Source organism: Nostoc sp., assembly GCF_036919575.1.
GTDB lineage: Bacteria > Cyanobacteriota > Cyanobacteriia > Cyanobacteriales > Nostocaceae > Nostoc.
Genome location: NZ_JBALBY010000022.1, coordinates 57,672 through 109,801, shown reverse-complemented (window position 1 = coordinate 109,801; position 52,130 = coordinate 57,672). Strand labels below are relative to the sequence as shown.

Genomic DNA, 52,130 nt, shown 5'->3' with positions numbered 1-52,130 from the left:
AAAAATTGGCAGGAACTCCCAACGCATCCTTTAACTGTGCTTCACTAACTCCTAACTTTGCCGCCGCTGCTGCAAAATTCGGTCGGGGTGGACGCTGATTGCGATCGCCTTGATTTGAAAAATTGGCAGGAACTCCCAACGCATCCTTTAACTGTGCTTCACTAACTCCTAACTTTGCCGCCGCTGCTGCAAAATTCGGTCGGGGTGGACGCGGCTCTTTCTCCGATGGTTGGTTGGATGGTAGTTGCGCCTGTGCAATTTGATGGAATTGATTAGCGGCATTTGCCTGATTGAGTGAAATAAAACCAAATGTGCCAACCAAAACAGGAATCCCTGTCACGACTAGTATTCGACGAATATTCATGATTAAAATCTCCAAAAGTTTATATTTCTAATTACAGCAGATTTCAAGGAAGGTGAAGTACACAACGATTGAGAGCATCTCAGTGTTGCAAATATACCAGACGAGAAACAAGATTCTTGCTCCCTCTCCGAACCCACGGAGAGGGTTGGGGTGAGGTTTTACAAGGCTTTTTACACTCATTGAGATGCTCCCTAACGATTCGTCTCAAAGCCAAGTATCAAGCCTGTTTTACTCCTGAATTCTGACTCCTGAATTCTGAATTCTGAATTCTGAATTTCAGTTTTGTCATTTGAGTCACGAATCCTCTGGCAACATCATGGCTGAAGGTGAAGCGAAGTGCAAGGTTTAAGGGACTGACAAGAAATAAATTATCCATCTTGTGGGGTGGGCTTTCCTGCCCACCCTAAATATAGGACGGGTGCGGACACCCATCCCACAAGAAAATTTGGGTTTTGAAATCTAAAACTTTCAGGTACCCTGAAGTTGATATATAAAAGAGCAATTTTCAAATGACCATTTACTTTTATAAGGTTTGGCAGCCTTATGGCTGTTTTTCTAACTTTTCTCCCCACGAAATCCACATCCAGGGTACTTACTGGGCAACCGTTGAGCATTATTATCAAGCCCAAAAGTTTGTCGGCAGCACAGATGCAGCAATTATACCCCTGATCCATGCCGCCGCCACCCCAGAAGAAGCTGCCGCTTTGGGAAGATGTAGCGATCGCCAACTCCGTCGAGACTGGAATTTAGTTAAAACTCAAATTATGCGAGAAGCTGTACTCAAAAAGTTTCTCACTCATGCCGATATTAGAGAAGTTCTCTTGAGGACAGGCGATGAGATTTTGGTTGAAAACTCCCCAACCGATTCTTTTTGGGGCTGTGGTGCTAATCAAGCCGGTCAAAACCATCTAGGTAAAACTCTCATGAGTGTGCGTGAAGAAATCCGTAATTTACGATCTTTAACGGTAATTTACGAATAGTTTCATCAAAATAGTTACATTCAACATAAAATCAGCAATTATACGGGGAATAGTAAAATTCCCTAGCGAAAAATATTTGAAAAAGTTGCTAATAATTTAGTTATTTGTTTGAAAAAATCCGAATTAATTGCTTTATGGGGAAAATATTTTCCCCATAAAGCAATTATGAAGAAATTAGTTGAGTGATATCACTGAAATAGTTTGATGATTAAGAATATAAAATTGATGGGTGTCTGGATTAATATTTTATCAACTTTAGACTTGAGAGGATATTTTGAAAGTATTTGCTGATTTACCTACCAAAGGGTTTGAGGGGAGCATCTCAGTGAAACCAAAAATACCAGATGAAAAACAAGACTCTTGCTCCCTCTCCTTACTAAGGAGAGGGTTGGGGTGAGGTTTTACAATTATAAAAAAATTAGACTTCAGTCATACTGTATATAAACAATGACAATTACCGATAAACCAAACCAGTTGCAACAAAGCTTAGTAGTCCAAAAAAGTTTACTACACCGGATGATCAAACAGATCAGGCGATCGCTCGACCTCCCAGAAATATTAACGACTACCGTTAGCCAAGTGCGTTCATTTTTGGATGTAGACCGGGTGAAAGTCTATCGTTTTAATGCTAGTGGTAATGGTGAAGTCATTGCTGAATCTATTCATGAACAACGTCTGCCATCTTTATTGGGGTTAAACTTCCCAGTTGATGATATTCCAGAAGCCGCCAGAGAGATGTTTTTGTTACTGGGGCAACGTTCGATTGTGGATGTGCCAAACGGGAAGATCGGGCTATCGCCTCTAAAGTCAATAGAATCTGGCAAACATCTAGAAAGCAATATCTACTATCGGCAGGTAGACTCGTGCCATATTCAATACCTAAAGGCAATGGGCGTGCAGTCTTCGTTAGTAATCCCAATTTTACATTCCGACCTCCAAGAACAATCGGCAAAGCCTAAATTGTGGGGATTATTAGTAGCTCACCACAGTGAACCGCGAGAGATTTTGAAGCGAGAACTAAAAGTATTGCAGGAAGTTACTGACGAAGTAGGGATTGCGATCGCTCAAAGTAATCTACTCACCCAATCCCTCGCCAAGCAAGAGCGAGAAGCTACTATTAACCGAGTTACCACACTATTACATAAACTACCGACAATCCAATTACAGAAAGCCCTAGAACAAGTTATTAATGGCTTCGGTGGAGTCGGTGGCAGGCTTCACATTGAACAGAATCGGGAACTATACACCTGGGGCGACCAGCCGAAACTCCCCTATGAGTCAGATGACAATATTATCGAAGAGCATCTGGTATGGCAAGACTGGATGGCTGAGTCTAAACCAGGTAATGTTTGGGTAAGTGATGACCTCTACAAAGAACCACGTTTGCGAGTTTTGGCTTTAGCCTTCCGTTCTACTAAAATTCGCGGACTGATGGTGATTCCCCTACATTACCGCGAAAAATTTATTGGTGTATTAAGCATTTTTCGCTCTGAATTTGAAACAGAAGTCTTGTGGGCGGGACGATGTGAACAAAATCGCCGACAAGTGTTACCCCAGCTTTCCTTTGAGCTTTGGCGAGAGCAAAAAAAGGGGCAATCATCTGAGTGGAAACCGGAAGAAATCTTGTTAGCGCAAGCCTTAGCCGAGCATTTCTCAATGGCAATTGAGCAGCACCAAATGTATAAACAGGTACAGACGCTCAATGCCAACCTAGAATTGCAGGTGCAGGAGCAAACTGCTGAACTCGAAAAATCATTACTGCTTGCCAAAGTACTCAAGCAAGTCACAGAGCATATTCGCCGCACATTAGACTTGCAGACAACCCTGCAATCCATCGTTCGGGAAGTCCGTCCCTTGATAAATTCAGACCGAGTGCTGATTTTTCAAATGAAGACTAAATCAGTGATTGTGGAAGAGATTAATGGCAATTGGCAATCAGTTTTGGGATTGAATGCACCAGCAGAATGCTTTTCTGATGAGTATAGCCGTCTATCCTTTCAGGGCAGGATACGGGCAATTAACAACGTTTCAACTGCTGATTTAAGTGATTGTCATCGAGACTTTTTGCAGAGTCTGCAAGTGCAAGCAAACTTAATAGTTCCGATTAGGATTGGTGTGGAACTATGGGGCTTAATAATTGCCCATGAGTGTGAGGCTCCCAGAAATTGGCAGGATGGAGAAATTGATTTATTGCAACAGTTAGCAGATCAGGCTGCGATCGCCATTCAACAAGCACAACTCTACGAACAAACCTGTAATGCCGAAACTGAATCTAGAAATCAAGCTGTCCAGTTAGAGCATTCTCTAAATGAACTCAAAGAAACACAGATAAAATTGATTCAGATCGAAAAAATGTCCGGCTTAGGACAGTTGGTGGCGGGTGTCGCCCACGAAATCAACAACCCCGTTAACTTTATTTACGGGAACCTGTGCCACGCCAGTGAGTACACCGAACAACTCCTAGACATTTTACGTCTCTACCAGCAACACTATACCCATCCCCATAGTGAAATTAGCACCGCGATCAAAGCAATGGACTTTGACTTTTTGCTAGAAGACTTCCCGAAAATTATCAACTCAATGCAAGTAGGAACCGATCGCATCCGCTCAATAGTACTGTCATTACGCAATTTTTCTCGCTTGGATGAGTCTGAAAACAAGCGCGTTGATCTGCATGAAGGCATTGACAGTACCTTATTAATTTTGCAACATCGGCTGAAAGGAAATGCTGAATTTCCCCGCATTGAGGTAATCAAAGACTATGGCAACATCCCACTGGTGGAATGCTATGCTGGCCAAATGAATCAGGTATTCATGAATATTATCAGCAATGCCATAGATGCCTTGGGAATGGGGAATGGCGAATGGGGAATGGGGAATGAGGAAATGATCACAGAGAACAATGGGAACAATGAGTATAACCTATCCCTAGTACTTCGGGAACGCTCAGTACAACTGCCCACTATCCACATTTCCACTAAACTCTCAGTAGACAACTCTCGTCTGTTGATTCGGATTATTGACAATGGGTCTGGAATGACTGAAGAGGTGAAAAAGCGAATTTTTGACCCGTTTTATACTACCAAACCTGTAGGCAAGGGTACAGGACTGGGACTGTCAATTAGCTATCAGATTATTGTCGAAAAACATGGTGGAATAATGGAGTGCATTTCAGAACCTGGCAAAGGTACAGAGTTCTGGATTGAGATTCCCGTCAAGCCTCCAGCCACTCCAACCAAGATTTTAACTATTTCACCCTAAGTCAACTTAGAGCCAGGGCGAATAGAATTCCCGGCTACACAAACAAAGCCAGGGCGAATAGAATTCGCGGCTACACAAAACTTAGTCCACCTTCTCTTCGAGACGCTGTTCGCGTTCGTGGACTAATACAAAATCAAGGATTCTTAACCCACGTTCGCCCTTGGCGTTCCGCAGGAAAGGTGGGTAAAGTCTCGTGTAGACAAGCCAGTGCGTTGGGGAGCCAGCGCGGTCTTGGGGGTTTCCCCCATGAGCGACTGGCGTCGGCGAGCCACTCTTGTTGCACCTGGCGTGCGGTTTCTAACCGCCCTTTTAGCTGCGGAATGGCAAGTGCGATCGCATAGATCCGATAAAATAACCTTAATGGCGGTCAAGGCTATGTCAGTTACTAGTGGATATTATGCTTTGTGACAAACTGTTCGGGAGTAGGATTGAGTTTGTATTGGTAAGTTAGTAGCATATAGATGGATTTAATTCTTTGCCACACAACAGCAGATTTTGACGCGGTAGGAGCAGCAGTAGGGCTAACACGCCTACTACCGGGAAGTAAGGTTGTGCTGACTGGCGGTTCTCATCCTACTGTACGGGATTTTTTAGCATTGCATCGGGATGAATATCCGTTGATTGAACGCCGTTCGGTGAATCCAGAAAAAATTCGTTCTCTGACTGTGGTGGATACGCAACACCGCGATCGCTTGGGTAAAGCTGCCGAGTGGTTAGATTTGCCCCATTTAAGAGAGATTATAATTTATGACCATCACTTAGGACAAGAATCAGATATTCCCGCCACGCGATCGCATATTTCCTCGGTAGGAGCCACTACAACTTTAATCGTTGAGCAATTGCAACAACAGCAAATTTCCCTGACTCCTGCCGAAGCAACTGTGATGGCTTTAGGTATCCACGTTGACACTGGCTCTTTGACCTTTGACCAGTCTACACCACGGGATGCTTTAGCTTTGGCTTGGTTGATGCAACAAGGTGCCAGTTTGTCGGTAATTTCTACCTACCGTGACCCTGGCTTGTCTTTACAATTGCAGCAGCTATTAACTGAGGCGCTGGAAAATTTAGAATATCTCTATCTACATGGATATACGGTTGCTTGGGTAACTCTGAAAACAGATAGTTTTGTGCCGGGGTTATCGAGTCTGGCTTCCGAACTCGTAGAATTAACCGAAATTGATGCCATACTATTAGCTAATGAGTATCCTTTGGGTGAAAGTGATTCACGCTTAACAGTAATTGGGCGATCGCAAATTCCCAAAACAAATCTCAACCTATTATTCCAACTTTTGGGCGGCGGCGGTCATTCGCAAGCTGCATCCTTGAACTTACGCAAAGTAGATTCGCAGGCAATATTAAAACAACTCCTGGACGGAGTAAAAGCACAAATTCCCCATCCCCCCACCGCTAGAGATTTGATGTCTTCTCCTGTCCGCACTATTCTGCCTGAAACCACAATTGGCGAAGCCCAGCGCATTTTATTACGCTATGGACACTCTGGTTTATCTGTAGTTGATGCTCAAAAGCAACTGGTAGGTATTATTTCGCGGCGGGATATTGATATCGCCTTGCACCACGGATTTAGTCATGCGCCAGTTAAGGGTTACATGACAAGAAATCTGAAAACAATTATGCCAGATACAACACTGCCAGAAATTGAGTCGGTGATGGTGACTTATGATATCGGACGCTTACCAGTAATGGAGAATGAGCAGTTAGTTGGTATTGTCACTCGTACTGATGTATTGAGGGAATTACATCAGGAAAGAGAAGAGGAGAGGGGAAGAGAGGAACAGACAAAGACGGGAAGAAGGGGGGAAAGTAATCTTAATCTCCCTCAATTGCAGAATAAACTTGCTCCTCGATTGTGGCAACTACTTACCACAGCATCGCAAGAGGCAGAAAAACGGGGTTGGCATCTTTATCTAGTGGGGGGTGCGGTGCGAGATTTGCTATTAGCCCAAGCATCGGGTACTTTGATGATTAAAGATATTGACCTTGTGGTTGATGGTTTTCACAAATCAGCAGATGTCGGTGCTGGTGTAGAATTAGCTTCATCACTACAACAACTTTACCCTGCGGCTCGCTTAGAAATTCACGGGGCTTTTCAAACTGCTGCTTTGCTGTGGCACAAAGACCCAGAATTAGATTCTTTATGGGTAGATATTGCCACTGCTAGAACAGAATTCTATCCTTATCCAGCCGCAAATCCAGAAGTTGAGGCGAGTTCCATTCGTCAAGATTTGTATCGTCGAGATTTTACCATCAACGCCCTCGCCTTGCGCCTGACTACTCCCCGTGCTGGTGTAGGGGCGCAGCCTGCTGTGCCCCTACTTGACTTCTTTGGCGGCTTAATCGATTTACAAGCTAAACAAATTCGGGTTTTACACGCCAATAGCTTTATCGAAGACCCCACCCGGATTTATCGTGGTGTGCGCTTTGCTGTGCGCTTCGGATTTCAGATTGAACCGCAAACTGAAGAGTTTATCCGCTATGCCATCAACAGTGGCGTTTACGATCGCACTGCTCAAGAGAATAGCAGAACTCCAGCCCTGCAAACTCGACTGAAAACAGAATTAAAGCACATCCTAGAAGCCCCCTACTGGAAATCGGCTTTGCAGTTACTCGATAACTTAGGGGCGTTGCAATGTATCCATCCTAGCCTGAAGCTAGATATGGAAGTCATACGACAATTACGTTTGCTAGAACGCTGTTTGCGGCGATTTGACCCGCAACCAACCCTTATCCATTGGGAAATGCGCTTAGAAACATTAATCGCCCACCTAGCAGCAGAATATCGAGCGAAAGTAGCAAAAAATCTGCAATTGCCAGAGGATAGCATTGCGAGGCTGAAGAACTTAGCTCAAGTGCAAACTGAGGCGATGACATTATTACCCACTTTGCAACGCCCCAGTCAAGTAGTGCAGTTGTTGCGACAATATGATTTACCAATGCTGATTTTAATCGCCGTGCAAAGTCCGCGAGAGATTAGACATCAGATTTGGGAATATTTGACTGTTTGGGCGAATGTGCAGCCACTATTGAATGGCAATGATTTAAAGAAACTTGGTTACAAACCAGGGCCGCAGTATCGGCAAATCTTAGATGATGTACTTGCTGCTACCTTGGATGGAGTGATTAAAGATCGCACAGAAGCTGAAGAGTTTTTAGCCAAGCATTATCCTCATTAATTTATATTTCACACATCTGGTTTTTATGCAAACACAAACACCGAAAAAATCCTACAGTCCAGAGGAATATTTACAACTAGAGGAGACATCAGAATCCAAAAATGAATATAGAGATGGAGAAATAATTCCTATGGCTGGTGGTACGACCAATCATAATGAAATTGCAGGTAATTTTTACGCCAATTTTAAATTTACGATGCGGGGTAAAAATTACAAAATCTACATGGGTGATGTCAAATTGTGGATACAGCGTTATCGGATCTACACTTATTCTGATGTCATGGTTATTCAGGGAGAACCAATATATGAGGGAACTGGCACTACTACAGTCACCAATCCCATAATGATTGTGGAAGTATTATCTAAATCGACAGAGAATCACGATCGAACTAATAAATTTAGATTTTATCGTTCTATTGCGACACTCAAAGAATATATTATGATTAATCAATATGAGTATTTTGTTGAGCAGTTTAATAAAAATGCTGAAGGGCAATGGGTATTAACTGAATACGAATCAGTAGATGCTGTATTATCACTAAAATCAATAGGTTTTCAAATTTCCTTCAGCGATATTTATCAAGAAGTTAATTTTGAAATAGATGAATAATCATAATGCGATCGCAGCACTCTAAATTGTATCTGGGTTGATGTTTAATTCCCGCAGTTTTGCTGCCAAGCGTTCTGCTTTTTGTTGTGCCTGTTGTGTTATTTCTTCAAGTGTTAGTACTAGTTGTCCGGCGTTTTTTTGTACTTGTGCTGTTTTTTCTTGTGCTTGTGCTGCTTTTTCTTGCGCTTGTGCTGCTTTTTCTTGGGCTTGTACGGCGATTTCTTGTGCAAGTGCTGCGGTTTCTTGTGCCTGCACGATAGTTTCTTCTAGTGTCGGTACTAATTGTTCATCTGGTGTGAACCAACGTAATAATCCCTGATGAATTCCCAAGTATAATCCTAATTGTTTACTCCACAAATGCCCTTGTGCATTCGCTTGTAAAGGTTGATATTTTCCATCTACTAAATGAAATCCCGCAAATTCTAATGTATATGGGTCAAACCAAAAATAATCGGGTGCGCGAAAAGTATCTTGGTAAATTTTTTTCTTTATACCTTTGTCTGTTTGGGCTGTTGATTCAGACATAATTTCTACGACGACATGGGGATATTTGCCATATTCTTCCCACACTACCCAACTTTTGCGGATTTTACGTTCTGTTTCTAATACTACAAAAAAGTCTGGGCTACTAAGGTGTCTTGATTTTAGTTGTTGCGTACAGTAATAGATAGTCAGGTTTCCCGTCGCATAAAAATCATTTCTCTCTCGCCACAGCCATTTCAGGCATTCTAAAAGTAAGATTAGTTGTCGCATATGCAGTTCTGTTTCCCAGGGAGGTTCGTCACTATATAAATCACCTGGTGGAAATATCACATCTTGCGAAATATCTTCAGTAGATTCTGATTCTTGGGCGATGGTCATAGAATCAATCCGGCATTAATTAGTTCTGGGTTGATTTTAACAGAGTTGTAGATGGCTATGCGTAGCTGACTGTAAAAGTATCCTATTTTTAGGGTAAGGGTAAATAAACTTTTCTGTCTTGATATTCATCGTCTTCTGATGCCAAAGCAACTATTATGAGTTCTTCTATATTTTCACCAATACTCAAGTTTGGATTGAGGATAAAAATTCCTGGTATGTGACGATTAACAGCGATATGATCAGCTAAATGCCCTGGCATAGAGGTTCGGTTGTTTGTCACAAGCACAAAATTATTTTTCTCACACCAACACAGAATTACTGGATCGAGTGTACTTTTCGGTGGAGTTTCTGATTCTCCTACTACTTTGATCATAATATCAGGTTCTCTTAGCCTAATTTGATTTGGATAGATAGGATTGACATTTTCATCAATCAGATATTTCAGCGTCATGTTTACTTTCTGACTTGTCTTTCAGTTCGGAGTTGGCGCAGTTTATCCGATACTGGTGGAGGATTAAGCCTCTGTTCTTCTCTCATTCTATGACCGTGTTCTATCCAGTTTCTCATGTAAGCACTGACGGTTTCTCTGTTTTGCAGATAATAAAGGATAGTTGCATATACTTGTTCTAAAGAGATTGATTTATAGATTTGGGCAATTTCTTCTGGAGAACGTCCACAATCAATGTATTCATAAAGAATTGTTTCAATACCAATTCTAGAATCTTTCAGTCTAATATCTTCAGAAGAAAGAAAGTTGAAATACTCTGCAATATTTTTGGTAGACATAGATTAACCTATATCAATAGTTATTTATTATATATATGGTAATCTTTTTTACCCCACCCTAACCCTCCCCTTATAAAGGGGAGGGAACCAGATTTTTATTGTTTCCCCCCTTTATAAGCGGGGATTAAGGGGGGTAATTCGAGTTGTGTATACACCGTAGCCTTTTTAAGGGGGGGTTAGGGGGGATCTAGAAGTGCCTAAAATTACAGCCGGCCACTTTTAAAACATCCCCTTAAGTTAGGCAGAAAAAAAGAGAGTGCGATCTTATCTTCCTCACAAACAAGACAAGATCCCCGACTTCTTTAAGAAGTCGGGGATCTGTTTAATTACGGCTTACTGTTCCCCTGTATTAACTTTTGCTGCTAGCCAAGTAATCCTTCCTCCTTCCCGATTACGTCCCAATTTTCGCAAAACTTGATAGCCGTATTCGCTAAAATCTGGATAGCTATTCATAGTTCAAGGGCAACAAATATGGTGTTTTCACATCTTGCAGCAAACGATTAAAATCGCGGCTACCAGAACAAAGCGTGCCTCCGCAGACTAGAAAATGTAGTCAGCCTGCGCGGACTTCTTTTGTGTAGCCGCGACTTCCAGTGGTTCGATCTGGGTTTTGTAATACGCAAATATACTTAAATTACCAGGGATACATTAATTAATCAATATTTTTGACATGAAGTGTTTGTGAGGAAAAATAGAGATGGGGAAATAGAAAAAGCGATCGCTAACCCCAAATTTCTAGCTCTACAACAGAAGCCGTAAAGCATACAGGCAAGTTATAATTCTTTTGCGGTGCAACGTAACAAAAATTTATGAGTAACCCCCTTGTGCAAGCCTTTTTCGTAGGCAGAGCGGTAGCTGAAGTAGTTAATGAGCGTTTAGAGGTCGCCTTGACCGATGCTTTGAGTGATTTGGGCAAATTTGATGCCGAAGCTAGAGAGCAGTTGCGCCAGTTTACAGATGAAGTCCTAGAGCGGGCAAATCGGGCAGCAGAAGCAGCTAATGCTGGTCAATCTACCACAGGTAGTCGGCAAGCCAGTTCTGATTCCGGTGACTTGCAAGCAGATATTGATGAATTGCGAGCAGAAATCGCCCTGTTACGAACAGAATTGCAACATTATCGCCGAACTTCTGCATAAATTTTGTCATTAGTCATTGGTCATTAGTCATTAGTAAAAAATTATACGCAAATGACAAAGGACAAATGACAAAGGACACTTAAGAAAAAACAGTTTAGGAATCAGAGTGTCTTTTCTTCCAGGTGATTCGATCGCAAACCAACGGTACACAAAGCATATGGAACAAGGTTATTCAGAAAAGGCATACCGTTGGAATCGGGAAAACTACTCTAGCAGACGGCGTTTTGTGGACATTTGGTCTTTTGTCTTGACCTTAATGTTCAAGCTTTGGCTATACAACAAATCTTGGAGTTACGCGGGTGGAGTAACTGAGGTAAAGCAAGCCGCAAGACGCAAAACTCAGGCGGTCTGGATTCGTAATACCCTGCTGGATTTAGGGCCAACCTTCATCAAAGTCGGGCAATTGTTTTCTACCCGTGCTGATATATTCCCTGGTGAATATGTAGAAGAACTAGCCAAATTACAAGACAAAGTACCGGCATTTAGCTATGAGCAAGTAGAAGCGACCATTGAGAAAGAACTAGGCAAGAAAATTCCTGAACTATTCCATAGTTTTGAACCGATTCCCTTAGCTGCTGCTAGCTTGGGGCAAGTACACAAAGCTGTGCTGCATAGTGGGGAATCAGTCGTTATCAAGGTGCAACGTCCTGGACTAAAGAAGTTATTTGAAATAGATTTAAAAATTCTCATGGGAATTACCCGCTACTTTCAAAACCATCCCAAATGGGGACGGGGGCGAGATTGGTTGGGTATTTATGACGAGTGTTGTCGTATTCTTTGGGAAGAAATTGATTATCTTAACGAAGGTCGTAACGCTGATACTTTTCGCCGGAACTTTCGCGGCTACGATTGGGTGAATGTTCCCAGAATATATTGGCGTTACGCCACGTCTAGAGTCCTAACTTTGGAATATCTCCCTGGAATTAAAATTAGCCAATACGAAGCTTTAGAAGCAGCAGGTTTGGATCGAAAGGCGATCGCTCGTCAAGGCGCTCAAGCCTATTTAATTCAGTTACTTAATAGTGGCTTTTTTCACGCCGATCCCCACCCAGGCAATATTGCCGTTAGTGCAAGTGGGGCTTTAATATTCTACGATTTTGGCATGATGGGGCGGATTAAAGCTAACGTCCGTGAAGGATTGATGCAAACCCTGTTTGGTATTGCCCAAAAAGACGGCGATCGCGTTGTGCAGTCTCTGATCGATTTAGGCGCGATCGCCCCAACCGATGACATGGGACCAGTGCGGCGTTCCGTCCAGTACATGCTGGATAATTTCATGGATAAGCCCTTTGAAAATCAATCGGTCGCCGCAATCAGTGACGACCTTTACGAAATAGCTTATAATCAGCCATTTAGATTTCCAGCAACCTTCACTTTTGTGATGCGAGCCTTTTCTACTCTAGAAGGGGTAGGCAAAGGTTTAGATCCAGAATTTAACTTTATGGAAGTTGCCAAACCATATGCAATGCAGCTTATGACCGATATGAATGGTTCTGAGGGGAATAGCTTTATTAACGAATTAAGTCGTCAAGCAGCTCAAGTAAGTAGTACTGCCTTTGGTCTACCACGTAGATTAGAGGATACACTAGAAAAGCTAGAGCGGGGAGATATGCGCCTGCGCGTTCGTTCTATAGAAACTGAACGGTTGTTGCGGCGGCAGAGCAGTATTCAACTTTCAATAAGTTATGCTCTGTTAATCAGTGGTTTCACACTTTCAGCTACGATCTTAGTAGTTAGCAATCATGAATGGTGGGCACTAATCCCTGCTGTAATTGCAGCAGGGCTTTCAGCGATCCTGATCCGACTACTTTTACGCCTTGACCGTTACGATCGTATGTATTAATTGTTGCAAAAAAAAATTATGAAACTTAATTTCACGGGTTTTACCGATCCGGGACTTATTCGTTCTAATAATCAGGATAGTTACTATATCGACCCAGAGGGGCGGTTTTTCGTTGTCGCCGATGGCATGGGTGGTCATGCGGGAGGTGAGGAAGCAAGTCGGATTGCTACTGGAGAAATTCAGGCGTATTTGGTGGAAAATTGGCAATCTCCTAAATCTTCCGAAGAATTGATCGAGCAAGCTTTGTGGGGAGCCAATGAAGCGATTCTGCACGATCAGCAAAATCATCCCGAACGCGCCGACATGGGTACAACGGTTGTAGCGGTAATTTTTCGCGCCCCAGAGTCGCCCTGGTGCGCTCATGTTGGCGATTCCCGGCTGTATCGCTTCCGAGAGTCGCAATTAGAACAGGTAACGGAAGACCACACTTGGGTAGCACGAGCAATCAAAATCGGTGACATCACCTTAGATGAAGCACGATTACATCCTTTTCGTCATGTATTATCGCGCTGTTTGGGGCGTCAAGACTTGCATCACATTGATGTGCAACCACTAGATGTAAAAGTTGGCGATCGCTTGCTCTTATGTAGTGATGGTCTCACAGAAGAACTTGTGGAACAGAAGATTGCTAGCTGCCTCCAAGACAGCCCTTGGATTGATAAAGCCGCCATCTCTCTAGTTGAGGCTGCCAAAGACCACGGAGGGCACGATAACATCACAGTTGTCATCGTCTCACTCGAAGAAAATAGTCATTAGTCATTACTTATTGTCCAAGGACAAAGGACAAATGACAAATCCGGTAAATATACTCAGCAATTTGTTCAGCGTGAGCATTTTTCCTTTTTACAATTTGATACAAATACTTTTAGCCTCCAAAGTGCGCTAATGAGGCTAAATTTGCATAAATTGGTAAATTGACATCTTGCACGTAATAAGGTAAAGCGACTATAATTCACGCTTATTACCATTCATTCCCCAACCTCCTGAAAACCCCTACCCTCCGAAGTTTCGTCCATATTCGGGAGACAGCATCTTAGTTTTTCTTAAACAGAAAAACTATCGGGGGCTAAGGATAGTACCTGCTCTTCTCCTCAAAGAAGAGTTGTGCAAAGTAGGAGGAGTGACAGAGGTAGTTATATCTATCTGAGTCCAAACAGAGCCGATTTTCCGGAATCTGCCTCGTCTGACTTGGGTGGTATATCAGTAGGATTAGGTGCAAAATATCAGAGCAGAAAAATTCCCCATTTAGAATGTGGGCAAAGCTGTCAAACAATTGTTATCTTTCTTAATACGGAGGAACAAACAAATGTTGGACAGTTACAAGTCCAAATATTATCCCATTTGGTCTTCTGTAAGCGATATCACCTTTACGCGTTGTTTTTTTCGGAGTTAACTTATGAACCAACCAATGAAACTATCCTTGGAACAGCAATTCAGTATCTGCTCATTTTCTACTCAGGTGCAAAATATGAGCCATGAACAAGCTAAAGACTTTTTGGTGAAGCTATATGAGCAAATGGTAGTGCGCGAGGCAACTTATCAAGAGCTTCTTAAGCACCAGTGGGGCTTAGATTCCGGTTCCACTATGGCATAGAGTCGTTCTGATGTCGCAGTGGACGACCTCCTTCTCTTGCTTGGTTCCAAAGAGGAAAAGAGCTGGGGCTGTCGGGGCGTCAACTTCGATAATTAATTCCACAAGGGTGGCGCAAAATTTCAAGTCACGAAATTAACTAAGAATGAGTCAACATTTTCTACGCCACATCTGCTGGAGTCTAGACCTAACTTTAGCTTCGTAGGCCAAATTCATTGTTTGTTTTAGCGAAACTTGTTTTTGTTTCGTTTAGTCTGAGAATCCCACCTGCGTAAATTTATAATCATCTGAAATATGTACACAGGAAGAGCAACAGAGAATTTAGATCCGACTGCTTTGGCAGCTAGTTATTTCGCTCTTTATACATATAACTAGAACTTACATCTTTATATATATTTTGTTTATAAAAGTTTACATTCTTGGAGTGTACACCCCTTAGTTCCATCTGAAACATATAACATTCAGAAATTATGCCTAGCTGGAAAGATCGTATGGAGAATCCGTATCAATACTTTCCAGTTTTGCCAGAATTTGAGGCTTAATCTTTTCATACTCGCTTTTGAGTAAGCTTTTACTAAATTGGGGGTCGGCAGAGGAAATTGATGTATTGCTGATTGCGACCCACTCTTGCAGTCGTTGGCGCTGGGCAGAAGCGACGCTGGAAAGTAAGATATGGGTACAGCGATTTGGTGTTTCTCGTGCAAAGAACAACAGGCGGTAGTAACCTGAATCCTGTAGTAACCGGGCAATTTCTTGACCAAGACTGGTTTTGAGATCAAGGTAGTAAGGCAACCATTTAGCGCCATGTTTGCGGTTGTAGATGACAGTAATCCATAGCAGCATGGGATGAGGGACAGAGATGAAAAGAAACTGATTATAGCGGGTACAGAGTAAGCGCTTTTGAATTTCCTCTTGCGGTAGCATCACCCAGAGAGCTGGTAAAATCAGCCCATTGGTATGAATGGCCTGGGGAAAGACAATATCGGCAATTGGTTTATTTGGCGGCCAGGAAATGGTACGAGCGATTTCCTCGTTTGACCAGGATGCCCGCAAATCGGCTTTGGCCTTTTGTTCAACAAGCTTAGGGCTAACAAGCTTAGGGCTAACTGTAGTAGCAGGAATTAGGGCATGGCTGTCTTGCTTAGGGATGCGTATATGCTCAGGCTTTTCTAAAGATGCTAAAACTCTGAGGATTTCAGCGATATTTTGGGGGCGATCGCGTGGTACTTTAGCTAGACAACTCATCACCAAATTTTCGACTTCTTTTGGTAATTCTAATCCAGGCGCAACCTCAGTAAAAGAACGTGGTTTTTGATAGTGATGTATTTTATACCACGCCCCAAAAGAGTGAGTTGGTGCCACCAGTGGCATTTTGCCTGTGAGCATCTCAAACATCATCACGCCCAAGCTATAAATATCAGCACGGTTGTCTAATTCTTTACCCTCCATCTGTTCGGGAGAAGAATAAGCCAATGTCCCCAAATAAAATTTTGTATGGTCGCCATCTGACTGCAATAACTTCGCAATACCAAAATCTAGAACCTTGACCAATTCTCCAAAACTGGGATCTTGAATCACCAGGATATTGCTTGGCTTGACATCCCGATGGATAATTGGGCAAATTGTGCCCTCAACTGGGATGCCATCATGGGCGCACTGTAACCCCAGGCTGAGTTGACGCGCCATACTCAGGAATCTTGGTAAAGGCAGTCGTTGTTTGCGAATAATATTGTTCAGGCTTTGTCCTTGCAGGTATTCCATGACATAGAATGGGGTGTTATTGTCATCTACGCCATAGTCCATAACTCGGACAATGTGGATGCTTTTTTGCCCTAGTAAAGCACAGGTTTTTGCTTCTCGCTCAAAGCGGTCTTGCAATCGCAGCTTTTCATTTTGGATTGATAGAGCGAGAAACTTAACTGCAACAGGTACACCTCCCAACAAAGTATCTTTAGCACGATAAACTCGACCCATTGCTCCAGTACCGATTAACTCCTGGAGTTGGTAGCGTTTGCTTAGTAAGCGACCAATGTTGGGGTCTGACATAGAGAATTTGAATCCAAAAGCAGGTTGTAAGTGTTTGGGAGGAAAAGTGCATTCAAACTGATATCTGAATTATTGCGCCCAGAAATGACTTTCTAGGCTTGTACCGCAAGGCAGAAGTCGGAAGTCAAAAAGCTTATAGGGTAAGCTTTTGTGCTGAGATTTTCAATCGTTGCTCTCTTTCAGCGGTGCTGTACTAAGCTGTTGCGTATTTAATTTGTATATTGGACGCGCTCATGTTGCCCGCACTACAATATTTTTGGGTTTTCGTGTTATACAATTTAGCTGCACATCAACTTAGCTTTTTTCAGTCCTCTTTTAGCAGGATCTGGCAGGTTGCAACCGAGACGGTTATTACAACTGGTGCAACATACTAGATCAAACAAGCAGAAAGGGTAGATTTATAATGACGTTTTGTACCATTTTGCACTTTAATTATCGTGTAGTTTTAGTTTGCCCAATTTTGACTAAATAATAACTCTAGTATCTGCCAAAACCCTTACAGCTATTTTCAGGTAAATAGACCACGCGGTAGGGGCACACCAATGAGCAATGCTGTACCCCTACGACAGATGTGGTTCAAATACATGATTTCTGCTGTAATTAGCCCTCTTTTGTCACTTTGGGAGAATCTAATCGCCCAAAGGTTTACGGGGCTTTAGTTTTCACTTTTTGTCTATAAATTTTAGTTTCTGTTAGGAAATAAAGCCTCAAACCTGGATTAAATCAAAGTCTCAGAATTTGGCTGAGATTAAAGATTCCGAGAGTGACAAAACAGGGTTAGATAGCAGCAGACTCACCACAGAGTTCTAAGAACTGAGTGCGGAGTTTTGAATATCAATAAAGCCTGATGTGGCGACATGAAGTCGTGCTGGGCAGATTTTATAAAAATGTTGGCTGAAAACCCCGAAATTAAAACCTAAAATTCTAACTACCTAAGGATGTATTATTTTTTGATAAAACTGTGATAGCACTAATTGGTAGTTTTTCGTTTTCTATGTAGGTTATAAGTCATGTCAAAAACTGATTTATTACCCTTTATATAGTATTCGATTCGACGTTCGATAATATTGTTAAATCGATAAATAAAATCATAAAAAAAGTACGGGTTTTTCCTGATTTCTGTTAGTGCTGTTAACCATTTTTTTTGCTTGATAGGCACTACAACTTGAAAGTAAGCTAGATTTTTCTTAAAGGCTGCAAGATTATAAGATAGAGCACGCATTAAAGTTGGATTTTTTTTCACAACTTCTTGTTGCATGAAAGAATTAATAGCTATGCAGCATTGATTTAGACGTAACAATATGCTTTGACCTACAATAGAATTGGGGCGTGAGCGGTAGAAATAATAGGGTTTTGGCACAAGAAAAAAGCGAGCGCCATTGATTAAGCATTTCATATCAAGCCAAAAGTCCTCACCGAACTTTAAGGTTTCATCGTACTCAATGCCGTGCTTAACCAGAAATTCTCGTTTGAATATAGGCTTGCTTAAACCAAGATGCAACCCTGCTTGTCCATAAACATCAGTTTCTACAAAATGAATGATATCAATTTGGAGAATTTTATCTATATCTATATGTTCTCCACTTTCTTGAATCAATGTACTCCAAGGAGATGTTGCACCATCTTTGATTAAATAAAGATCGTCAGCAATCATATCTGCATTTGTTTCCTCTGCCAGCAACACAAGTTTTTCTAATCTTTCAGCAGCATACCAGTCATCTGAATCAAGAACAGCAACCCATTCTCCTTGGGCTGCTCTGAGGGCACGATTACGCGCAGCAGAAACCCCAAAATTTTGTTGATTAACTATCACTTTGAGACGTTGGTCAGTAAAACTTTTCGCAACTTCTACAGTTTTATCACTTGAAGCATCATCGACCATGATAACTTCAATATCAGTAAGCGTTTGCTTTAAGGCTGACTCTATTGCCTTGGCAATATAAGCTTCAGTATTGTAAGCAGGGATAATGACAGAGACTTTAGGATTCACGAAACTGAACTCCTGACTATACGGTTAGATCAAAATGCTGCAATCCTGATGATAATTTGAAAATTTATTTTTTACTATAAGTACGTAGACATAAATAATCCCAGGTCTGTAGTGAGCGGATCTAGCCCATTTTTGAGGACTCAAACCCTTACTACGAGCCTATTTCATAAATTTTATATTGCGTAACATAGTTTGATATATTCTTGCCTACTTAGTTACAATTTAGTAAGTAAATAGGTAAGAATAAACGATTGCTCGTTAAGGTCGGGCATGAGATATTCCATAGCTCACAAACTTTCCTCCAAAGGGCGATCGCTGTCAGATTCTATAGTCTGTAATACCTTTTGTCAAGCAGCACTTAACCTCTTAAAACGGCTATATCGAGATCAAGCTTTTTTCCCTAAATTTTTAGGTTGACTGACGCTCTAGGCTAGCTTCCATTGTGTTAGTTAAAAAATGACCAGCCAAGATGCCACTGCTGAGGTAGTATGTATCTTCCGAAATCCGGTGTAGGGTTTCAAACCCATTACGACGCTGACGATCGCCTAGTACTTGGTAATGCTGCACAATAGTATCTAGACCAATCCAGCCTTCGCCTTCAACCTGTCCCAAAAGATTATGTTGGAGTAAAAAAGTATACTGACGTTCTCCCTCATGCAACCGCCCCTTGTATTGTAGAGAGATTTCCGAGCGATCGCTACCAGGAAATATCAGTTTTGTGGCCATAGTAAACCAGTTATCTCGATTCCAAGCTACCAAAGTCATACCCTTGACGCTGATTGGCATACCATTACGTTCCAGCCAATTTCCTTGCATTACCCAGCGTCCTGGTTCCAATAAAAAAGTATGAGCCACCTTCTATTCCCTGCCTTGATCGAGTACCACCAAGACTATAGTTATAGCAGTGTTGAGTAATGAAGTGAAGAATAAAAAACTCCATCCACTCAAGGGAATTGAGTTTTTGGGCATGGCGAATGGGGCATGGCGAAGAAGTTGCTTTCTTCCCAATGCCCTGAAAATGTATTTAATTTTGAATTGTTAATTACGAATTACGAATTACGAATTACGAATTATTTAATTGTTTTTCCTGTCTCAGCACGGGCTAAACCTTAGCTATTCGCTAACAGCACTCAGCACTGAATCCCGACCTTGGTAAATTTCTCCCAAAAGCACTTCTTGAGGTGCCCCAGTCGCAGTAGTTAGGTTGCCAGGAATACCCAAATGTCGCCAGTAGGCTAAAACGGCGAAGGCGATCGCTTCTTTCAAATCTGCGCTCAAGCCGACTTCATCTGTAGTCCAGACTGGTATTGATGTCAACAATAACTGTAATCTTTGTTTCAAATACAGATTGCGACTACCACCGCCACATAATAGTACCCGTTGTGGCATTTCCGGCAAAAAAGTGCGGTAACTATGAACAATTGAAGCAGCTGTAAGTTCCGTAAGAGTTGCCAGTACGTCGGCAGCATTAAGCTGGTATGCTTGGGCATCTTTTAAACACTGATGCAGGTAAGTCACACCAAATAACTCTCGACCAGTAGATTTAGGCGGGGGTAGATGAAAGTAGTCTTGGTTGAGCCATTGTTCTACCAATGGATGGCAAGGAGTACCACTCGCTGCCCAATTGCCATCTTGATCGTAAGTTTTAGCACCAGCGCTTAAATGCTCCACCGCCAGATCCAACAGGCTATTTCCTGGGCCAGTATCCCAAGCGCGAATTTTTGAGAGCCAGTCGCCATGCCGAGGCGGAATATAAGCAACATTACCAATACCACCAATGTTTTGAATACAACGCCCCTCCTGGGGATGACTGAGTAAATAGGCATCTACTCTGGGCACCAGAGGCGCACCATGACCACCAATAGCGATATCAGCAACGCGGAAGTTGCTCACAGTTGTAATGTCTGTAAGATGGGCAATTAATGCACCGCGCCCTAGTTGCAGACTGTAGCCGAGTGGCGAGTGGGGAGTGGTTTTCTTCACGATTTCCCTATCCGCAGGTGGTCGATGATAAACTGTCTGACCGTGGGAGCCAATAAGAGTGGCTGGCTGATGACCAATTTGAATATCTTGGGCGGCTTGGGCAAAGACAATGGCGATCGCATCATCTATTTCTGCCAATTCTGCCATTGAGATGGCAACGCCTGCACCAACTGCCAATATTCTTTCTCTGAGTTCGGCTGGATAGGGATATGTTACCCCAGCTAGCAACTCAACTTTGAGATCCAATTCTGTACCGCAAATCTCTACCAACGCAGCGTCTATACCATCTACAGATGTGCCACTAATTAAACCGATAACGCGAGTAGAAACAGCAACTTCTTCAGTCGGATGCATTGATAAAGATTCTTTTGTTGATTGCAATAGGTAGTTTAATTTATGTTACTACCCATGTCAAAAAAACTCAGGTGGCATAGTTGACTGGATAAAAACGAGTAGCAGATAAGCTTATGCTTCCAGACCCGGACAAATTATCGACATCATGCCTCATGCTTTCTTTATCTAGAACCCTAAAAATATAAACTGCCTGCAAGTCACAAAATAGCACCTTTTATAAAAAAAGTTTGTTTACAATTTAGCACCGATAACTTTGCGCTCTCTACATAAAGCGATAGATGTTACATAACTTTACATCAGTGATTTTACTCTAAATGAAGTCCAATAAATTACACTTTTATCTGGGTAGAATCAAATCGAAAAAGTAGTAATCCTTCTGATGTTTAAATCTAGAAGCATATCGCACAATGGGCTTTGAACGAGGAAAATTTTAAAACCGAGAAGAATTGTAAAATGAAAAGTCTTTTAATTAAGTCCGCGATCGCTTCTGGTATCGTTTTGTCCTTAGCTACTGCTACCCGTCCTGTAATGGCTTCGTCTTTTACGGTATCAATAGAACAAGATGTAGAATTATCAAATCTTGTAAATTATCATGTCCAAAATTTTGATGCACAAATACAAGGTTCCAGTCCAACAGGCTTTACATGGACTGATGCAGGCACAAAGATTGGTAGCTACACGAATACTCTGATCGAGAATGCAGACCAATATGGTGGTGCTGGTGGAACAGGTCGATATTTTGATGTAGACACGAGTAGATCGGGGAATGGTCAAACGGTTTCCACCCTAAATTTGACAACCGCACAAAATTACTTTGGACTTTGGTGGTCTGCGGGAGACGATAGTAACGCACTTACATTTCTTTCAAAAGGAGTGGTTGTAGAAACTATAACTACTGCTGATGTGGTTAAATATATCGCAGGGTTAGCAAATAAAGCCACCTACTACGGTAATCCTAATTCGGCATTCAAAGGTCAGGATAATAACGAACCCTTTGCGTTCATCAACTTCTATGATGTTGCCGGAACTTTTGATCAGGTTCAATTCAGCAATATTGACAAAAATGGCAACATTAGCGGAACTGGTTTTGAATCAGATAATCACACAGTCGCCACTGGCTACAAGAGTATTACTGGTAATGTAGTTACCAGAGCAGTTCCTGAGTCTTCTTCTCTATTCGCAGTTTTTGTGATTGGTTTTGTGGGTGCTACTTCAGTTATGACTCGTCGAGTCAACAAAAAGTCAGTTTTGCAATTGTCATAAGTGGATGCCTAAGCCAGGAATTCACCCTCCTGACTCGGCGTTGACAAACCGTGAATGAGACGTTAACTTCACACGGCTCCTGAATAATTTGGTAAGATTTTCCTGATTTTCTCATACCCTAATCCCCAGGCTCGACGTTCACGTAGCGTGCCGTAGGCAGGATTTCAAAACTTCCGACGACAATTCAACATTAAATACAAGTTAGGGCGAGCTTACTTACGGTAGGTTCGCCCTAATCCTTTTGCCATTTATGATCAGATATTCTCCTACAGTCACGAATTTGTATAAGTTGCTTGTAAACGACTTAAAAGATATTCTCCCGCAAGGATAGGGGGATAAATAGGCGATTGTTCTTTCTGGCAACTCTCCAAACAAGCAATTTCTGTATGATCATTAGGATGACAGAAAAAAGCGATAGAATACCGAGACTGGTTCACCCTGCGATCGCTGGGAATCATTACCCGATGCTTGGTTGAGCAAAACAGATGATTTGTCCACCGTTGCATTAAATCGCCAGTATTGACTACTACAGTATCAGGAATTGCAGGCGCGGCAATCCACTCTCCAGATGTTGTCTTTACTTCCAATCCCTCAACCTCATCTTGGAAAAGTAATGTAATACTGCCATAATCGGAATGCTCACCAGCACGCACTTGTCCGGGTTTGGGTGGTGTTTGCAATGGGGGATAGTGGAGCAATCGCAAGGTATGATGTTGTTGATTGTGTCTTGTTATAAAAAAATCTTCTGACAATTCCAAGGCCAAAGCAAATGCTTGCAGTACCGTGTTAGCAAGTTCTGTGCAACTATCATAAAAGGCGAGAATAGAAGCATCTATGTCTACAGCCTCTTGTTTACCTAAATTCAATGCCTCTTTCAGGTCGCCTGGTTTATTGGGGACAAGACGTTCTCTCTCAAGACCAACATAACCCGTGTTGCTAAATTCATCACTCCAAGCTTGCTTTTGCTTAACTTCTAAAGGTAAATTGAAGAAAGATTTGCTCTGAGTGAATACTTGCTTTATTAGGTCTTTTGATATTCCTGAATTCTGCAAGTACATAAAGCCAATTTCATGGCAAGCTTGATAGATTTGTTTGATAACACTTTGCCGAGTTGTTGTGCTGCCACTGGTAAAGGCAGTTAAATTTATTACAGGAATTGTAACCATTTATACAGAATTAGAAATTTTGTGTTTTGTTAACATATAAAGTAGTATACTCAATACTTAGGTACGGAACTTTACAATGTCTCTTGCTCCTTGGCGAAGCGCGATCGCCCATGCGCTCCATCGCAACCGCAGCCTTGTTTATGCCCGTTACCTCCAACTAGCAACGGTGCAGGCGAATGGTCGCCCCGCTAATCGTACCCTAGTTTTTCGCGGCTTTCTGGAAGATACAAACCAGCTAAAATTTATCACCGATGCCCGTAGCGCCAAAGCCGACCAGATACAGCAAGAACCTTGGGCAGAAGTTTGCTGGTACTTTCCCAATACACGAGAACAATTCCGAATCACAGGTTGTTTGACCCTAGTAAGCGGTGATGATTCTGACCAGAATTTACAGCCAGCCCGGATGAGTATGTGGCAAGAATTGAGTGATGCGGCGCGTTTACAGTTTGCTTGGCCGCATCCTGGTAAACCCAGAGTCGAAACCCCAGAAGCTTTTGCACCACCAGCACCCGACCCCGTGCAGCCAATGCCTAATTTTTGTCTACTGCTACTCGATCCGGTGCAGGTAGATCATTTAGAATTACGTGGCGAACCACAAAATCGAAGGTTTTATCACTGTGATGAAAATCAAGAGTGGTTTTGTGAAAAAATTAATCCTTAATTTTGTCAGTTAGGAGTTAGGAGTTAAACAGGGTTATTTCATTCTCCCCTAGTCCGCCAGGAAATAAATTCCCCATCTCATAGCTAAAGTCGGTTTTAACTGATATCTTGCATCAGTTCCAACAACCGCCTCAGAATTCATTCTGAGGCTAATAGCTAAAGTCTAGGACTTACGCACTGTACAAATTTATCATGATGTGCATCAATCAAAATAGGTTGTTTCAGGCTTTTCTTAATTATCCTTGGATCGTAAATAGACCATGCTGTAGGGGTTTAGCAATGCTCATTGGTGTCAACTTAAGCCAAAACTGATTTAAAATCTCGTTTCCAGCAAGAAGCTGGAAATGCAGATCCTGGTGGCTCTGCCGCAAGTTACGGAGGCGGAGCCTCAATGAGGGGCATTCCCAGTCGGAGACTCTTAACGAATCAAGGATTCTTAACCCACGTTCGCCCTTGGCGTTCCGCAGGAAAGGTGGGTTTTTCCTCGTGTAGACGCGGTTTCTAACCGCCCTTTTCACGTTAAGTTGACACCAATGAGCATTGCGCTTTACCCCTACGAAAAATGTGGTTTTTTGCGTTATATATATTTACTCTTTCTTGTCAATGCGTAAGTCCTAAAGTCTTCTAAAGAAGACTGAGCAAAAGTTTGAGTCCACTAAGCGTGGAGTTGAGCTATCAGCCCAGAACTTGAGTTCTGGGCGGGCGATGGTGCTAATTGAGAATGGTGCAAGATGTGAGTTAAAACCGACTATCAATAAGCTTTTGAGTCCGTTAAAACGGACTTGGACTATAAGAAAAGGAAATTTCTTTCCGGGCGGGTTATGCCAAGAATGAAATAGCCCTGGAAGTTGGTTCATTCGCAATTACATTGTGTAATTAATTCTGTTCGACTACTGATGATTTTTATTCCTCACTCCTCACTCTTAACTCCTAACTTTATTTAAATACCCGCACCATCTAGAAACTCCTGTATTGCCTTATCTTTAAGGCTACACACAGGAGCATCTTGTGATAAATCAGCTTGGTTAGAAGCTACACAACCTGCGAAGACAAGAGTTTTTGCAGAAGAGTTGGTGCGCTGAAGAGTTTGTATTTGTTCTTCCAGCGCCTCAATCCGGTCTACTAAAGCGCGAATTACTTGAGCTTCCGAATCTGGTAAGTTATTGTGTTCAAGAGGTGCAACCCGGACTCCAGAACGATATACGATCCGCCCAGGCACACCTACTACAGTACAGTCTGAAGGCACATCCCTTAGAACAACAGACCCAGCGCCGATACGGACATTATTGCCAATTTGGATATTGCCCAGCACCTTCGCTCCAGCTCCGAATACGACATTTTCACCCACGGTGGGATGGCGCTTGCCACATTCTTTACCAGTACCGCCAAGGGTGACACCTTGATAAATGAGAGCATAATCTCCCACGATCGCAGTTTCACCAATTACTACACCCATGCCGTGGTCAATAAACACACTTTGCCCAATTACTGCACCAGGGTGGATTTCAATTCCAGTCAAAAACCGAGTCAAGTGAGAAATCAGGCGGGGAATAAAGGGAAGACCAAGAGTATACAGCCAGTGAGCCAGCCTATGGAATATCAGGGCTTGCAAACCAGGGTAACAAAATAAAACTTCCAACCAGTTACGGGCAGCTGGGTCACGTTCAAATATGATACGAAAGTCAGCACGCAGTATAGATAGCACGAGATAGCACCCTCGGAAAGCACAACAAGCTACTCTTCCATATTATCCTTTCAGGTGTTACACGTAAAAATTGGGCATTGGGCATTGGGCATTGGGCATGGGGCATGGGGCATTGGGCAATTCAATTTTGGATTTTGGATTGACGATTTTGGATTAAATTTCAATTCTTTAATCTAAAATCTGTCTTGAAAAGTTTGCTCAAACTCCTCCACCCCCGCACGCAACTTTTGTCTCCGACACGCTCTTCGCGTTCGCAAAATCTAAAATTCTTACTCCCTCATCTCCCTCATCTCCCTCATCCCCACTCCCCACTCCCCAGTCCCCCCTTCACTGCTGCTCCACCTTCAGAGTATAATCGCGCTTGACCCCAGGATTAAATGTACCTACCCAAATCCGATAGGTGCCGCTTTTCCAGTTGCGATCGCTAACGCTAGCATCTTTACTTTTGCCAGTGTCATCGCCGCAACGAATCGTCGTTTGATCTGGACCTTGGATCAGTAAAGTGGTGTCGCTATTGTTGCTATCGACTTGTATTGTCATCTGGGAAAAGTCCTTTTCCAAAACCATAATATGATCTGGAGTAGGATCGGCAAAACCGATACAGGCTTTTTGATCGCGATCGCGGTTACTTATGGCAGACAATGAGTAAGAACCACCTGTAAACCCCTGCACTGTTCCTTGTGCTGGATTAAAGTTTGTTGACAGGCTGAAAGTACCAAAATTTGCTGTCTGTGCGATTGCAGGGGTAGCTGTTATGGCAGTAAGTATAGCCAACAGCCAGCCATTTCTAAACTGAAGTCGGGGGCGACAGTATTTCATAGTAGCCCTCCAACAGGCTTTTAAATTAGTAATGATATATACATATTTTAATGAAAAAAATATAGTGAAATTTCGGTTGAATGTGCCACATTAAAATTTGCCACATTCACAATTCAAAATAAAAACCTCACCCTGTCCTGACGGACATCCCTCTCCTTGCTAAGGAGAGGGACAGGTTTTGCGTAGCAGAACCAGGGTGAGGTTTTTTTGAGCTATTCGATTGTACAGATGTACACTCGCCGATTCATATTATTAGGAATGTTGCTTATCCGTCGGAAAATTCACAACTATAGGTGGAAGACCGTTTTCTGCGGTTGGTTGTGCTTTGGTAACTACTGGTTGTGCATGCAAAGGTGTTGGTGTCAATTCACCTTTACCAGTTTGATTCCATAAAATCAGGGATAGTAGCCCATCCACTAAGCCGTTATTGCTACCGTTACCGCTAACTAAGACATCTGGAATCAAGCGGACATTGCGATCGCCGATAATCTGCATTAGTTGCATTGCTGTATAACCTTGTGAACCCAAAGCTTCCACACCAGCACTATATGTTTCAGCTTTGGCGTTACCTGTGGCACGAATACCTTCAGCCTCAGCAATTGCCCGGAGTTTTGTACCCTCAGCTTCACCGTTCGCCTCTTTGATTTGAGCTTGGGCTTTTAGGTCAGCTATATGTACACTCTGCTCAGATTTCACCATTTCTTGCTGAATATTAGCCAGTGCCGTTTCCCGAACAAGCTGCTGGCGTTGGGTTTGCGCCATTTGCTGCACTTCATAAGTCTTGCGTTCTTCTTCAGCAATTTTCCGGTCTGTCTGTGTCTGCATTAGTGATGCTGGTGGCTGAATATCACCAATGAGGGTGTCGATCGCTTGCACGTCATAAGCCCGCAATGCTGTTTTAATATACTCAGAAGCCTCAGTTTGTCGCTCACTCCGAGCAGTTAGAAAGTCGAGTACAGTACAGTTTTGGGCTGAGTTGCGGAAATAATTACCGATAGTCGGTTCTAATACATGGTCTACCAGATTTTGCATTGCACCGACGCGAGAAATTACCTTCGGGGCATCTAAAGCACCGACATGGATAATTTGTGCTACTTCCAAATCAAAGGCAAATCCATCACGCGATCGCACAGTTAGAGAAGCTAGTTGAGCATCATAGCTGTGGCGTTCAGTACGACCTGACCAGTTTAAGACAATGTTGGTTGTTGGCACCAGTTCCATCTTCATAATCCGGGAATTAATCGGATGCTTACCAGGATATAGCGGTTCGACCCACACACCCTTATGTCCCTGATTTACCAAGTTACCGTGGGTGAAAGCTGCACCACTGACATCTTGATGCGCCTTACCGACGAAAGAAATCACCACACCCACATACCCAATGGGAATTTCTGTCATCGGCACTTGCTCAACCTGAACAAACCAAGGATTCAAGTTCCAAGAACCAGAAAGCAAGGTCTGCTCTTGTAAGCCTCGCCGTCCACCACCATCAATAAATTTCTGACCATTTTGGAAGTTATTGTGTCCGTCAATTATCGGTCCTGCGAGTTCACCAGCAGAAATTGGTACACCATCTAAGGTGGTGACGATGCCAACTTTATCAGATGCCAGACTGTACACCCGCAACTGTTCTGGAGTCATGCCATGAGCGCTGGCATTTGCTGCCATGATGACTTTAAACAGGGCAGTATTCATCCGGTACGTACCAGCCGTGAGAAAACCCATTTGCCGCCCTTTTTCGCCACCTTGGATAAGGAATTTCCGAGCATCTTGGAAGTTGTCACAACCCACAATTTTACCCAAAATCCGCTCTGGTGGGTTGGATGCTCCATCTGCGGCCACAATCAAAGCGATTTCCCCTTGGGGAACGACAATTACCGGCTCTTTCTTTACAGAATATTGCCAAGGCCAATAGCCCCAGTGCCAACCAGGAGCTAAAGTATCTGCTTGCAAGCCAGCTTCGCCGTTGAGGGCAATCAAACTACCGGCGGGAAGTCCACGCCCGGAAAGGGTAAATTTCCTCACCACAATCCCAACTTCACGTTCGCCAATCACCACTAGTCCGCCAAAGAACAAGGGGACAAATATAACTAAACCGCCAACCAGGACGATGGGAACCAGTACAAAACCATCAATTCCGGCAGCTTGATATTGAGTCCTGCTAGTTTGTAACTGGGTAATATTTGGTGTGGTCTGATTTAGCTGGACAGTGGCGGAAGTGATTTCTTTTGCAGTAGTTATGTTTACAGAAGTAGCATTGGCAGAATGAATACTACCAGCGATCGCTAGCGTTGCTACGACAGATGCTGCAAAACGAGCTACCTTATTTTGTTTACGTGTACCAAGGGAAAATGAAAGGCTTTTCATAATTTGTGTCCATTAGGACAACTAATTAGCTAACTTAACACTTCACCAAGGCTGACCTGGATTTCTTAAACTTGGCGTAATTTTTTTTAAATTTAATAAATATTTTGTAGGTTGGACATTGCCCAACCTACAAAGTTGAAATAGAAATTAAATTAGACCAAACCGCCAGCCGCTTGAAACCGAGCGCGGGCGCGTTTGAAGGCTTGGGTTGCCTGAATTTGGGCTTGGCGATCGCCTCCTGAAACTTGATTCAGACGCGCTTCTGCTTGGTTGTAAGCAGCACGAGCTTCTTCAAGGTTAATTTTGTCGCCACGTTCAGCACCGTTAACCAGAATTGTCACTTCATTTTGTTCGACTTCGGCAAAGCCACCCAAAAGAGCGATCGCTTGCCAATTCTGATTTTTAGCGGCGCGGACTCGCATTACACCAGTATCCAGGGCGGTCAAAAGTGGTGCGTGTCCAGTTAGGATACCTAGTTGACCAGTAGTGCTAGGCAAAACGACTTCTTCAGCTGGGGCATCCCATACTGTTTTATCGGGGGAAATTACACGAACGGTTAATGTCATTTGTCTTTTGTCCTTTGTCCTTCGTCCTTTGTCCTTTGCCATTAGCCATTAGCACTTTAACTAATGACTAATGACCAATGACTAATGACTAACCTTTGATTTTTGCAGCTTTGGCGATCGCTTCGTTAATATCGCCAACCAAGTAGAAAGCCTGTTCTGGCAGATCATCCAACTCACCAGACAGAATCTTTTGGAACCCTTTGATGGTATCTTCCAACTTCACATATTTACCAGGAGAACCGGTGAATACTTCTGCCACAAAGAACGGCTGGGACAAGAAACGCTCAACTTTCCGGGCCCGCGCTACGATCAGACGGTCATCTTCAGACAACTCATCTAGACCGAGAATGGCGATAATGTCCTGAAGTTCTTTATAACGTTGCAGAGTTGATTGCACCGCCCGAGCCGTATTGTAGTGTTCGTCACCGACAATATTCGGCTGGAGCATCGTGGAAGTCGAACCAAGGGGGTCAACTGCGGGATAAATTCCCTTAGATGCCAAACCGCGAGACAGCACTGTTGTACCGTCCAAGTGGGCGAAGGTGGTAGCAGGTGCGGGGTCGGTGAGGTCATCCGCAGGTACGTATACTGCCTGAATGGAGGTAATCGAACCCTCTGTAGTCGAGGTAATCCGCTCTTGCAGTTCACCGACGTCGGTTCCCAATGTCGGCTGATATCCTACGGCTGAGGGCATCCGACCCAGTAGCGCCGATACTTCCGAACCTGCTTGCACAAACCGGAAAATGTTGTCAATAAACAGCAGCACATCCTGCTTGCTCACGTCCCGGAAGTATTCTGCCATTGTCAATCCCGACAGACCAACCCGCATTCTCGCTCCGGGTGGCTCGTTCATCTGACCATACACAAGAGCAATCTTGGAATCATTGAGGTTCTCGTTATTGATCACCCCAGATTCAATCATTTCGTTGTAGAGGTCATTGCCTTCACGGGTGCGCTCACCCACGCCAGCAAAAACGGATACTCCACCGTGCTGGGTAGCGATGTTGTTGATCAACTCCATCATGATCACGGTCTTACCAACACCAGCACCGCCGAATAGACCAATCTTACCGCCGCGTCGATAGGGAGTCAGAAGGTCAACAACTTTAATCCCAGTCTCAAACACCGAAGGTTTGGTTTCCAGGTCAGTGAATTTGGGAGCAGAGCGGTGGATGGGTAAAGTTGTCTCAGCATTTACAGGTCCCCTGTTGTCCACAGGTTCGCCAAGAACGTTGAAAATCCGACCCAAAGTGGCTTTACCAACTGGTACGCTAATGGAAGCGCCTGTATCGGTGACTTCAAAACCGCGCACTAAGCCTTCGGTGGAACTCATCGCCACAGTCCTCACCTGGTTGTCGCCCAGCAGTTGCTGTACTTCAACGGTGATGTTGATTTCCTGTCCAGCTTCGTTGGTGCCTTTGATTTTCAAAGCGTTGTAGATTTGTGGCAATTTCCCGCCGGGAAATTTAACGTCTACAACTGGGCCAATGATTTGGGTAATGTAGCCTATGTTTGTTTTTTCTGCCGTTGTTACCATGCTGCGCCTAATGATTGAAGCTAGATTTCAGATAAGGTCCAAGAAGACATAAAATTAAGCAATGTCACCTTTCACTCTAGCACCGGACGGGGACATAACTCCCTTAGTAATTCCTTAAAAAGCAGCTTGGGATTAGAAATTAGGCTAAGTTGTATGAGTTGAAGAAGAATTCAGCTATTCTGAATTCAGGAGTCAGAATTTAGGAGTCAGAATCAATCAGTCGGGGATTGGGACCGGCGACTTTCTTGTTGACCACAAAACTAGAATTTTTGGTGGGGGTGCAAAAACGCCGATTATTCATCCGCTTTTTCGCACAGAATACCCTTCTTGTATTCTGACTCCTGACTCCTGAATTCTGTTCGATAATGACGATTTGGGAAAACTCCACATAAAAAACTGCCGTATCCTTCAATGGCAGACACGGCAGTTACTAAAGTAAATTTGTTATGCCCTTATATTTTGGCTGTAGCTTTTTGTTGCTGTTTGCGCTTCAGTAGCGTATTAGCACCGAAAGCACCTACTGCTAACACACCTAATATAGAACCTGGTTCAGGCACAGATTTAGAACCACCAGGGATTACCGAACCCAAGGTGATATTATCAAAGGCAATCTCATTCTTTGTTCCTCCAAAATATACTGATTTGGCAATACCTGAAAACGATATGCCAATGGGAACGAATGGGCTAAATTCGCCAGTTGGGTCAGGTGCTCCATTAAAGGTTGTTAATGGTAAATTTATACTGGCAAGTAAATTTCCCCTAGCGCCAAGTCCGCTGTATATATTCACAAATCCGGGCTTATTGACCGCCGAATAGAAAAATGACAACCCAGTGTCGAAGCCATTTCGTGCGTTCAAGGTTACACCAGAGCCATCTAGAAAGTATAGAATTGTGTCTGGGCTGGGTTCACCACCAAAATTACCCCGACCGCCAGCATCAGAATCAACAAGACCCAATGCATTAGATGAGAAGGTGATATCAAAGTCTTGGGGAGCTGTATTGTAGAAATTACCAACAGGTTGTATATCACCAACTCCTTCAAAGTCAAGAACGATTACCGCCGCTTCTGCCTTTGATACGCCTAGTGTGGACAGAGCTATAAATGTTGCTCCAATAGTAGCCATCGATAAGTTTTTCATAACAGTTGAAATTGTCATACAATACATTTCTCCAAAAAATTGGTATTTAATAGTAGGAGTTTTGCCAACCAAATAATGTCAGCAAAAACATCGGCGAAATTGCACATAACGCCTCAAGTGCGACAGGTGAAGTTTCAGCTTTTCGCTGCGATGTCTACGACGGGCTACGCCTACGCAGATATAAGCACTAGTGAAAATGACTAAAGTTTTGAACTTAGCTTTTGTTTTCTAGTTATTTAAGGAGGTGATTAAAAGTGTTCTCCTCACTTGCTTATTCACTTAGATTACTGACAAATTTATTTAGTGTCGAGAGTATTTGCGTGTATTCACATAAGAAATACATTCCAAATTAGATTAAATAGCAGCCAAAACCTAGATCTAAGGGGACTTATACCCGCAATATCAACTAAATAATTGACTAAGCCTTTGTAAAATTAAGTTGTTGCTTTAAGATAGATTTACCAGCGTGATTATGTATAAGTCTGGCTATGTAAGCAGAATCTACACTTAAGAACTGGGCAGCAGAAATTTGTATTCGGGATTGGGGATTGAGAGAATTTGGTGGGTAATTAAGACCTGCTACAAAATTTTTAACAAAACGTCTGACTATATTTGACTATGAGATTTGCAACTATGGTGTCCCCAAACGATCATCAAAATAAAAAATTGCCGTGTCTTGCAGCGAACACGGCAGTTATAAACTATGGACTTAAATCTTGATGAATAATTTAGGCGTTAATTGCGGATTGCTGTTGTTTGCGCTTGCGAAGTGAAGTAGCACCGAAAGCACCGAAAGCCAGAAGACCCATAATTGAAGCAGGTTCAGGAACTGATTTAGTCAACGTAACATTGTCAAGCAGCAATCCAACATTATCTGTGCCAATCCCTTTGAAATCTAATGTGGCATTTGTTGCGTTGGCAACGGTGAAACTTCGGGTAAAGTTTGTAAACGTTTGATCTCCGGGTAGTGAGAATGTTTCGCTAAACAAATTACCCAGAGATACGGTGACAGAATCACTCATATCATATCGTCGGTTCCCAGCAAGCTCGAAACTGAGGTTAACTGTGTCTCCTGCTTGAAAGTTAAATGTTTTTTGAGATTGAAGTGTACCAGCTTGAGATGTTGATCCATCCAGATCCAGATATAGTCCGTTACCAGGAAGGAAATCACAAAAACCATTTCCAATCAAGTCCACAGAGCCGTTTATAACATTCCAGTTGGAAAACGGATTGTAATCTAAAGTGGGAACACTGTTATTTTCTTGATCAAAACTATCCTGTAAAAGGGTTGTAACTGATGCTGCGATCGCAGAATTTGTAGTAGCAAATCCGATTGCGGTCAAGGCTGTTAATGCTATACCGATTTTATTTAAGCTTTGTAAAACAATTGATTTATTCATGATTATACTCTCTTCAAAAATTCTCAAGGTGTGTATTCTTCCAAACGACAATTAATCACTGTCGATTAATGCTGAGAAACTCCGTTGTGATTGCACTCGAATTTTTCAGCAAAATTAGGCATAAACTCCCCCTGCGATCGGTAAGGGTTTAGCCTTTCGCTGCGATGTCTACGACGGGCTACGCCTACGCAGATATAAGCACTAGTGAAAATGACTAAAATTTCAAATTTAGCTTTTCTCTTCTAGTTATTTAAGGAGGTTATTATCAGGGTTTTCCTCATTCGTTTATTTACTTAGATTACTGGCAAATTTATTTAGTGTCGAGAGTATTTGCGTGTATTCACATAAGAAATATATTCAAAATTAGATTAAATAGCAGCCAAAACCTAGATGTAAGGCGACTTATATACGTAATATCAACTAAATAATTGACTAAAACTTTGTAAAATTAAGTTGTTGCTTTAAGATAGGTTTATAAGAAGAATTCAGAACTCAGGAGCGGAGCCGGAGACGCTCCGCCGAGGCGTCAGAATTCAGAATTGAGGGTTGAAATTTAAACGCATAGGCGCTTCGCCTGACCACAGAGTAGGATCGCAGAAAATTTGCTCCTAAAGTTAGATCCGTTTATATTAACTCAGACAGATCACTGACTTTGTGCGGTGGAATCATGGGTAGGCCAGCATCACCAAACCTTGTCCATGATAACGAGATGGAAAATTAGGGATTCACCTTTCGGTAGATTTAGATAGAATCATCAAAACTGTATATTTGGATGGGGTAACACATAATTTGCCACAAAACCTCATGCCAAATCATTAATTTCAAGATCAACAGATGAAGTTTTAATTGAATTCTAGTTAATTTGTTCCTTAAGTTCCTCATAAGCCATGACATCCCCTGAGCCTCAAACTGATTTTGGAGACAAACCTCCACAAACCTCATTTGAGCCACCTTCTGGAAAACGGCGGTGGCTTTGGCTGTTTTTAGCTGCACTACTATTGTTAGGGGGCGGAGCATTTCTAGTTTGGCGTTTGCTGAGGACGCAAAATTCAGCACCTTCAACTGCTAACGCTCAACCTTTAGGGGTAAGAGTCAAAATATCGACAGTACAAAGCGGCATAATTGAGGAAAGTTCAGATTTTATTGCTAGCCTAAAGTCCCAGCGCTCAGTCACGCTCCAGCCCAGGATTCAAGGCCGAGTTACCCAAATATTTGTCAAATCGGGAGATTTAGTCGCAGCAGGAGCCGTAATTCTCCAAGTAGATTCTACGCTACAAGCAGCGATCGCTTTTAGCAATCCTGTGCCTCAAGTATTTTTAGTGCAACTGGAAAGCGCCCGCGCTGCACTCAAATCTTTGGAAGCAGAACGACCAGCTTACGTTACTAATGTGCAACTATACCAGCAAAACTACGAAAAGTATGTCACCCTAGCTGAGGAAGGAGCCATATCTCGACAGACTCGCAATCAGTATGCTGATAGGCTTGCCACTGCTAAGACTAGTCTTGATGCAATTGATTCTAGAATTCAAGCACAACGAGCCACCATATTGCAAGCTGAAAAAGCTTTGCCGCAAAGTAATATAAATACTCAAAAACTCCAGTACGACAAAATTACCGCTCCCTTTAGTGGCACAGTTGGCGACATCTCCGTGAAAGTAGGTGATTTAGTTAATACTTCCACACAATTAGCTAATATTACGCAAAATCGACCTTTAGAAGTCAATATCTCTGTACCACTACAGCAAAGTCCCCAATTGCGTAAGGGAATGCCAGTGGAGGTCATGAACACACAAGGTCAGAAGCTTGGTAGAAGTCGGGTATTTTTCATTGCACCTAATATCAGTAATGAAACACAAGGCATACTGATCAAAGCTCTTTTTAATAACCCTAATGGTCAGCTACGTGCAAATCAATTGGTAAGGGCTAGAGTGTTCTGGAATCAGCGCCCCGGAGTTTTAATCCCCACAACAGCAATGACTCGTATAGCTGGGGACACTTTTGTTTATGTAGTTGAAACTGAAAAATCTCCCCAAGGCGTATCCCAACAAGTAGCTCGGCAAAAGCGAGTGAAGCTAGGCCAGATCAAAGGTAATAATTACCAAGTTATTGAAGGATTACAGCCAGAAGATAAAGTTATTATCTCAGGGTTGCTCAATCTCAGGGATGGTGTTGCGATCGTTCCAGAATCTTAATTAAACGTGAGTTCGACGGCTCATATACTGTCCACCTAATTAGCTGAATAAAAAGCAATACGCTTGGGTTAGCGCCAAGGGCACAGAAAAAGCTCATTGGTGTCAACTTAAGGCAAAACCCTTTTCAAACCTCGTTTCCAGCAAGAAGCTGGAAATGCAGTTCCTGGTGGCTCTGCCGCAAGTTACGGAGGCGGAGCCTCAATGAGGGTCATTCCCAGTCGGAGACTGGGAACGAGATCATGAGATAATCTGCTAAAAGCTGGTTATAGGCTGGTTTTCACCTTAAGTTGACACGCATGAGCTTTTTCTGTGCCCCTACCCGCGTGGTCTATTTACCTGAAAATAGCTGTAAGTAACGAAACCCAACGTTTCCGGTGCTTTGTTGGGTTGCGCTTTGCTTAACCCAAGCGTATGGAATAAAAAGACCCCTAAGATAATATTTGAAAGGTATTTTTCGTAACATCAAAGCCTCGAAAATCTAACCCCCCTAGCCCCTTGAAGATGGGGACTTTTGCGAAGTGTTAACTATAGCGCTTCTCATTTGTATACAATACACTCTGAACTCTCTCCTAAAAATAGAGTATTCGTGACAGTTGAAGGTATAATTGGTTTTGTCAATAGTGATTATGCTGTAAATTATCCATGCTATCGAGTATCTATCTTATTAAGCTTTATACTAAGGTTTAAGGATAAGAATAAACGATAATTTTAAATATGATGGATGCGTAGACGTAGCCCGCCTTCTCTACGAGATGATATGCGGACGGCATCGCAGGCTAGAAAATTTGTGTTTCCAACCTCGCTTTTGACTTAATTTTAAGCATCATTACTTATTGACAAATGCTTAATGACCTGAACCTGTCACCAACGGGTAAAGGTAAGCAATTACTTGATTATGTAACGGAGATAAACAATTATGTCAGTGCAAATGATCCAATCTAAATGTGGCTTAGTTTTAACTTGTTTACTTGGACAGATAATCTTGTTTGCTGCGCCAGTACAAGCTGGAGTGCAGGGCAAAAGCTACAATGTCAATGTTAATTCGAGTCGGGGAGATTCTTTTACTGCTTGTTTTCAATTTAACACCAACGGCATCCTCCGCTTTTCTGGACAAAACGCTACTTATAACGTTAGTGCCGATCAGACAAGTTGGCAAGCAGTCACAAATCCACCTTCACCAGTAGCAACTATCTCACTTAATGGTGTAGTAGAACAAGCAGACTCTGTGATCAGTGGTACTGCGATGAATTCCAATAATACTAATTTTACATTTAATGGAACACTCTTATCTCAGTCAACATGTCCGGCTGAATTACCCATAAGTCCAGGAAATCTTCAATACGGGGTAAATCGAGAAAATCCCTTTTTACAATAAGAGTACTTTAACGGCAGATCAGGGACTGACAAATAAAAAAACATCCCAAATTTTCTTGTGGGATGGGTGTCCTCACCATTGGTGTCAACTTAAGCCAAAACCCTTTTCAAACCTCGTTTCTAGCCTCTGGCTAGAAACGCTCTTCAATTGCGGCTCTGCCGCAAGTCTTGAGGCGGCAGCCCCCTCGGAATGCATTAAGAGTCGGAGACTGGGAAGGAGACTTTCTCAAAATGCCTGTTTGCTTACTCATTTCGGTAGATTCAGCAAGTAAAAAGGCATATTGCTTTCTCAAAATGCCTTTATACTTACTTATTTTAGTATATCTAGCTAGTCAACTTAAGGTTAAAAGGACGGTTAAAAACCTTCTAGCAAAGTCCAGAAGTAGCCATCTGGCGCAACAAAAGAAAAACTTGTCTCGCCAAATTCATTATGAATGATGTCTGTAACTTTTTGTACAGTACTTGCCTTGATGCGATCGCAATACTCCTGTATTCCCTTAACACGATAGGTATATAAAGACATACCTAAGCTACCTGGTTGGGCTGCTTCAAAGCGCGATTCTAAATTAATCTCTTCTGGGAATCGAATGATATAAAGTCTACCACTGCGTGCAGCCATCAAGTCAGACTTAGAAGAACGGGGATCATCAAAGGTAGTGACAATAAACTTTTCACCAGGGTTAAGGTCAAAAATATCTCGACCTGCTGGCGAAGATTCATAGCTAGTTTCGACATCATCACGCACACGCAGCAAACCCAAAACTTCTTCATAAAACTTCAGGGTTTCTTTGCTGTCATCTTGAACGATAATCCCCATATGGGTAAACTGACTAGTCTTGAGAGCAGCATTATGATTAACTTGTCCGTAATGCGGTAATGTATAGCCAAACCGTTGAAATAAAAGTTGTCGAGCTAAGGGTTGGAGTAGCAGCATTTCTCGCACACCAACGGCTGGCTCAATAAAAGGACGGCTTTTTCTCTCTTTGTTGTAAATGACTTCCCAATAAGGCTTAGAGTGCCTAATAGGTAAACCTGTGGCTTTTGCATCCTCGATATGATTTAAAATATTTAAAACATCCGCCGTTAAGGTTGTCGCCCAACGATTTCCCTTAATTTTCATCGATGCAATTCCCAAACCTTCATGGGTGGGGTTTTGCCAAACCATCAGCCGAATCAAACCATGATCTGCATTTTGGTGATAGAGGCGGATTGAGCGTAAAGATGAATTCACCCCATATAATTGATGGGCTACATCTGCGGTTAATTCGCCCACTTCACCAATGCGATAGCCAAATTGCTCCCAATACTGAATTGCAGAAATTGGCTCTGGGATGCCGATACAAGCTTCATAAATACCTTCAATTGCGATTTGTTGTTCTTGAGTCATAATGAGTGCTGAGTTTCCTCGTTTAGAATCTAATACCAATTCTGTATGAAGATACGCTAAACCATATTTAAGTAGAAGAAAGAAAAACGAACCGCAAAGGACGCAAAGGACGCGAAGAAAGAAAGAAAGAAAGAAAGAAAGAAGTTGAAAGGGTTTGGCGCAGCTTTACAAAGAAATGGTATAACGCGATGTGCAACTTATTCTTGGAACCCCGCTTCCATTCCTCTCCCCGAAGCGAGGAGAGGCTTTAATTTTTGCTTTACTTGCGACTTGCGACTTGCGACTTGCGACTTGTTTTAACACCTTTTGCCTATCGATGGACTCACAAAGTCATGTAAGTCTGCATCCCAAATGCTGATGTAAATAAAATCGCATTCTTGGCGGATAATCTGACCCTTGACTGAGCCATTCTGAAAACGAAAATTATCTGACTGGCGCTGTTGTACCTGTTTGAGTCCCTGCTTAATTTCTTCAGTGGCTTGCCCATCTAACAATCCATTCAAGGTAGTTTCCATTACCTGCGGATCTACCGATTCGGCAAAAGATACTTCTGTTTGACGCAGCACTTTAGTATTACGATCAAATAAGTAGCCAAGGTCAATTTTGTCTGGCACAAGTTTGTAAACGACAGCACGGGTTTTGCCCCATGCGCCTCTTAAGTCTTGATTTGGTTTGCCGAGGGTAGCTTCTACAATGTTTCTTGCTGTGCCTGTAGGGAATGCGGGAACGCTTTCTCTGCTGGTAGTAGCAGCTAATTTACTGCGCGGTTTCTTCTGTGGTGTGGAACGCGCTTCTGGTGTGGGAGTTGCGTTGATATTGTCCCCAGCAGGTATCGTTTTCTTCTCTGGTTCTGGCTGTGGTGTGAATACTGGTACTGCTGCTGGAGTATTGGAAGTTACAGGTTCTTTTTCTGGCTGTGGTGTGGATACAACTGGGGGCTTATAGGTTGGCAAAGGTTCGGGAATTACTGGCTGTTGTGGGGGTGAGGTGGGTACAACTGGAACTGGAGAGGTTTGGGAAGAAACAGGCGGTTCGGGAGATGCAGGAGTTGTAGGCAAAGATTCTGGCGATCGCGTCGGATTTGTGGCAATAATTGTTTCTGGTTGTTGCTGACGAGTCATGCTAGAAATTGCGATCGCACCAAGCATACTACCGATCACCAAACTACCAACAATCACAGCCGATTTTTGCCAGTTTCCCCCAGAGGCAGGCCGGGCTAACGCAGAATTCTTTGGCGGGGAATATAATGGCTGGGTTTGTCGAGTCGATGCAGCAGTGGGAGAAGAAATGACTGTGGAAGTATTTGCAGCTAACTCAGGAGGTATATTACTAGCAGACTGTAAGGCATATAACATTTTACTAGCAGTGCTGTAGCGATCGCTAGCTTGAGGCTTAATTGCTTGATTGAGTACCGCCGCAAATTGAGAAGAGACGTTAGGGGCGTACTGGTGCCAAAGTATTTCCCCAGTTTTGGGATCAGTTTGTAGTTCTTGTGGGTATTTACCAGTCAGCAGATAAATCGCCGTTAAACCTAAGCTATAGATATCAGTGGCGTAAACTGGGCGGCCAACGGCTTGTTCGCTAGGCATATACCCAGGCGTACCAATGACGAGCGATCGTGTAGGATATCCTGGAGAACTCACCACTGAACGGATTGTTTCTTTAACTGCACCAAAATCAATCAAAACGGGGTTGCCATCAATAGAACGGAGAATGATATTATCTGGCTTGATATCCCGGTGAATAATGCCTTTACTGTGAACATAATTTAAGACTGAAAGCAGACTCAGGAGAATTTGCCGAACAGCAGTTTCACTCTCAAATCCTTTGGCTTCGACAATTTTTGTCAGGGTTTGGCCGTGAATCCATTCTTGGACGAGATAAAACTGCCCGTTCTCAGAAAAGTAGGCATAGAGTTTAGGAATTTGGTGACTACTTTCACCCAAATACTCCAAAGTTGCGGCTTCCCGTTCAAACCGTTGTTGAATAAGTTGGTAGGTTTGCGGGTCATTATTAGTTATCGGTTTGAGTTGCTTGATCACACAGCGACGGCGAGAAGGCATGTGGACATCTTCTGCGAGAAAGGTTTCGCCAAACCCACCAGCGCCGATTACCTGAATAACTTGATAGCGATTGTTCAGCAGGGTTATTGTCATGAAAAATTACAAGGGTAGACACCCAGTGCGGAGTCGGAGACTTCCTGTTTTCTCCAGGCTTGTCGTCAGACATCGCCCATTCCAAATGTACATCAGTTGGGTTGATGACTGAATTCAGAACGCCATCCGTTCCCAATAGTTTATTGGTAGAACCAATCCGTTTATAGCGTTTCCTAATTACATAAGTTACATCTTAGCCCCTCCTCGCTGTGTATACACAAGTCGAATTACCCCCCTTAATCCCCCCGATGGATTGGGGGGAAAAATAAATCCAGTTCCCTCCCCTTAGAAAGGGGAGGGTTAGGGTGGGGTAAAACCTTGGTGAATCAGCTACTTCAGACTTGTGTATACACCGTACCCTTAGAAAGGGGGGAAAAATAAATCCAGTTCCCTCCCCTTTCTAAGGGGAGGGTTAGGGTGGGGTAAAATGCCTGTGGGATAAGCATTTGAACTTAAATTGACACCAATGAGCTTTTTCTGTGCCCCTACCACAGATGTGGTTCAAATAGACGATTTCTGCTGTAAGTTGACTAAGTGAACTCTATAGTCTCAACAAACTCTAAAATACTCTCCTTGATGTCTTCGGCTTCTTCTTCAACAGAATCGGGAGTTTCGCCGTTAATAAAGCTGTGCTGATTACTAACTATATACAAAAATTCACCCCTGATAAAGGTGAGCAGCCCTCGGTAAGCGTCTAACCTGATCGCAGTTCCATTATTTTCTTGCTTAGAAATCGTCGAACCTTTGGGCATATCAATTAACACGTAGTAAGCGCCTCGCAAAGTATCTGACAAATATTCGGTATACTCCACAGAAGCATCTGGTACATTCGCAAAAATCGCTTGCGGTACATACTTCTCTACCAAGATTGTTTGTAAATATTCTTCTTGTCCAACAGATTCCAGTTCCTCTAACTGTTCTAGCGGGAAAGGATAATAATCGATTCTTAGCAAAGTACCGATGTCATCAGAAAAACCAACTACCCCTTCCTGGCTTTGAATTCTACCGCCCTGCTGCGGATCAACCGGAATCGGTACCGTAAAATTACCTAAAAGGGATTGATATGTCTGTTCATTAAAATCTTCAATGACTACTGTTTCATCTTCGTCATCGTCAGCATATTCTTCATTTTCTGCTTCTTTAAAGGCGGCAATTACCTCCTTAATAATTTCTTCTGCTTCTTCATCCTCCAGTTGCAAGGCTGCTTGTAGCTTTTTGAGGTAGGGTTGTTTCGATTTCGGGATGGCGAGGTCATCGTCTAAAAGCACTATCACCCCAGCTGCAAAACCATCCAGCACTAATTCATCTGAGAGAGATACTTTGGCGACATTAAACAAAGGCCCAATTCCCTCTTCTTCTGCAATGCCGATGAGTCGATCAACTATTTCTGTGATTTCATCTTCAGAGTATTCCTCAAAGACCTCAAATTCCCAGAGGATACCTGCTAAACTTTCTGCATCTACATCGTCAATAGATGAATCAGCGATCGCAGTGACAGTTGCGATCGCTGCCACAGCTTCCTCTGGACTTAGTGATTCCTCTGATGTCTTTGGTGAGTTAAAAACCTTGTCATATTTGGTCATAATTGCTACCTGAATTAATTGTTTTATAGTAATAACAGATTGAAAGTGACAATGGTCAGTTTACCAATAGGGCGAATCTTCTAGAGAAAAAGTTGGCTAACACATGGTTTACTCAGTATTGCTCAGGCGTAACGAAACCTTGTTGACTGTTGTAAAATCTGTTGTCAAATATACACTTAAACACTAGCTAGGCTCAATATTTACCGCAAGTTACTTTCACAAGATATTGTAAATTTTTGTGATCAAGCAATTACTGTTAAAGAAGTCGGAAGTCGGAAGTATATTCCTCGTTTCCCTCGTTCCCATACTCTGTATGGGAATGCATTCATTGAGTCTCTGACTCAATTCTGACCAATATTTAACTGGAGGCAGAGCCTCAAATCAGCCATTCCCATGCAGAGCGTGGGAACGAGGGACTTGTTTACAGCAGAAATCATGTATTTGAAGCACATCTGTCGTAGGGGCACAGCATTGCTGTGCCCCTACCGCTTGGTCTATTTACCTGAAAATAGCTGTAATTGCGAATTGCGTACAGCCCTTTGGGCATGAAAACCGCGTAGCGTGCCGGAGGCTCTATTGCGAATTGGATTTATCCTCTAGCAGATGAATTATATCTATCGATAGAATTATAAACCAGCTAGCGATAGATACCTACACCGTGGGCCGGATGTCACAATAGCAAAGTTTGTAGCAACACACAATACTCGAAACATTGTACTGTTGTTCTACAAGTGTCAATTACATGAAATTTTGAGTTTTTTTATGGTACAAACCCCTCCATCTCAGTTTTCACCAGAGCAATACAAAGTTGATTCTGCACAAGAAAAAGTAGAAGCTATTATAGAAACACCACCATCAGAAACTGAGATTGATTTAGAATTTCTTTATACCAGAGATATTGAATTTCGTCAGGAAACCATTTACTTTGCTGTGGTCGATCGCTTTTATGATGGCGATCCAGATAATAGCGAAGGTGCAAACTCAGAACTGTACGATCCAACTAGACAAGAGTGGGGTAAGTACTGGGGTGGCGACTTGCAAGGGGTCATCGATAAATTAGATTATCTTAAAAACATGGGCGTGACTGCCCTTTGGCTAACTCCACTGTTCGAGCAGGTAGAAGAGTTATTTATTAGCAATGCGGCAATGCATGGCTATTGGACAAAAGACTTTAAGCGGATTAATCCTCGCTACATCGCTGAGGGAGAAAACCCTTCTTTAAACGCCACCCAAGAAGAAAAAAATACCACCTTTGATCGGTTAATTACAGAACTGCACAAGCGGAATATGAAGCTAGTGCTAGATATTGTCTGCAACCATAGTAGCCCTGATACTAGCGGTAGTAAAGGCGAATTATATGATGATGGCGTCAAAATTGCTGACTTCAATGATGATGTCAATAATTGGTATCACCACTATGGCGAAGTGCAAAACTGGGAAGACGATTGGCAAGTACAAAATTGTGAACTATCTGGTCTAGCAACCTTCAATGAAAACAATACGGAATATCGGGAGTATATTAAGTCAGCAATCAAACAATGGCTAGACCGGGGTGTAGATGCACTGCGGGTGGATACTGTCAAGCACATGCCCATCTGGTTTTGGCAAGAATTCACTGGCGAGATGACCAATCACAAACCAGATGTATTTATTTTTGGTGAATGGATTTACAGTAATCCTAATGATGATCGCTCCGTGGAATTTGTTAACCACTCAGGCATGACACTTCTAGACTTTGGTTTGTGCGTGGCAATTCGAGCCGCACTAGCGCAAGGTTCAGAAAACGGATTCCAAACAATTCAATACATTTTTGACCAAGATTATCGCTACAACGGGGCAACTGAGTTAGTTACCTTCATCGATAACCATGATATGTCCCGCTTTCAATCGCTGAACCCCGATCCAGCGATGTTGAAGGTAGCGATCGCCTTAATTATGACATCTCGCGGCATTCCCTGCATTTACTACGGTACAGAACAATATCTGCATAACGACACCGATGGCGGTAACGACCCGTATAACCGCCCAATGATGGAAAATTGGGATACTGAGAGCGAGATTTATCGTTGCATCAGGTTGCTGTCTGGCTTACGGCGACTGAATCCCGCCGTCTCAATGGGTAGCCACTGGCAAAAATACTTAACAGCCGACGTTTACTGTTATGTGCGTCGCTATCGTGACTCTGTGTGTTTTGTCGCTTTAAACCGGGGAGGAGAAGTTACCTTACCAGAAGTAGAAACAGAATTACCCGATGGCGAACATACCTGCGTAGTGACTCGCAACAAGTATGAGGTGAAAGACGGCAAGATTTATGACTTAGTATTAGAAGAACGGGGAGTGCTTGTTTTCAGCCACGTTGGTGAACGGATAAAAGCTCAGACGATTGTGCGCGTGCAACTGAATGGCGTGGATACCCAACCCGGTGAAATCATTGTGGTGACAGGAGATTGCCCAGAGTTGGGTAACTGGGATATCAGTAAAGCATATCCTTTAGAGTATATCAACTCAAATACTTGGTCTGCCGAGATTCCTTTTGATGAGAGTACCGGTAAGCTGATTACTTTTAAATATGCCATGTGGCGGGAAGGGCGATCGCCTCTGCGGGAAAATCTCGTAAATCGCCGTTGGGTGATTGCGAAAGAAGGTACTGTTAAATGGCGTGATAGGTGGGCATCGGGAAGAGAATCTTAGAAATATCGAATGACTTATGAAGAGTGAAGGATTAAAATTTTGATTCTTCACTCTTCATTATTTATAGGTTATCTGGGGAGACGTTACTTCGGGGTTGTCAGTGGGTATTCTAAGTTGGTTTTTCAAACAACCTCTTAGACATGTCGTGATGTTCATGAGACATGTCGTGATGTTCATGAGACATGTCCTGATGTTCATGAGACATGTCCTGATGTTCATGAGAGATGTCGTGATGTTCATGAGAGATGTCGTGATGTTCATGAGACATGTCCTGATGTTCATGAGACATATCGTGATGTTCATGAGAGATGTCGTGATGTTCATGAGACATATCGTGATGTTCATGAGACATGTCGTGATGTTTCTTAGGAACGTAGATTAAATAAAATGCAAAACTTCATCCTGTATCTAGCTTCCCTCTCCTTTATAAGGAGAGGGATTGAGGGTGAGGTAAGGACCTGGCGTGGACTAAGGGGGATCAATAAGTGCCTATACACCTTAACCGAACCATATTACAATTGATCTGGATCTTCTCCCAAGTCTCGCAATCGCTGTGCTAATCGCTCGGCGCGTTGTCGTTCGGCATCAGCACGTTGCTGTTCACTATCGGCGCGTTGTTGTTCGGCATCGGCGCGATGTCGTTCTCCTTCCTCAGGCAATAACACCACATTGCCTGCTTCGTCATAAAACCTTAACCAGATAGCAGCATCATCTTCCACTTTGCCTTGCCAAGTACCCAACCATAGCCCCAACGTCTGACACCATAACCAACCTTGAGGATTTGGGGACAATATTTGATAGCCTATATCTGTATTTAAGTGCCATCCCTGCAAAGAATTGGGCTGCAACGGATGAAACACAAAATAATCTTTTGTTTTAAACACCTGTTCGTATAAGTGCTTCTTTGCTCCCAAATCTACTGCTTTTGTGGAGTCGGACAACAACTCAACAATCACATCGGGGTAGCGTCCCTCTTCTTCCCATACTACCCAGCCTAACCGCGTTGGATTGCTATCGACATCCAGCACTACAAAAAAATCTGGCCCCCGAAAATCTTGATTGCGGGCTTGCTTGCTACTGTAGTAGACAAACATATTACCGCCTGTGAAAAAGTTGGTGCGTTCTGCCCAGTGATGCTTAAGGGAACGAATCAACAGATTCATGGCGACGCGGTGGCGGTTAGTTTCCAAGGGTTCTCCGTCATCAAAGATTAAATCTGTGGGTGGCATGGGGGGTTGCCAGTCCAGAATGTCGGTTGTAGGATTTATTACTTCGGTGGTGATTTCCGGTGACATAGAATCGGTTTCCTGGGCGGTAGTTATCCAGTTGACACAAGACTTGCTTGGCTTTAATTATAGCGTTGTGGGCGGTAGCCTCAAGAAACCTCACCCTGGTTCTGCTACGCAAAACCTGTCCCTCTCCTTAGTAAGGAGAGGGATTAAAGTCAGGACTCTTTGAGGTTTTTGTTTCAATTTAGCTACGTTTAGCTTACTCTCCAATACAGTTGCTACAAACACTAAAATTAAACAAGGGAAAAATATACTAGTACAGCACGGCTTAAACAGTTGACAATTGACAATTGACAACTGTCAACTGTTTAAGTACTCAGAGACTGAACATCAACTCAAGAGGTAATACAGATGACTACAGTATCTACAAGCACTTTATCTCAATCTGCCAAAGAGCGATCGCTCATTCTCTGGTTTGATGAAGTTGGTATTGCTGATATCCCTGTAGTTGGTGGTAAAAATGCCTCACTGGGGGAAATGATTCAACAGCTAACGCCCAAAGGTATTAACGTTCCCGGCGGATTTGCCACCACTGCTTATGCTTATCGTTATTTTATCCAATCAGCAGGTTTAGAAGCAAAGCTCCGCCAACTCTTTGCAGACTTGGATGTTGAAGATGTCAAAAATTTACGAGAACGAGGGAAAAAAGCGCGATCGCTATTAATCCACACCCCATTTTCTGTAGAATTGCGAGAGGCGATCGCTACAGCCTACCATAGTCTTTGTGAACGATACAACGCAGAGACAGATGTGGCAGTTCGTTCTAGCGCCACTGCCGAAGACTTACCCGATGCTAGTTTTGCCGGACAGCAGGAAACTTACCTCAACGTTGTTGGTGCCGAAGGAGTTTTAGCAGCTTGTCATAAATGCTTTGCTTCCCTATTTACCGATCGCGCCATTTCTTATCGCCACACCAAGGGATTTGACCATTTTAGCATTGCTCTTGCCGTTGGCGTGCAAAAAATGGTGCGTTCTGACTTAGCAACCTCTGGGGTGATGTTCTCCATTGACACAGAAACCGGATTTAAGGATGCGGCACTGATTACAGCCGCCTACGGTTTAGGGGAAAACGTTGTCCAAGGGTCTGTAAATCCCGATGAATATTATGTTTTTAAACCAACTTTAAAAGCAGGTTTCCGCCCAATTATCGATAAAAAACTGGGCAGTAAAGAACTGAAAATGATTTATGATGACGGTTCCAAATTTACGAAAAATGTAGCTGTTCCGGCCAGTGAAAAAGGTAAATTCGCCCTGAGTGATGAAGAGATTTTACAATTAGCAAGTTGGGCGTGTTTAATTGAAGACCATTATTCCCAAATCCACGGCATTTCCACCCCAATGGATATTGAGTGGGCAAAAGATGGAATTACTAACCAACTTTTTATTGTGCAAGCGCGTCCCGAAACCGTCCAGTCGCAGAGGACGGGAAATATATTGCGGAGTTATCGGTTGTTATTGGAAACTGGCAACTGGGGACTAGGGACTGGAGAAAAATCTTCTCAATCTCCAACCCCTCTAATTACTGGGCGGGCGATTGGAGAAGCAATTAGTCAAGGAAAAGCACGCCTAATTTTAGATGTTCAGAAACTCGGACAGTTCAAAGCCGGGGAAGTTTTGGTGACAGAGAGAACTGACCCCGATTGGGAACCAATTATGAAACGTGCTAGTGCAATTGTCACCAATTCTGGGGGGCGCACCTGCTTTGATGGAAAAACAAAGGTTTTAACCAATAAAGGTTTTATGACCTTGCGTGAGATTTATGAGCAAGGTTATGAAGGTTTGCTAACTCTATCATTAAATACCCAGACAAACCAAATAGAGTGGCAACCAATTCTTGATTCGATGAAAAGACAATCAAAAATGATTAGTATTAGCGTCTCTCAAACAGGTAGAGTTACTGACAACTGCTTGCGCCTGACTCCAGATCACAAAATGATTAATATTAGAGATGGCGAATATCTAAAAACTGAAATTCAAGATATGCTTGCAGCCCAAGAAATGGTGGTGATAGCAGAAAATATCCCGCAGCTGGATGCGCCTCAAAAAGAAAACATCAAGCAATTTATAGAAGCCCTGGCGACTAGAAGTCACAGCTACACAGACAAAACCCACCTGCGTGGGTTAAAAACTCTTGATTCTTCATTAGTCCACGCAGATGGACTTTGTTTGTCTAGTAGCGTACTCCTAGGTCGAAGCAAGCTACGCGTCAGCGTGCCGGAGGCTCTATTCTATTCGCCCAATACTTTTCAAACATCTTCTCAGGACTTACGCACTGAAAACCTGAAACCTAGATCCCCCCTTAAAAAGGGGGGAACCTTAAAAGCCCCCTTTTTAAGGGGGTTGGGGGATCTCTTATGCGTAAGTCCTACCCCTAAAGAAATAGCCCATGAATTGTACGACAAAGAGCAAAATATTGTTAGTATATTGCTCAACAACTCTTTGGAAGTTGCTTATAATTTCCTAGCAGGTGTAATTGATGGAGATGGCTGTTACTTTAATAATCGCATTCATATATATGTGTCAGAAGAACTTCTATTACAAGCTGTAATTGTCGCTTGTTTAAAAATAGGTACTGTTCCTCAAGTGACGAAAAATAGAGGAATACACAATGTACAGTTGGTTGAAAAATTAGCAGAAATATTGCAGTTTACCAATAGAGTTAAAGGGAAAGTTAGCGATAGAGTAATACAAACACGCTTCTTTGCTACCAAACAACTATTTGGTGAGAACGCCACAGGACAGATAAAACTCAGAAGAGATAATAATCTCCTGATTTCTGACAAACAACTACAGAAAATTGGCAAATTCCATCAACTAATTGCAGGCGATATTCGGATGCAACGGGTAGTTGCAGTTGATCAAGATACTCTTGATGATGATGTGTTTAATATTACAGTTGCCGAACATCATAACTATGTTGTATTCACAAGTAAATATACACCAGTGATTGTCTGTAATTGCCATGCAGCAATTATTGCACGAGAATTAGGTGTACCTGCGATCGTGGGATGTGGCAATGCTACGGAAATTTTAAAACCTGGTCAAGAAGTAACAATTTCTTGCGCTGAAGGGGAAGAAGGAAAAGTTTATGCAGGCTTATTACCTTTTGAAGTTCAAGAAGTTCCTTTAGAGAACTTACCCCGTACTCGCACTCAAATTTTAATGAATGTGGGCAATCCCCAAGAAGCATTAAGTTTATCAGCAATTCCCAACGATGGCGTAGGTTTAGCACGGACAGAATTTATCATCGCTACCCAAATCCAAATTCATCCAATGGCATTGATTCACTATGACTTGTTAAAAGATGAATTTGTGAAAGCTAAAATTGCTGAGATTACTGCACTTTACGACGATAAACCCCAATATTTTGTAGATAAATTAGCCCAAGGTATAGGTAGAATTGCGGCGGCATTTTATCCCAAACCAGTAATTGTCCGAATGTCAGATTTCAAAAGTAATGAATATGCTAATTTGTTAGGTGGGCGACAGTTTGAACCCCATGAAGAAAACCCAATGTTGGGTTGGCGAGGGGCGGCACGTTATTACGATCAAGGTTACAGAGAAGCTTTTGCCCTAGAATGTCATGCCATCAAACGGGTACGGGAAGAAATGGGTTTGACAAATGTGATTCCGATGATTCCCTTTTGTCGCACTCCCGATGAAGGGCGTTTAGTTTTGGCAGAGATGGCAAAAAATGGTTTAAAGCAAGGTGTTAACGACTTGCAGGTTTATGTGATGTGCGAGTTACCGAATAATGTAATTATGGCTGAGGAGTTTGCTAAGGTATTTGATGGTTTCTCGATTGGTTCCAACGATCTAACTCAATTGACATTGGGGATAGATAGGGATTCGGCGTTAGTGGCGCGGTTATTTGATGAACGCAGTGAGGGTGTAAAGCGAATGGTGAAAATGGCCATAGAAGTGGCGAAAAGATGCGATCGCAAAATCGGCATTTGTGGACAAGCACCCAGCGACTATCCAGAATTTGCTCAGTTTTTGGTTGAACAAGGAATTGACTCGATTAGTCTGAATCCAGATTCCGTTTTAAAGACGATGCTAGAAGTGGCAAAAGTCGAGAGTGCTGAGTCTTAATTGTAGAGGGTTTTAGTGTGTTAAATATTCGAGTAATGTATGCCAGCTAAAAACCGCTACCACGATAACGTCAAAAATGCCCTAATCAAAGATGGCTGGACGATTACCGACGATCCCTTTCATTTGAAGTGGGGAAAAAGGGATATGTATGTTGACTTGGGTGCAGAAAAATTGATTGCTGCTGAAAAGGAAGGACAGCAGATAGCCGTTGAGATTAAAACGTTTCGCAGCGTATCGGAGATGACCGCTCTCGAACACGCATTGGGACAGTACCTTGCATACCGCTCTGTGATGACTAGAACCAATCCCGATCGCGTCCTCTATCTCGCCGTTCAAGACGAAGTATACGCCGATATCTTTGATGAGCCAATTGCTAAACTTTTGGTAGAAGATTACAAAGTTAATATTGTTCTATTTCAGCTAGAGCAGGAGGTTATTTTTAGATGGATACCTTGGAGGAATACAGGCAGTTGATTCGGAATATTCTGATTGAACATACAAAAATCCCCTTCAGCGCTGGCAATATTCAATTTGAAACAGTTTTTGATAGCGAACAAGACCGCTATCTCTTGATGATTTTGGGAAGAGAACCAGCCTATGATTTGTCTCCTACAGTGACTCGTCGCGTTCATGGCTGTATGATTCACATTGATATTATTGATGGAAAAATTTGGATTCAACGTGATGGTACTGAAGAGGGGCTAGCAATGGAACTAGTTAGGGCTGGTGTGGCGAAAGATCGGATTGTATTGGGATTTCGGTCTGAGGAACTGAGAGAAAATTCCGAATTTGCGATCGCATAGTAGGGGGTGGGGAGTGGGGAGTGGGGAGTGGGGAGTGGGGGAGATGAGGGGGATGAGGGGGATGAGGGGGATGAGGGGGATGAGGGAGAAATATAGCGTTTCCTAATCATATAAGGTACATCATAGCCCCCTCTCGAAGAGCGGGGAGGGGGTTGGGGGTGGGGTTCTTGTACCTCACAAGGGACGATAACCAATGACAAATGACAAATGACAAATGACAAATGACAAATGACAAATAACTAATGACAAATAACTAATGAATAAAAAGTGGTTTCAAATTGGGATGGTGAGCGTATTTATTCTCTCAGTTGCCTTACGGTTTTGGGGATTGGAGCGATTCAACACTCTGGTATTTGATGAAGTTTACTTTGCTAAATTCGGTAATAATTATCTCACGCATACGCCATTTTTTAATGCTCATCCGCCGCTAAGTCAATATATTATTGGTATCGGCATTTGGATTGGTAGTCATATTCCTTTTTGGCACGATACGGTAAATGGGCTGACAGGTTCAATGCGATCGCCTTGGACTTATCGTTGGTTAAATGCCCTCACCGGCTCATTTATCCCTTTAGTTGTGGCTGCGATCGCTTATCAATTAAGTTATCGCCGTAGCTTTGCACTGCTTGCAGGTTTGTTCACAGCTTGTGATGGCATCTTTCTAGTTGAGTCTCGCTATGCTTTAAGTAATATTTATATCGTCATCTTTGGTTTGTTAGGACACTGGTTTTTATTATTAGCATTAGATAATCAAAATCGGCGGCGTTCTTTTTGGTTAGTTTTTGCTGGCATTACTTTTGGTGCGTCAGTTGGTACTAAGTGGAATGGTTTATGGTTTCTATCAGGTGCTTATCTCACTTGGATAGCCGCTTGGGTAATTCATTTGATACATTCTTTTCCTAACCCAAAACTCTTTTTTACATCCCCCTCATTGAAGGAGGCAGA

At 42.8% G+C, this 52,130-nt stretch carries 38 protein-coding genes and 1 pseudogene (1 of these 39 only partly in view); 19 read left to right on the top strand and 20 right to left on the bottom strand.

The genetic code is table 11. The annotated features are described in order from the left end of the window. A pseudogene (locus tag V7K27_RS07400) lies at positions 1–364 on the bottom strand (hypothetical protein); the annotation flags it as partial. Between the two features lie 509 nt (positions 365–873). Between V7K27_RS07400 and V7K27_RS07395 the strand changes: the two are divergent. The 5 genes from V7K27_RS07395 (at position 874) to V7K27_RS07375 (ending at position 8,406) form a co-directional block, all read left to right on the top strand. Beyond that, positions 874–1,344, top strand: coding sequence for an N-glycosidase (locus V7K27_RS07395; protein ID WP_334945767.1), 471 nt, complete (start codon positions 874–876; stop codon positions 1,342–1,344). 447 nt (positions 1,345–1,791) lie between these two features. After that, positions 1,792–4,605, top strand: coding sequence for a GAF domain-containing sensor histidine kinase (locus V7K27_RS07390; RefSeq protein WP_334945765.1), 2,814 nt, complete (start codon positions 1,792–1,794; stop codon positions 4,603–4,605). A gap of 246 nt (positions 4,606–4,851) precedes the next feature. Beyond that, positions 4,852–5,013, top strand: coding sequence for a hypothetical protein (locus V7K27_RS07385; protein ID WP_334945763.1), 162 nt, complete (start codon positions 4,852–4,854; stop codon positions 5,011–5,013). A gap of 53 nt (positions 5,014–5,066) precedes the next feature. Further along, the gene (locus V7K27_RS07380; protein WP_334945761.1) at positions 5,067–7,796 is read left to right on the top strand and encodes a CBS domain-containing protein; all 2,730 of its coding nucleotides are present in this window, start codon (positions 5,067–5,069) and stop codon (positions 7,794–7,796) included. Between the two features lie 25 nt (positions 7,797–7,821). Further along, positions 7,822–8,406: a Uma2 family endonuclease gene (locus V7K27_RS07375; RefSeq protein ID WP_334945759.1), complete on the top strand. Its 585-nt coding sequence runs from the start codon at positions 7,822–7,824 to the stop codon at positions 8,404–8,406. A gap of 21 nt (positions 8,407–8,427) precedes the next feature. Here the strand turns inward: V7K27_RS07375 and V7K27_RS07370 are convergent, their stop codons facing one another. From V7K27_RS07370 to V7K27_RS07360, 3 genes are all read right to left on the bottom strand, one after another. Then, positions 8,428–9,267 (bottom strand): Uma2 family endonuclease, encoded by an 840-nt coding sequence (locus V7K27_RS07370; protein WP_334945757.1) that lies wholly within the window; start codon positions 9,265–9,267, stop codon positions 8,428–8,430. Positions 9,268–9,355: 88 nt separating this feature from the next. Beyond that, on the bottom strand, positions 9,356–9,718 hold the full coding sequence (locus V7K27_RS07365; protein ID WP_334945755.1) for a DUF5615 family PIN-like protein: 363 nt from the start codon (positions 9,716–9,718) through the stop codon (positions 9,356–9,358). Positions 9,719–9,720: 2 nt separating this feature from the next. Beyond that, positions 9,721–10,053 (bottom strand): DUF433 domain-containing protein, encoded by a 333-nt coding sequence (locus tag V7K27_RS07360; RefSeq protein WP_334945753.1) that lies wholly within the window; start codon positions 10,051–10,053, stop codon positions 9,721–9,723. A gap of 809 nt (positions 10,054–10,862) precedes the next feature. On the opposite strand from V7K27_RS07360, the gene V7K27_RS07355 reads away from it, so the two are divergent. The 4 genes from V7K27_RS07355 to V7K27_RS07340 all read left to right on the top strand — a co-directional run bounded on the left by V7K27_RS07355 (position 10,863) and on the right by V7K27_RS07340 (position 14,626). Next, positions 10,863–11,189: a DUF6825 family protein gene (locus V7K27_RS07355; protein ID WP_334945752.1), complete on the top strand. Its 327-nt coding sequence runs from the start codon at positions 10,863–10,865 to the stop codon at positions 11,187–11,189. 157 nt (positions 11,190–11,346) lie between these two features. Beyond that, entirely contained in the window at positions 11,347–13,032 is a 1,686-nt protein-coding gene (locus tag V7K27_RS07350; RefSeq protein ID WP_334945771.1) for an ABC1 kinase family protein, read from the top strand. A gap of 18 nt (positions 13,033–13,050) precedes the next feature. Next, on the top strand, positions 13,051–13,788 hold the full coding sequence (locus V7K27_RS07345) for a PP2C family protein-serine/threonine phosphatase (RefSeq protein WP_334945750.1): 738 nt from the start codon (positions 13,051–13,053) through the stop codon (positions 13,786–13,788). Positions 13,789–14,428: 640 nt separating this feature from the next. Further along, positions 14,429–14,626, top strand: a complete 198-nt coding sequence (locus tag V7K27_RS07340) for an NblA/ycf18 family protein (protein ID WP_094348015.1) — start codon at positions 14,429–14,431, stop codon at positions 14,624–14,626. 471 nt (positions 14,627–15,097) lie between these two features. On the opposite strand, the gene V7K27_RS07335 is transcribed toward V7K27_RS07340, so the two are convergent. From V7K27_RS07335 to V7K27_RS07320, 4 genes are all read right to left on the bottom strand, one after another. Further along, entirely contained in the window at positions 15,098–16,669 is a 1,572-nt protein-coding gene (locus V7K27_RS07335) for a serine/threonine-protein kinase (protein ID WP_334945748.1), read from the bottom strand. 970 nt (positions 16,670–17,639) lie between these two features. Further along, positions 17,640–18,659, bottom strand: coding sequence for a glycosyltransferase family 2 protein (locus V7K27_RS07330; protein WP_334945746.1), 1,020 nt, complete (start codon positions 18,657–18,659; stop codon positions 17,640–17,642). Positions 18,660–19,067: 408 nt separating this feature from the next. Further along, on the bottom strand, positions 19,068–19,514 hold the full coding sequence (locus tag V7K27_RS07325; RefSeq protein WP_334945744.1) for a hypothetical protein: 447 nt from the start codon (positions 19,512–19,514) through the stop codon (positions 19,068–19,070). Positions 19,515–19,772: 258 nt separating this feature from the next. Further along, positions 19,773–20,996: an anhydro-N-acetylmuramic acid kinase gene (locus V7K27_RS07320; RefSeq protein WP_334945769.1), complete on the bottom strand. Its 1,224-nt coding sequence runs from the start codon at positions 20,994–20,996 to the stop codon at positions 19,773–19,775. Positions 20,997–21,449: 453 nt separating this feature from the next. Here V7K27_RS07320 and V7K27_RS07315 point away from each other — a divergent pair, with 453 nt between their 5' ends. Further along, positions 21,450–22,259, top strand: a complete 810-nt coding sequence (locus V7K27_RS07315; protein ID WP_334945742.1) for an Npun_F0296 family exosortase-dependent surface protein — start codon at positions 21,450–21,452, stop codon at positions 22,257–22,259. Positions 22,260–22,531: 272 nt separating this feature from the next. Here the strand turns inward: V7K27_RS07315 and V7K27_RS07310 are convergent, their stop codons facing one another. Then, positions 22,532–23,425: an isopenicillin N synthase family dioxygenase gene (locus tag V7K27_RS07310; RefSeq protein ID WP_334945740.1), complete on the bottom strand. Its 894-nt coding sequence runs from the start codon at positions 23,423–23,425 to the stop codon at positions 22,532–22,534. A 76-nt stretch (positions 23,426–23,501) separates the two neighbouring features. Between V7K27_RS07310 and V7K27_RS07305 the strand changes: the two genes are divergently transcribed. Next, complete coding sequence (locus tag V7K27_RS07305; protein ID WP_334945738.1) at positions 23,502–24,086, top strand: Npun_F5749 family FMN-dependent PPOX-type flavoprotein; 585 nt, start codon at positions 23,502–23,504, stop codon at positions 24,084–24,086. 939 nt (positions 24,087–25,025) lie between these two features. Here the strand turns inward: V7K27_RS07305 and cysE are convergent. The 6 genes from cysE to V7K27_RS07275 all read right to left on the bottom strand — a co-directional run bounded on the left by cysE (position 25,026) and on the right by V7K27_RS07275 (position 32,236). After that, positions 25,026–25,790 (bottom strand): serine O-acetyltransferase, encoded by a 765-nt coding sequence (cysE, locus tag V7K27_RS07300; protein WP_334945736.1) that lies wholly within the window; start codon positions 25,788–25,790, stop codon positions 25,026–25,028. Positions 25,791–26,117: 327 nt separating this feature from the next. Next, a complete protein-coding gene (locus tag V7K27_RS07295; RefSeq protein WP_334945734.1) occupies positions 26,118–26,609 on the bottom strand; it encodes a hypothetical protein in 492 nt (163 codons plus the stop codon). 252 nt (positions 26,610–26,861) lie between these two features. Then, the gene (locus tag V7K27_RS07290; protein ID WP_334945732.1) at positions 26,862–28,976 is read right to left on the bottom strand and encodes an SPFH domain-containing protein; all 2,115 of its coding nucleotides are present in this window, start codon (positions 28,974–28,976) and stop codon (positions 26,862–26,864) included. A 152-nt stretch (positions 28,977–29,128) separates the two neighbouring features. Further along, complete coding sequence (gene atpC / locus V7K27_RS07285; RefSeq protein WP_334945730.1) at positions 29,129–29,542, bottom strand: ATP synthase F1 subunit epsilon; 414 nt, start codon at positions 29,540–29,542, stop codon at positions 29,129–29,131. Positions 29,543–29,630: 88 nt separating this feature from the next. Then, positions 29,631–31,079, bottom strand: a complete 1,449-nt coding sequence (atpD, locus tag V7K27_RS07280) for a F0F1 ATP synthase subunit beta (protein ID WP_334945728.1) — start codon at positions 31,077–31,079, stop codon at positions 29,631–29,633. 452 nt (positions 31,080–31,531) lie between these two features. Further along, a complete protein-coding gene (locus V7K27_RS07275; protein WP_334945726.1) occupies positions 31,532–32,236 on the bottom strand; it encodes a PEP-CTERM sorting domain-containing protein in 705 nt (234 codons plus the stop codon). 57 nt (positions 32,237–32,293) lie between these two features. Here V7K27_RS07275 and V7K27_RS07270 point away from each other — a divergent pair, with 57 nt between their 5' ends. Continuing rightward, positions 32,294–32,422, top strand: coding sequence for a hypothetical protein (locus tag V7K27_RS07270; protein WP_334945724.1), 129 nt, complete (start codon positions 32,294–32,296; stop codon positions 32,420–32,422). 524 nt (positions 32,423–32,946) lie between these two features. Here V7K27_RS07270 and V7K27_RS07265 read toward each other — a convergent pair. Next, on the bottom strand, positions 32,947–33,618 hold the full coding sequence (locus V7K27_RS07265) for a PEP-CTERM sorting domain-containing protein (protein ID WP_334945722.1): 672 nt from the start codon (positions 33,616–33,618) through the stop codon (positions 32,947–32,949). An 887-nt stretch (positions 33,619–34,505) separates the two neighbouring features. Between V7K27_RS07265 and V7K27_RS07260 the strand changes: the two genes are divergently transcribed. Continuing rightward, positions 34,506–35,810: an efflux RND transporter periplasmic adaptor subunit gene (locus V7K27_RS07260; protein ID WP_334945720.1), complete on the top strand. Its 1,305-nt coding sequence runs from the start codon at positions 34,506–34,508 to the stop codon at positions 35,808–35,810. A gap of 916 nt (positions 35,811–36,726) precedes the next feature. Beyond that, entirely contained in the window at positions 36,727–37,185 is a 459-nt protein-coding gene (locus V7K27_RS07255) for a hypothetical protein (RefSeq protein ID WP_334945718.1), read from the top strand. Between the two features lie 354 nt (positions 37,186–37,539). Here the strand turns inward: V7K27_RS07255 and V7K27_RS07250 are convergent, their stop codons facing one another. From V7K27_RS07250 to V7K27_RS07240, 3 genes are all read right to left on the bottom strand, one after another. Then, entirely contained in the window at positions 37,540–38,571 is a 1,032-nt protein-coding gene (locus V7K27_RS07250) for a VOC family protein (RefSeq protein ID WP_334945717.1), read from the bottom strand. A 296-nt stretch (positions 38,572–38,867) separates the two neighbouring features. Next, on the bottom strand, positions 38,868–40,727 hold the full coding sequence (locus V7K27_RS07245; protein ID WP_334945715.1) for a protein kinase domain-containing protein: 1,860 nt from the start codon (positions 40,725–40,727) through the stop codon (positions 38,868–38,870). 530 nt (positions 40,728–41,257) lie between these two features. Further along, a complete protein-coding gene (locus V7K27_RS07240; RefSeq protein ID WP_334945713.1) occupies positions 41,258–42,310 on the bottom strand; it encodes a hypothetical protein in 1,053 nt (350 codons plus the stop codon). 762 nt (positions 42,311–43,072) lie between these two features. Between V7K27_RS07240 and V7K27_RS07235 the strand changes: the two genes are divergently transcribed. Continuing rightward, complete coding sequence (locus V7K27_RS07235) at positions 43,073–45,001, top strand: alpha-amylase family glycosyl hydrolase (protein WP_334945711.1); 1,929 nt, start codon at positions 43,073–43,075, stop codon at positions 44,999–45,001. A 512-nt stretch (positions 45,002–45,513) separates the two neighbouring features. Here the strand turns inward: V7K27_RS07235 and V7K27_RS07230 are convergent. Further along, complete coding sequence (locus V7K27_RS07230; protein ID WP_334945709.1) at positions 45,514–46,296, bottom strand: Uma2 family endonuclease; 783 nt, start codon at positions 46,294–46,296, stop codon at positions 45,514–45,516. 345 nt (positions 46,297–46,641) lie between these two features. Between V7K27_RS07230 and ppsA the strand changes: the two genes are divergently transcribed. The 4 genes from ppsA to V7K27_RS07210 all read left to right on the top strand — a co-directional run. Beyond that, positions 46,642–50,382: a phosphoenolpyruvate synthase gene (gene ppsA, locus V7K27_RS07225; RefSeq protein WP_334945707.1), complete on the top strand. Its 3,741-nt coding sequence runs from the start codon at positions 46,642–46,644 to the stop codon at positions 50,380–50,382. Between the two features lie 39 nt (positions 50,383–50,421). Continuing rightward, on the top strand, positions 50,422–50,856 hold the full coding sequence (locus V7K27_RS07220) for an element excision factor XisH family protein (RefSeq protein ID WP_334945706.1): 435 nt from the start codon (positions 50,422–50,424) through the stop codon (positions 50,854–50,856). Next, on the top strand, positions 50,826–51,185 hold the full coding sequence (locus V7K27_RS07215; protein WP_334945704.1) for a XisI protein: 360 nt from the start codon (positions 50,826–50,828) through the stop codon (positions 51,183–51,185). Before V7K27_RS07220 ends, V7K27_RS07215 begins: the two co-directional genes overlap by 31 nt. Before the next feature lie 256 nt (positions 51,186–51,441). Further along, a protein-coding gene (locus V7K27_RS07210; protein ID WP_334945701.1) for a dolichyl-phosphate-mannose--protein mannosyltransferase crosses the window boundary here: on the top strand, positions 51,442–52,130 show its 5' portion. 982 nt of this gene lie beyond the right edge of the window; 689 of the gene's 1,671 nt are visible here — the first part of the coding sequence; it begins with the start codon at positions 51,442–51,444; its stop codon lies off the right edge, out of view.

Coding starts and splice junctions, on each gene's coding strand:
- V7K27_RS07365 (WP_334945755.1), bottom strand. CDS start 9,718: ATGACGCTGAAATATCTGATTGATGAAAATGTCAATCCTATCTATCCA.
- V7K27_RS07380 (WP_334945761.1), top strand. CDS start 5,067: ATGGATTTAATTCTTTGCCACACAACAGCAGATTTTGACGCGGTAGGA.
- atpD (WP_334945728.1), bottom strand. CDS start 31,079: ATGGTAACAACGGCAGAAAAAACAAACATAGGCTACATTACCCAAATC.
- V7K27_RS07345 (WP_334945750.1), top strand. CDS start 13,051: ATGAAACTTAATTTCACGGGTTTTACCGATCCGGGACTTATTCGTTCT.
- V7K27_RS07270 (WP_334945724.1), top strand. CDS start 32,294: ATGTCAGCAAAAACATCGGCGAAATTGCACATAACGCCTCAAGTGCGA.
- V7K27_RS07275 (WP_334945726.1), bottom strand. CDS start 32,236: ATGACAATTTCAACTGTTATGAAAAACTTATCGATGGCTACTATTGGA.
- V7K27_RS07355 (WP_334945752.1), top strand. CDS start 10,863: ATGAGTAACCCCCTTGTGCAAGCCTTTTTCGTAGGCAGAGCGGTAGCT.
- V7K27_RS07360 (WP_334945753.1), bottom strand. CDS start 10,053: ATGTCTACCAAAAATATTGCAGAGTATTTCAACTTTCTTTCTTCTGAA.
- V7K27_RS07310 (WP_334945740.1), bottom strand. CDS start 23,425: ATGGTTACAATTCCTGTAATAAATTTAACTGCCTTTACCAGTGGCAGC.
- V7K27_RS07220 (WP_334945706.1), top strand. CDS start 50,422: ATGCCAGCTAAAAACCGCTACCACGATAACGTCAAAAATGCCCTAATC.
- V7K27_RS07260 (WP_334945720.1), top strand. CDS start 34,506: ATGACATCCCCTGAGCCTCAAACTGATTTTGGAGACAAACCTCCACAA.
- V7K27_RS07390 (WP_334945765.1), top strand. CDS start 1,792: ATGACAATTACCGATAAACCAAACCAGTTGCAACAAAGCTTAGTAGTC.
- V7K27_RS07320 (WP_334945769.1), bottom strand. CDS start 20,996: ATGCATCCGACTGAAGAAGTTGCTGTTTCTACTCGCGTTATCGGTTTA.
- V7K27_RS07245 (WP_334945715.1), bottom strand. CDS start 40,727: ATGACAATAACCCTGCTGAACAATCGCTATCAAGTTATTCAGGTAATC.
- V7K27_RS07290 (WP_334945732.1), bottom strand. CDS start 28,976: ATGAAAAGCCTTTCATTTTCCCTTGGTACACGTAAACAAAATAAGGTA.
- V7K27_RS07395 (WP_334945767.1), top strand. CDS start 874: ATGACCATTTACTTTTATAAGGTTTGGCAGCCTTATGGCTGTTTTTCT.
- V7K27_RS07255 (WP_334945718.1), top strand. CDS start 36,727: ATGTCAGTGCAAATGATCCAATCTAAATGTGGCTTAGTTTTAACTTGT.
- atpC (WP_334945730.1), bottom strand. CDS start 29,542: ATGACATTAACCGTTCGTGTAATTTCCCCCGATAAAACAGTATGGGAT.
- V7K27_RS07250 (WP_334945717.1), bottom strand. CDS start 38,571: ATGACTCAAGAACAACAAATCGCAATTGAAGGTATTTATGAAGCTTGT.
- V7K27_RS07235 (WP_334945711.1), top strand. CDS start 43,073: ATGGTACAAACCCCTCCATCTCAGTTTTCACCAGAGCAATACAAAGTT.
- V7K27_RS07385 (WP_334945763.1), top strand. CDS start 4,852: ATGAGCGACTGGCGTCGGCGAGCCACTCTTGTTGCACCTGGCGTGCGG.
- V7K27_RS07305 (WP_334945738.1), top strand. CDS start 23,502: ATGTCTCTTGCTCCTTGGCGAAGCGCGATCGCCCATGCGCTCCATCGC.
- V7K27_RS07240 (WP_334945713.1), bottom strand. CDS start 42,310: ATGACCAAATATGACAAGGTTTTTAACTCACCAAAGACATCAGAGGAA.
- V7K27_RS07370 (WP_334945757.1), bottom strand. CDS start 9,267: ATGACCATCGCCCAAGAATCAGAATCTACTGAAGATATTTCGCAAGAT.
- V7K27_RS07335 (WP_334945748.1), bottom strand. CDS start 16,669: ATGTCAGACCCCAACATTGGTCGCTTACTAAGCAAACGCTACCAACTC.
- V7K27_RS07375 (WP_334945759.1), top strand. CDS start 7,822: ATGCAAACACAAACACCGAAAAAATCCTACAGTCCAGAGGAATATTTA.
- V7K27_RS07340 (WP_094348015.1), top strand. CDS start 14,429: ATGAACCAACCAATGAAACTATCCTTGGAACAGCAATTCAGTATCTGC.
- V7K27_RS07215 (WP_334945704.1), top strand. CDS start 50,826: ATGGATACCTTGGAGGAATACAGGCAGTTGATTCGGAATATTCTGATT.
- V7K27_RS07295 (WP_334945734.1), bottom strand. CDS start 26,609: ATGAAATACTGTCGCCCCCGACTTCAGTTTAGAAATGGCTGGCTGTTG.
- V7K27_RS07350 (WP_334945771.1), top strand. CDS start 11,347: ATGGAACAAGGTTATTCAGAAAAGGCATACCGTTGGAATCGGGAAAAC.
- V7K27_RS07230 (WP_334945709.1), bottom strand. CDS start 46,296: ATGTCACCGGAAATCACCACCGAAGTAATAAATCCTACAACCGACATT.
- ppsA (WP_334945707.1), top strand. CDS start 46,642: ATGACTACAGTATCTACAAGCACTTTATCTCAATCTGCCAAAGAGCGA.
- V7K27_RS07315 (WP_334945742.1), top strand. CDS start 21,450: ATGAAAAGTCTTTTAATTAAGTCCGCGATCGCTTCTGGTATCGTTTTG.
- V7K27_RS07265 (WP_334945722.1), bottom strand. CDS start 33,618: ATGAATAAATCAATTGTTTTACAAAGCTTAAATAAAATCGGTATAGCA.